The following is a 48,694-nucleotide window of genomic DNA, read 5'->3' as shown; positions in this document are numbered from 1 at the left end:
GGCTGCCCCCATCCACTCTTTCAACAGGAAATTTGGCCAAAACGGCTCGTTTTTACCTGGAAAATCGGAGTAGGATGGAGAAATGTTTGGAATACGCTTCGCCGATACTCGGGAATCTCCGACGAAGGTAGCATCTTTATCTTGTTTTGCCATGCTATTTCCTCCTTTTTTCGAAGACCGATTATAGTGGACCCGAGATACCTTGCGAACGGATCATAACAAAGTGAGCTCCCAGCAGACCAAGCAGCGCGCCTGGGAGGAAGAACACGTGAATCGCGAAGAAACGGGTAAGGGTTTGCGCCCCTAGAATGTCTCCACCTGTGAGCAACGTTTTCACATATGGACCGATCAAAGGTACAGAGTCAGCGATCTGCACACCTACTTTGGTCGCAAAGTATGCGGTGTTATCCCAAGGCAAGAGGTAACCTGTGAAACCGAGGCCCAGCATAACGAAGAAAATCAGTACGCCGACTACCCAGTTCAATTCACGAGGCTTTTTGTATGCACCTGTAAAGAATACACGCAGAGTATGTAGGAACATCATCACGATTACCAAGCTGGCACCCCAGTGATGCATACCGCGTACGATTACCCCGAACGCTACTTCGTTCTGGAGGTACTTAACGGATTCGTAAGCATTGATAACGTCTGGTACATAATACATCGTCAAAAACATACCAGACAAGATTTGAATAACGGTAATAAAGAACGTAAGTCCACCAAAGCAGTAAACAAAAGCTGAAAAATGATGTGCCGGGTTCACGTGCTCAGGTACTTCGTGGTCAGCCAAGTCACGCCACATCGGAGTGATGTTTAAGCGCTCGTCGACCCAATCATACATTTTTTGCATCATTTTAGCCGTTCACCCCCGGACGAGGATTTGCTTTTACTTTACCTAAATACAATTTTCCGTCTTTGACTTCTGTCTCATACTCATCAAGAGAAGCCGTCGGTGGCGTTCCCAAAATGTGCTCGCCATTGATCGAATAACGACCCATGTGGCAAGGACAGAAATACTCATTTGGTTGTCCAGGGCCAGTTCCCCAGTCAACCGTACATCCTAAGTGCTTACAGATCGGGGACAGAGCAAGAATCTCACCCTTGTCGTTCTTGGTAACCCATGCAGTAAGTGTAGATTCTGATTCATACCAACCGTCCTTGGTATGGACCTTGAATTCTACGCGTTTTGGCACGGCACTAAACTCATCCGGACTGCCGACAGCTACTTTATCTCCACCTGCATGTCCTTGCAGAAGGGGGTCTACCGCAAAGCGAATCATTGGGGTGATCATTCCCGCAGCAAGGAATCCGCCAGTTCCCATCAGGGCGTAGTTCAAAAATGTACGCCTGGAAATTTCGCGTTTGTCTCCCATATCTTTTTTCCCTCCTTATCCTGTAAAATAGCGCTACGATGGCATTTTCATACATATACACTAGGTCAATCCCAATCATAGCTAACGCCTATAAAGATGTCAAGAATGTCCAGTGGACATGTCTTTACCCAAACGATGTGTGACAGGATATTGTTGCCAGATTGTCAAATTTAAGACCTTGCCCCACCCATTTTTCTGTAGTATTACCGGAAAACGCTTTCTCTATTGCGTCTCTTTTTTAAGTCAAAACGATTAGCCCCGCACGATTTGCCACAACTTGATGACCTCTTTGTACAGCACATCCACGGTCACTTCGAAACGCAAAGAAGATTCCAGGTCTTCATCCCCTACCAATAAGGTCAATACACCTTCTTCTGCTCGTTCCTTTAATTGAATCTGTTCTCCGCGAAAATGAAGCAGTACTTTATAGGGGAATTCCGCCGGTGTTCGTTGTTCCAGCTGCTCTTCTCCGATTTGATAGCTTAACGGAAATAGCAGTACGCGTCCCTTCAGACGCTGCTCAATCCCGGCCGCTACATTTAATAAGTAGTTCATGCGTACAACATGCTCTTCTACTTTTCTGTCCGTGTTGTACAAATAAAGAGGGAGCAGCGCGGTATCCACAAAGGACCGCAACTCCTCCCAGTTTTCAAAATCGTTCAAGTTCCACTGCATAGAGCCGTCTCCTCATTTCCTTGTTCATTTCTGGAAACAAGCGTACCATGAATGGTCAGAGACTCGCAATAACGCATACGATTATGTATTTAGGCTTGCTCGTAAGCCATGATTTCTTTTAATTCGTCTGTTAAGCGCAAAAACAGCTCTTTGTTTTTCGATGCAAGCGCCTCATCAATCTCCTGGATTAGCGTGCGCTTGCGATATTGACGCATCTGCTCGTCGATCACCATTTCAGATAGCAAACCGGAAACCATTTGATTGTTCGTTCCGTACGCGTTGGAATAGAAATTCGGCCACTCCATACCCATCCCTCACTTCAACAAAATAGTCGTTTCGGTAAAACCATTGTATTTTCGAAGCCAAGTCTGGCTCGCATACGTTGCGGTGTATAACCACTGTCCCTGTTCGTCTTGGCCGACGCGCAACAATCCTAGATGCACCATCATTTTGCATACCCGATTCACCAAGATATCTGTAGGCGAATCGTAGTAAAACTCTTTCATCCAATGGAGCAGCGTGTCCATCAACGATTGCTGACTTACCCAACCACCCGACGCGATCAACGGAATGAGCTGAACCAGCATCGGTAAGTTCGGGACAGCCCGCTTGTACAGCCTCATCCAGAAGCGAATGACATCATGGTACAATTGATCGTTATACGGTTGCTCCAGTCGCTCCCTCCCTGCTTCCGTTACTGCTACCTTGCCGTCCACTTCTTCTATCCATCGGTGATAGTAGCAGAAATCGTAGAGCAAGGAAAAACGGTCAGGGTATAAATCAAAGTGCAGACCGTACCCAAAACGCCATTTTTGCGGCAATAGCGGCTCTTCTTTTACGTACAAAAATTGAAAAAGCTGCTGCTGATGACGCTTGTACATGCCACCTTCTGCGGTTAGGGGTACTGGCTCCTGCTGGAGAAATTGTAAAAATTGCATGATATCGTCGCATAGTGCTGTCCCTTCATCCCTGTAAGCTTGCGGACCGGGATGAAGGAATACGTTTGACTCACGCCACTTTGTCAGCCACGCTTGCAAGTACGGCTCACGGATGTCCAGCGGAATTTGATACTGCCCTACGGTTTTACTTTTCGCCGGAAAAATCCATCCTCGCTTCATTGCAGCTGCAACAAACCTTCGCCCTTCCTCCTGCTTTTTTTCCTTTTCACACTCCAGTGCCACCCCGGCTTTCGCCAACAAATCCTCAAGCGACATGACAGTACGCTTGTCTAGGAACAATTGGAGCAAAAAATGGGTTTCTGCACTGCTCAGCTGCTCAACTTCTTGAGAGATTGTCAACCTGTGCCTCAAGCTAGACAACAGCGACGTAATCAATTCGTTTTTGGAATGAGGGTTGCATTCGCATCCGTAATGGTTGGCAATCTGATGGAGCTGCCGGATATCGGTGTACACCAAGATCTCAGCCAAGTTCATCTGTGCATCCCTTCTTTACGATGGCTTACTTGTCTCTCATTCTTGCCAAAATGCGGAAAAATAAACAGGAAGCCACCGAAGTGACTTCCTGTTTGTCAATTTTTTATTGCTCCTCTTCGGAGTCATGGTCCCACTGGTCGTGAAGTTGTTGGTATTCTTTCGCTTCCTCATAGCGCCCGGCTTGAGTCAAAAGGGCAATTAGCCTGCGAATCTGATCCAAATCGAAACCTGACAACGATACATATTGCTTCAGTGCCTCAATAGCTGCTTCTGTTTTCCCCATCGAAAGATTCACATCTGCAGCTAATGGGTAAGCAGCCACATAATCCTCGTCAACCGCTTGCAAACTGCTGACCAATTCTGCTGCTTCATCCAGTCGTCCTACGTGGAATGCCATCAGTGCACATCCGTAGAGTACTTCTGGCGAACGATCCATGACCAGCGCCTGACGGAATACTTGGTAAGCCTGTTCGAATTGACCGCTTTGTGCGTACGAGCGCCCCTTCGTCAAAAGCATGGACAGACTTTCATCGCCGGCTTGTTCCAGGAGCTTCATTGCTTTCTCGTCTTCTCCAATGCGGAAATACAAGTTACCCAGCGCTGCCATAATATCTTGGTTGTCTGGCTCTTTTAGTCTTGCTTGTTCCAAATACTTGACCGCTACTTCATCTAAATCTTGGAGTGAATACAGATCCGCTAACAACAAGTCAAGCTGGATGCTTTCAAATCCAGATTCTTTGCATTCATAGAGAAGGTGTTGCGCCGTCTCAAAATCGCTGGAATCCAAAGCAATCTCCGCTAACAGCAGCTGGCATTCTATGCGCAAAGAGGAATCCATTTGCGGATTTTTGGCCATGACATCTGTCAACAATTGACTCGCCTCTTCCATATGACCGAGTCGATACCAAACCTCTGCCAAATACATCATGACATCCGGCAAATCTTTTCCATGCTCCTGAACCTTTTGCAAAGCGGTCAAGCCCAACTCCACTTCATCGTTTTCGATCCGCTTGATCGCTTCGTCTATGACATACAGCCACTTTTTCGGCATTTCTTTCACCTCATATGTATTTTGCGTGGCCTTGTTGCTCTACGCGCTTGCTGAACAACCACTCTAATAAAATAGCCACAAAAGACCGTCCGAAGACGGTCTTTTCTTTTACTCTTGATCATATACCATTATGCTCGCGTTAGCCAGCTCATTGTAAGAACAGTAATAAGGATTCCAAAAATACTAAGTACAATGCTGTAATTCGGCTTGGCTAAATCAGGAGAAGTCGGCTTCCCATCGAGCGGTACGATCGAAGCAGTAGCATGTTCCAGAGAATCTCCTTGCGACGTATATGGCTGCGCTTCAACCACGTATGTACCGTCGTCTGTTTGCATGGAAGATGAAATGACTTGCGCTTTTGGCGTATTAATCTCCATAACTTCTCCGTTAATAACGAGTGAATTCGCATGCTCTGTAGTACTTGTATTCACATATAAAGTGAACGAAAAAACCATTAGCAGCAAAACAGCTACACTCGCACCCATGCGTCGCATTCTCGCTGTCACGCTGAAAATTTTTCTGCCAATCGGGATCGCCCACTGCTCTTCCGATAAGATACGGGCCATCACCGCGTCTACAATGGAACGTGATGGAGTTACAGAATGGTATTCTTCTTTATCCATTTCCATCCACTCACCACTGTCCGACCAAATCTCATAGTCGGAACGACAGGCATAGCATGCAGCCATATGGTGATCAACCCGGCGTTGGGTCACCTCAGGCAACAGATTTTCGGCGTATTCAGGCAGTATTTCCTGAACTTCTTCACATCTCATCATCGATTCATCCCTTCAGCTTCATCCAAATGAGGGTCCAGGATGTAGTTTTCCAACTGTCCACGAATACTTTGCCGCGCTCGAAACAGTAGAGACTTCACAGAGCTCACTGTTAAATCCAGAATCGTAGCGATTTCTGTGTAATCCATTTGTTCGTACTCGCGTAATATCAGTGCTGAGCGTTGCTTCTCTGGCAAACTGTTGATCGCCAGTCTTACCATGCTCTCCCGTTCATTCCGGAGCAAAACTTGCTCAGGCAGTGTCTTGGGAGATGCCATAGGCACTTGCAACGTATCATCCAGATACACGTCAGAATTGCGACTCTTGCGCAATTCACTGAGTACGGAGTTGCGTGCAATCGTATAGAGCCAGGTGGAGAATGTAGCTTCTACATCTCGGAAAGAATGAATGCTCTTATACGCCTTGTAAAACGTCTCCTGACATATATCCTCCGCTATATGCTCTAAATGTGCCTGACGCAAAAGATGAGTGACAAATGAGAGGATCTTTTTTTCATATCGACGAATCAGTTCAGCATAGCATTCCAGATTACCTTCTTTAATCTCTCGGATAAGCTGGGAATCGGTCATGATCAGGATTACCTCCTTGCGATTCCGATCCCTCAGCGGCCTTTTGCATAATTAGACTGCTGGGGATGTAAAAAGTTGCGCGACCTTACGATTCTTTTTCTCGTCTGTCTACTGGAAACCATTCACGAAAAAACCCCCAAACTGGGGTTATATGACATAAGCGTAGGGCTTCGTGTCGATTAAACACTTACCCATACCAATCAAAGGGATAAATCGCATATTTCGATATATCCATTTACCGTTCGACATAACAGATGTTGGAAGATGCATTTCACTAAAATTGAGAATAGTGGAAAGATCATTCTTTGTCAACCAGTTTTCCTTTTTCAGGAAAACGATATCAGCGTCTGCGCCAGTTGTCAAGCTTCCTTTTCGCGGATACAGTCCAATTGCTTTTGCAACATTTGTCGAAGTGAGCCTGACTAGCAAGCAAAGCAATTCTTCAGACGTACACCAGCTCTTTCGTGTATCAATCCGCACATCGTGAATTGGAGACGCTACTTGCCAGCTCCCAAACCATTGACGATGTAATTGACGAAGACCTTGATCCGTCACTTCAGCAGGCAAACGAAAGATATGCAGGTACGGGTCATTTTCTTCAAAATGAAAGGCCGCTTGAGAATCCGTAATGACTGTGCGTAACCGCCAATAACGAGTAGCCTCCATCCAAATCTGTCGAATGAGTTCCCGTTGTTCTTTTTTCAAAAACGGATCATTTTGCACCTGCATGTGCAGGATCGTATGTTTAGACGTATGAAGTTGCAAAAGCGTTTCCCATTTTATTGTGGAAATTTCTTCTGGATTTCGAATCGTGACATGAAATGAAGAATAACCATGGTTCATCCACTCCGCTAAGCGGTCACCGTGAAGATCGGCGACATCGATTTCCACGTGCCAAACATAATCTAACAAACTGTTGAAGTGCTGGGTTTGTTGATAGTGAATTTGCGGTCTGCTCATCCAACGCTCTGGCCGGAAAACATCCACCAGGCTTGTACATCCCGAGCTGATGAGATTTCGCATAGCTTCTATATAAACATCTACACCTTTGATTTTATACAACGAATGTGTCGGGAGTGCGACGAAACCGGGCAAAAGATACATACCCGTAGCATCTATTTCTTCAAATAAATCGTTGAAGGGGTTTTTCGTCAAGGTATCTTTAGCAATTCGTACAATTTTCCCATGACGGATCCAAATATCTGCTTCTTTCATTCCTAGTGCTGTGACAATCGTTCCCCCGCGTATGACCATCCCTTGCTCCAGCATAGCTCGTCCCCCTCCCACTTCTCACGCACACGCTACCCTTGTACGAGCATATGCACAGAAAGAGGAAAAAGTACTAATTAGGGCCAAACCCTTTTTTAGACAAAAAAAGACCGTCGTTGATGTAAGCGCATTCAAACGACGGTAGCACACACGTGCTTTCTTATATTGGATAGGAGTGGAGAGAAACCATACTGTAGTTTTATAATAAACGGAATGTAAGCGCTTGTCAAATCATTTTTGCTAAAATTCGGAACGCTTTGTGTTCGCACCAAAAAAAGAAGCCTGCTACCCTATAAAGGCACAGACTTCTCTATCATTCTTTATGATTGACTGATTTTCACAAGCAAGTCATGGAAGCCAGGGAACGATACATCAATCGCATCATCATTTTCGATCGTCGTCTCACCCTCAGCAACGAGACCTGCGATAGCCATCGCCATGCCAATTCGGTGATCCCCCATGCTATCGATGACAGCCCCTGTCAATCCTGTCTTTCCTTCGATGATCATTCCGTCATCGGTAGGTGTCAACCTAGCACCAAATTTGGACAGTTGACTAACCACCGTGGCAATACGGTCTGTCTCCTTTACTTTCAGCTCTTCGGCATCACGGATAACGGTTTGTCCTTTGGCCTGCGTTGCCATGACCGCAATTACCGGAATTTCGTCAATCAGGCGCGGAATGATATCTCCGGCAATTTCAATACCGTGCAGCTCCGAATGCGTCACGAGGAGGTCTGCAACCGGTTCTTCATTTACGATTCGCTCATTCAAAAGCTCCAAGCTTCCCCCCATCGCCTTGACAACATCAATGATGCCCGTGCGGCTTGGGTTGATTCCGACATTTTCAATCAGAAGAGAACTGCCTGGTACGACCATTACGGCGGCAATCAAAAAGGCAGCGGAAGAAATGTCACCAGGAACAGAAATGGCACGGCCCTTCAGCTTTTGTCCGCCTTCTACTGAAACGGTCAAGCCATCACGCACGACTTGTACACCAAATGCTTGCAGCATACGCTCCGTATGATCTCGGGATAAATGCGGCTCTGTTACACTAGTCACGCCTTTTGCCTGCAACCCTGCCAACATAATCGCTGATTTCACTTGTGCGCTTGCAACTGGGGATTGATACGCCATCCCTTGAAGCTCACCGCCTCGAATGGATAACGGTGTGTATTCGCCATCTTTTCTTCCATCGATTTTGGCGCCCATTTGACGGAGCGGTCCGATCACCCGACGCATCGGTCTTTTGGCAATGGACTCATCGCCTTCCATCACCACATGGAAAGGCTGTGTTGCCATGATCCCTGCCATTAAGCGAATGGTCGTACCGGAGTTCCCTACATCCAAATGTTGAGACGGTTCCTGTAAGCCGTACCAGCCTTTGCCTTGTACGGTTACGGTATCTCCTTGTTGTTCAATCTCGATCCCCATCCGACGAAAGCAACTAATCGTGCTCAAGCAATCGGCACCCGGCAAAAAGCCTTCAATGGTTGTGGTTCCTTCTGCTAAAGCTCCAAACATGACGGCACGATGGGAAATAGACTTATCTCCTGGCACGCGAACGGTACCTTTGATTTGTTTGGCTTGTTGTACGCGAATCATTACTTCCACTCCTTTTCTCTCTCACGCTCTCCCAGATTACCAGTCGCACTGTGAAGCGTCTTCGTTGTAAAGTGTGTTTGCATAAAAAAACTTATGTGCGCTTGTATACATTGTAATCGAAAAAGCGAAGAACTTCCTCTCCCTTTTCCAACTCTTGTTGCGAATGGAACGTAATGCGTAGCACTCCATAAACGTCTTCTCGTGTCTCTCTGATTTGGAGATTCGTGATGTTGATATTTCTTGCTCCCAATAATGTCGTAATTCGTCCGATTTCGCCAGGGTGGTCCGGGATATCGATATACAAATCGTTCAAAGGAGGCAATGCACCCGTTTTGCGCTCAGGCAAGCTATCGCGGAATTCTCGTGCCGCTTTGAAGAAATGCTCGATTCCTTCTGGATCTCCCTGTTCTACAAGGTGAACGACATCTTCCAATGCTTTTGCCCAATCTTTTGCGATTTTCAGGATCGGATCACGGTTTTGCAGCAAAATGTCACGCCACATCTGAGGGTTGCTCGATGCAATGCGCGTAATGTCACGGAAGCCACCAGCCGCAAGGGTTGCATGCCAAGCATTTTCCTCGTCGTACTCTGCCACCAGATTGACCAAAGCAGACGCGAGAATGTGCGGGAAATGGCTGACTGCACCCACGACCTGATCATGCGAAGCCGCGTCCATTTGCACGATTTTTGCGCGAGTCAGTGTGAGTAGTTCAGACAATTGTTTTACTTTTTCTTCAGGTGTTCCCGGTGCTGGTGTCAAAACATAATAGGCGTTTTCCATCAGACGGTCAGAAGCAGCTTCCACGCCGGATTTATGCGAGCCAGCCATCGGATGTCCACCAATAAACGTGACATGATCGGGAATGACATCCGCCGCTTGTCTCACAATACCTGCTTTTGTACTGCCAACATCCGTAATGATCACACCAGGCTGCAGCTCCATTTCCACTAACGAACGAATGGTTGCAACGATTTGCTCTACAGGTGATGCGAGGAAAATAACATTTGCTTCCCGAACTGCGGTCTGCAAATCCGTTGTGCCAGCATGAATGACACCAAGAGTCAGTGCTTTATCCAAACAATCCTGACGTAAATCGTAGCCGACTAACCGAATATTTGGATCGCGTCGCATTGACAGCGCGATTGAGCCGCCGATCAACCCGACGCCGATTACAGTAATGGTGGTTTTTTTCATCTCCACTCTCTATCCTTCCTTCATCTCTCTTTAGACAAAGATGCCGAGGCATGCCCGGCATCTTGAGTCCTTTATTTCAATGCTCCAGTCACGATTTCTTTTAAGACAGAAAGAATCTTATCATTTTGCTCTGTGGTCCCGATGGTAATACGTTGAAAACCTGGGAAGCCTAGCGCATTACCAGAGCGAACGATGATGCCTTGAGAGAGCAGCTTTTTGAATACCTCATCGGAATCCCTTTTCAAATCAACCAAGATAAAGTTGGTCTGAGATGGATAGTAGGAAAGCCCCCACTTGTCAAAGGAATCCGTAAACTGCTTCATGCCGTCACGGTTACGATCACGGCATGTTTTCACAAATTCCTGGTCTTTTAACGCCGCACGTGCTGCTACTTGGCCAAGTGTGCCTGTATTGAACGGCTCACGCACATGTTCCAGAGAGGAAATGAGCTCTTCTGACGCGATCCCGTAGCCTATACGAAGGGCAGCCAGGCCGTAAATTTTGGAGAACGTACGCAAAATAATCAGGTTCGGATACTCAGCGAGCATTGGTACTGTTTGTGGATATTCTGGATCAACCACATACTCGTAGTAAGCCTCATCCAAAACGACCAGTACATCTTTTGGAGCCTTTTTCAGAAAAGCTTCCAATTCGGATGTTGTTACAATCGTACCAGACGGATTGTTCGGATTACATACCCATACGACCTTCGTCTGTTCGTTGATGGCAGCCGCCATCGCTTCGAGATCGTGAACGCCATCTTTCAACGGCACCTCAATTAAGTCTGCACCTTCAATAATCCCATTTGAGCGATATTGCGAGAACGTTTGCGTCGCCATGACTGCATTTGTTCCTTCGCTCAAAAATGCACGAGAGATCATCAACAAAATTTCATCAGACCCGTTGCCGAAAAATAATTGACCTGGTTTGACCCCGAGGAAGTCAGCAAGATCCCAGCGTAGACTGAGGCTTGCACCGTCTGGATAAAGGGCCAAATTGTCCAACTGTTCCGCAATGGCGGCTTTTGCCTTCGGTGAGGAACCAAAAGGATTTTCGTTGGACGCCAATTTGATGACTTCGGTCAAACCATATTCACGTTTCACGTCATCAATGGGCTTGCCAGGTTGATATACCGGGGCATTGAGTATGCGTTGTTTCGGTTGCATCCACGTTCACTCCAGTCACATTTTTCCCACTATTGTAGCGCACTGGCTAACTGATGTACAAAGGTTTTTATTTTTTCTACAGCTTCTGGCATCTGTTTTGGATCTTTCAGTTGCTCAGCATGCTCCTCGATTTGCTGTACAATGGCACTTCCCACAATGACACCATTGGTATGTGGTGCTACTGCTCGTACCTGATCCGGTGTGGATATTCCGAAGCCTACCGCAGTAGGAACCGTTGTGCTGGCCTTTACTCGTTCCAGAAAATCTGCCAAATCCACTCGCAGGTCCGTGCGGGCACCCGTCACACCGAGCGACGATACACAATAAAGAAATCCGGTTGCTTGTGCGCCAATCGTATTGATTCTGGAACTGGAAGTTGGTGCCACGAGCGAAATGACATGAATGCCACTCTGTTTTGCTGCGGTTACTGCTGGACCGTTTTCCTCAATCGGCAAATCAGGAATGACAACACCGTCAGCACCATACGCAGCCAGATCGGCAAAAAACCGCTCGATACCATATTGCAAAACCGGATTGAAGTAGGTGAACAGGACGATGGAAGCCTCCATACCTGATTCGCGAAGTCTTTTGACCAATTGCAAAGCATCCCCGATCGTCACGCCATTTTTCAGCGCGCGTTCTGAAGCTCGTTGTATCGTTGGGCCGTCTGCCAAAGGATCGGAGTAAGGGACGCCGAGCTCGATGAGATCAGCGCCTGCTTCGACCATCGCTTTTACGAGTTGAAAGGTTACTTCTATCGAAGGATCACCTACCGTTAGAAACGGGATGAATCGTTTGCGATCACGATCCGCAAATAATTGATCGATTCTGTTAACAGCTGTCGTCATGATTACTCTCCCCCTTCTGCTGTCAGCGCTTCTTGAATAGTAAGCACGTCCTTGTCGCCTCGACCAGATAAACAGATAACCAATATTTTGTCTGAAGACATTTCTTTTGCACGTTTTATCGCTTCAGCTATCGCATGTGCGCTCTCCAGCGCTGGAATGATGCCTTCCGTTTGGCAAAGCACTTGTACTGCCTCGAGTGCTTCCGCATCCGTTACGGATGTATAGGTCACTCTTCCACTGTCTTTGAGATAGGCATGCTCAGGTCCTACACCTGGATAATCCAAGCCAGCCGAAATCGAATGCGCTTCTTGCACCTGTCCGCAATCATTCTGCAACAAGTAGGTTAGGGAACCGTGGATGACTCCCGGGCGTCCAAGTGTTAGTGTTGCCGCATGTTTTTCGGTATCGATTCCTTTTCCTGCCGCTTCTACCCCTCTGAGCGCGACAGACTCATCTTGAATGAATGGATAAAACATGCCAATCGCATTACTGCCGCCACCGACGCAAGCAACGACCTCGTCAGGAAGCCTTCTGAGCATTTGCAGGACTTGACTGCGAGTCTCTTCTCCGATAATTTTTTGAAATTCGCGAACCATGTACGGGTATGGATGTGGGCCAACGACAGATCCGATGACATAAAACGTTTCATCAACATGGGAAACCCAATGGCGAATCGCTTCGTTTGTCGCATCCTTAAGTGTACGTGAGCCGGATACAGCAGGGATGACTTCGGCACCAAGCAGCTTCATCCGAAAAACATTCAACGACTGGCGACGAATATCTTCTTCCCCCATGAACACTTTGCAAGAGAGTCCGAGCTTTGCCGCAACGGTTGCACTTGCCACTCCGTGCTGACCAGCGCCGGTTTCGGCAATAATTGATTGTTTGCCCATCCGCTTGGCAAGCAATGCTTGACCCAAAGCATTGTTCAATTTATGTGCACCCGTATGGTTGAGATCTTCTCTTTTCAAATAGATTTGAGCGCCGCCGACCGCTTTCGTCAAACGCTCTGCATAGGTGAGCGGGGTTGGGCGTCCAGCATACTCGCTGAGCAGTCCATTCAATTCTTGAACAAATGCCGGGTCACGACTTGCTTCTTCAAAAGCGATCTCGAGCTCTGTCACCGCATTCATCAAGGTTTCCGGAATAAACTTGCCTCCGAAGGCACCAAATCGTCCGTTTTCGTCAGGCACGACTCGCGTAGTTGTTTGAATGTTGTTCATGCGCCTTCACCCTCTCCACTAATGTTTTTATTTTTTCGGCGTCTTTTTCGCCATCCGTCTCTACTCCACTGGATACATCGACAATCCCTGCTTGATACTGTCCCATTAATTCTCCGACATTCTCCGCATGAATCCCTCCTGCGATGATGCAGTCTGCTTCCTCGCATGCTGCTTGCAATGTAGGGATTTGCTCCCACGAAAACTTTTTCCCTGTGCCACCTGCTTGACTAGGGTCATACGTATCAAATAAAAAGGCACTGACAATGCCTCGATAGGATTGGATTACTTGAGCAGCATCCGCTTCCCCGCCCACTGCCAGCGCCTTCCACACTGGAATAGCGAACCGCTCCCGAACTTGCTGGCAAAATTGCGGCGTCTCCTGTCCATGCAACTGGATCACGGATAACGGTGCCTCGCTTAGCACTTCCTCCAACTCTTCCATTGTCGGATTAACGAACACACCAACAGCAGGAGGATGGCCCGGAACGGTTGCAAGCAATTGTCCAGCCGTCTGGGCATCAACTTGTCGCTTACTTGGGGCAAAAACAAGGCCTACATAATCGACTTCCATCTCTTTTAACAGCGCAAGTGTTTCCGCTCGCTTAATCCCACATATTTTTAAACGAGTCATACACTCACCCCCGGTGCTGCTTCTCCCACGAGATCAATGACTGCGCGCTCTACGTCTGTTTGGCGCATGAAATGCTCTCCAACCAGCACAGCCCGGGCACCTGCACTTCGTACATTCTCAATATCCGCCGGTGTCGAAATTCCACTTTCGCTCACGATCGTCAATGACGTCGGCAGTTCTGCAATCAACTCATGCGTAACGGCCAGGTCAGTTTGAAACGTATTTAAGTTTCGATTGTTGATTCCGAGCAATTTAGGTTCTATTGCTTGAAAAACAAGCTCGCATTCACGTTTGTCATGCACCTCAACCAGTACATCCATGCCCAGCTCCTCGGCAGTTTGGTTCAGATGGCGAAGTGTTTCCCGATCGAGAATGGCAGCAATGAGCAACACACAATCAGCGCCTGCTGCTCTTGCTTCCACGACTTGAATTTCATCAAGTAGAAAGTCTTTTCTGAGTAAAGGACGATCAATTGCCTCGTGAATTTGTCGTAGATAGCTCAAGCTCCCTTGAAAAAAGGACTGATCTGTCAAAACAGACAAGCATTCTGCGCGAGCTGCCTGATAAGCCTTCGCGATGGTCACTGCCTCGAAATCAGGTCGGATTAACCCTTTGGATGGCGATGCTTTTTTTACTTCGGCAATCACGCTTACAGGCCGTAGACTCGTCTCCAATGCTTGACGAAATCCGCGTGGACGTTGGACTTCCTTCGTTGCAAAAAGCAATGCTGAAACCGTTGTATCTGTATATAGACGTGCGATCTCTTCGCGTTTCTTTTCTACGATTTTACGAAGCATGAATCATACCTCCTGCGATGTGACGGACGTGCTCGAGCTTGCGCATTACCATTCCGCCGTCGATCAATTCCGCTGCACGTATAACCCCTGTCTCAATCGAGCTAACACGATCTGCGAGGTAGAGGATCGCGCCCGCATTAAGCAAAACGATGTCGCGTGCTGCCCCACGTGCGCCAGAAAACACGTCGTGAATGATCTTGGCATTCTCATTGGCATCACCGCCGCGCAAAGCATCCTTCTCATGACGGCGCAGACCGAACTGCTCAGGCTCGATTTCATATGTCAAAATACGACCATCCCGCAACTCGGCAATATGGCTCGTTCCCGTGACAGTCAATTCATCCAGACCATCCGAGCCTGCGACAACGAGCGCTCTGTTCACATCGAGCTCGTGTAAGACTGCGGCTACATTTGGAAGCAGCTTGGCATCATAGACGCCCATCAGCTGATGGCTGGCTCCTGCTGGATTCGTCAATGGTCCCAGTAAATTGAACACCGTACGAATCGCCAATTCTTTTCGCGGTCCAGCCGCATGCTTCATCGCTTGGTGGTACAGAGGAGCGAATAGGAAGCAGAGATTGGTCGCACGCAGGCAATCTGCGGCATCCTTTGGAGATAAATTGACGGGCACTCCCATCGCTTCCAACACATCAGCACTGCCGCTTTTGCTGGAAACAGCACGATTCCCGTGCTTGGCGATGCGTACCCCATCTGCTGCTGCAACAATTGCACTCGCCGTCGAAATGTTAAAGGTATGACTTCCGTCGCCGCCTGTTCCGCAGGTGTCTACCAGACCTGGCAGATCGATGGGAAAACTCATCGCCCGCGCTCTCATGGCTTTGGCAAAACCGATAATCTCTTCCACTTGCTCGCCTTTCAAACGAAGACTCGCTAAAAATGCACCAATCTGAGCCGGAGTTGCCTTTCCATCCATAATCTCGCCCATGGCCTCTTCTGCAGCCGTCCGTGTTAAGTGCTTCCCAAGCAGAATTTGTTCCAGCGCGTATGTTAGCATGACAACTCCACCTTTCTGACAAACATCTGTTCAGCTTTTTCTAACGCAGAGAGCATCGCTGCTGCTTTATTCACCGTCTCTTGATATTCACTCGCAGGGACCGAGTCCGCTACAATGCCTGCACCTGCCTGTACATGTGCGTAGCCATCCTGAAAGAACAATGTTCGAATCGTGATGCAACTATCGAGTGAACCATCAAATGAAATGTAGCCAATTGCTCCCGCATACAGATGGCGTGCGTCAGGCTCGAGCTCTGCAATAATTTCCATCGCCCGCAGCTTGGGGGAACCAGATACTGTACCAGCCGGAAAAGCACTTAGCAATGCATCGAAAGCATGCAGTCCCTCACGAAGTTTGCCGGTCACATGCGAAACCATATGCATCACATGGGAGTAGTTTTCAATAACCAATGCTTCTTCCACTTTCACGCTTCCGTAAGCAGAGACCTTTCCTACATCGTTGCGCCCAAGATCCAGCAGCATGTAGTGCTCGGCTCTCTCCTTTTTATCTGCCAAAAGATCAGCCGCCAACGCAGCATCTTCTTGTGGGGTTGCCCCTCTTTTTCGCGTTCCTGCAATCGGCCGCATCTCTACTTTTTCATCTTCTACACGCACAAGCAGTTCTGGTGATGTCCCAACGACTGTCTCGCCATCGTATTCGAGATAGTACATATACGGGGAAGGATTCAACGTACGCAGCAATCGATACACCGCAAAAGGATCGACATCTGTCTTTACGGAAAAACGTTGCGACAACACAACTTGAAAAATGTCGCCGGCTGCGATGTATTCTTTCGCCTGCACGACTAGCTGCTCGTATTGCTCACGCGTCATATTTGGCTCTACTGTTAATGGCGTTGGTGTATCTGCCGCTACTTGAATGCGTTGATCCATTTCAAGCGGAGCGGAAACTTTGGTAACCAGCTCCTCGATTCGTTCGCAGACTTGTTTGTATTTTTTGCCAATAGTGTCTTCGGTGTCTCCTGGCTCCACATGGAGGTTCACAACCAATTGAATTTCCTGCTTCAAATGATCAAATGCGATCATCTCATCCACGAACAGAAAGCGCATATCCGGCACTCGTACAGCTTCCTTGCGATGTGCTGGCAATTTTTCGAAGTAGCGTAGCGTATTGTAGCCAAAAAAGCCTACCGCACCACCACTGAGACGAGGCAACCCGGGTAGCTTCGGGCTTTTGTAGCGATCGGTTTCTTCACGCAAAAAGGAGAAGGGATTTCCAGTCTGGACAAGCTTTTCACCAGTGCGATAGGAAACGGTGATTTCTTCACCTTTTGCTTCCACGATTTGAAAAGGATTCATGCCAATGAACGAAAAACGCGCCCAACGCGCACCACCTTCTACGCTCTCCAGCAAAAAGGAATCACTCGTGCGAATCTTCTGATACAAGCGAATCGGTGTCTCCTGATCCGCCAACAGTTTCATGCTTACAGGGATAAGGGAATACGACGCCGAGAGGGTCTTAACCTCGGCAAGGGAAGGGAAATACATGGACTCTCATCTCCTCAATTAGTGGGAGAGAAAAGGCAATGAGGCATCCACCTTTTCTACACCCGCTTCCTAGAGCGAGAGGTAGGGGGAGAAATTTTTTGTATACAAAAAAATCCAGACAAAGAGACCTGGATTGGGTGTCAATATGTACCCAGCCTTCTCTTCTCTCCTCGACCTAACTCATCTCAACTCTGCTCTACTAATCTCTGCTCTCAGCCGGCTTTTGCTTATTACCGGAAAAAACGAGGCGCTCTCGTTTCACTTATGGTAAAAGAGAGCGCCCTAATTGTCAACCGCGATTTGTCAAATCCGGGCGCAGCTTGACTGCATCACGCAAAAAGACGTGATGAATGTCTTTTGCTGTCTTGTCCGTATTCACATGCATCATGACACGAATACAAAGCGGCAAGCCACCTGGCACCGGGATTTCTCTTGCGCACATAAGTGGGACATATTGCCAAGCTTCTCCTTCAAGCAAGCGGGCCGCTTGAGCAGGGAAAGTCGCACAGAGGTCCTCTGTCGTCGTGATAATGATGCTGCCAATGTCTTCGGGGTTTACTTCATTACGGCTTACCATTTCCTCCAGCAACCATTTTGTAGAGGAGACAATCTCTTCGCGCGTATCGGCTTCCACCGTAACCGCGCCTCTGATTCCTCTCATGCCCATCCTTATCCCTCCACTTCTTCTCTCATGATTCCCAGTATGAGTTCTTCTTCTATATTTTTGACGACTTCAACCTGCCCGATTGCCCTAGGCAACACCAAGGCCAGCTTTCCGCCTACCGTCTTTTTGTCTCGTTTCATGGCTTCCAGCACAGCTTCTGGCGAGAGATTGCCTGGCCAAGCCGTTGGCAGGTGGAACAATTCCAGCATCCGTTTCGTGCGATTGTATACACCTGTCTCGGCAAAACCAATCCGTTCCGCTACCTTGGCAGCCAAACACATCCCAATTGAGATGGCTTCCCCATGATTCAGGGTGGAGTAAGCAGACAGGGCTTCAAACGCATGACCAAACGTGTGACCCAAATTAAGCAATGCACGTTGCCCTTGCTCTGTCTCGTCTTGAGAAACAATAGCCGCTTTGACTGCGCAACCTTTTTCAATGGCTTTCCCTAATAATTCAGAATCGAGCTGCCATAGCTTATCCGCGTTGTCTTCCAGCCAATCGACAAAGGCAGCGTCGGCGATAAGTCCATGCTTAACAACCTCTGCAAAACCTGCTGCAACTTCACGCTTCGGTAAGCTATGCAATACTTTCGTGTCGTAAATGACAACTTTAGGCTGATGGAAAGCACCAATGAGATTTTTTCCGAGTGGATGATTGATCGCTACTTTTCCACCAACTGAGCTATCATGTGCGAGCAAGGTAGTTGGCATTTGAACGAAATCAATGCCGCGCATGTACGTAGCAGCCATAAATCCAGCCAAGTCTCCGACGACTCCACCACCGAGAGCCAATACAGCAGACTTCCTGTCCAGTCCTGCATCAATTGCTTCTGTCATCAATCGTTCGTAGACAGCCAGGCTCTTCGATTGTTCTCCAGCAGCGATGACAGCTGAGTGGGCCTGATACCCATGCTGCCGCAAAACATCGAGCAAAGGCTCTAAGTACTGAACGGCTACATTCTCATCTGTGACAATCATCAGCTTGCTAGTAGAAGCAATTCCTGCCTCTACTAGCAACGCTGCTGCATCGTGCAAAAGACCGTCGCCTATCACAATCTCGTAGGAACGCTCGCCCAGCTCAACAGTCAGCTTCTCTACACTCATTAGAACTTCTCCGTGTACGCACGGTATTGACTTACGTTTTCTGCCATGTCATCAAGAGAATCAGAAGGGAATTTTTCGCACATTGCACTTGCGATCTCCCATGCTACCACTGCCTCTGCGACCACACTTGCCGCTGGAACAGCACAACTGTCAGAACGCTCAATGCTCGCTGAGAATGGCTCTCTCGAGTCAATATCCACACTCATCAACGGTTTGTACAAGGTAGGGATCGGCTTCATGACACCACGAACAACTACAGGCATTCCTGTCGTCATTCCGCCTTCGAGTCCACCTGCACGATTCGTTTTACGGCTGTAGCCGGTTTCTTCGTTCCAAAGAATCTCGTCATGCACTTGCGAGCCTTTCAGACCAGATGCCTCGAATCCGATACCGATTTCGACACCTTTGAAAGCCTGAATGCTCATAATCGCTTGTGCAAGTCGTCCATCCAGCTTGCGGTCCCATTGCACATGGCTACCCAAACCAATCGGCACGCCTTCAACGATAACTTCTACGGTACCACCGAGGGAATCCCCGTCTTCTTTTGCTTTGTCAATCGCCGCCATCATCAGTGGCTCTGCTTCTTTATCCAAGCAGCGTACTGGTGATTCTTCGGTGCGCTCAATCAGCTCGTCCAGACTTACTTCTTGACGCTTCGCCACGATCTCATTGATCTGGAGTACCTGTCCGCCAATACGGATACCAAATTGAGCCAGCAATTGGCGAGCTACTGCACCAACAGCTACGCGGACTGTAGTCTCACGAGCACTGGAGCGTTCCAGAATATTGCGCATATCGCGTTGATGATACTTAATAGCCCCGTTTAAATCAGCATGTCCAGGGCGTGGACGGGAAACACGACGCTTTTCTTCAGCGCCTTCCTCTACAGGCTCAGCACTCATGATTCCTTGCCAATGCGTCCAATCATTATTTTCAACGACCAGTGTGATAGGAGCTCCGGTTGTATATCCATGACGGACACCAGAAAGAATTTTCACCTGATCCTTTTCAATCTGCATTCTTCTGCCGCGGCCATGGCCTTTCTGACGACGTGCCAACTGCTCATTAATTTCCTCAATGGAAATCGGCAGGTTGCTCGGTACGCCCTCGATGATAGCTGTTAATTGCGGCCCGTGGGATTCCCCTGCTGTCAAGTAACGCATCTCTATCCTTCCTCCATCCTCCAGGCAGCCTGTATCCCCTTAAGGTTCTCTTTTCGGGGTGCTGTCCTTTATCACTTTTAAGCGCTATAATATCATACCTAGTACGCCGTGGAAATACAAAAGTGGCAAACGTCTGCGAAAAACCTTTTCTTCTTACAGGAAAACGCCCCTCCGTAATAAGGAGAAGCGCTCTCTTTACGCTATCGCGAATGAATCAGGATTGACGTACCTACACGTTGAAAAAAGGATTGGGGCTCAGCGGTTTGCGAGTGTGATCCACGCGTATCAAATCATCTAGTTGTGTCCTCTCCGCCCCTAAAATCTGACCACATTCCTGCAGCGTGATCAGCCCTCGACGGTATGCTTCGATGACCTTGTGTTTATCCATCTGCTGCCTCCTCTTGCAAAGTAGGTATTCCTAGTCTTGGGAAAAAACAGCAGAGATATACCAAGGCCAACATGAATCAACCCATTTTTCGATAGAAGAACGTATCCTCTGTCTCCAGTTGGTATTGTTGCGGCTGAAAAATTTGTTCCGTACTGCCTACAAAGAGTACCCCGCCAGGTTTCAGGGCCCGGCTAAACTTATGATACAGCTCATGCTTTGCTTCCTCGGTAAAGTAAATCATCACGTTCCGGCAAATAATCAAATCAAATTGAGAATCAAATGAGTCCGCCAATAAATTATGTTTTTTGAACGTCACTTTTCTCTTCACTTCGTCCGTGATGCGATAGCTGAGTGTATCTTTTTCAAAATACTTCGTAACGAGGTCTTTCGGGCAATCTTGCAAGGATCGGTCCGTGTATACCCCTTGCTTTGCTTTTGCTAGTGCTCCCTCATCAATATCGGAAGCGAGCACGGTCGCATCCATCTTCTGGCGCAACAAAATCAGTGAGAGAGTGTACGGCTCCTCCCCTGTCGAGCATGCCGCACTCCAGCATTTCACCCGCGGCGATTGCTTCGCCAAGCGTGGCAAAATTTTATTCTCGAGAACTTCCCACCGGCCTGGGTTGCGGAAAAATTCCGATACGTTGATGGTCATCCTATCGAGGAACTCATAGAAAAGCTCCTTGTCTTTAGCGATGGCATCGAAATACTGGGCAAATGTGTTGTACCCCCGCTTTTGTCTTAACGAGGTTAGACGGCGCTTCATCTGTGCTTCCTTGTAGAGGGCAAGATCAATTCCAGTCATTTTCTTCACACTAGCTATAAATTGGAGAAAGTCCTTATCTTCCATGCTGAATCGTACCCCCTTTGCAAACTCCCTATCTTCATTCGCTATATTTCGTCATTATCCTATCTGTTTTGACAAAGATTTTGACAAAAAAAAGAAAACCCCAATAAATGGGGTCTTCTCGATCAGTCTTAGATCCAGCGTTGGATTGTTTTCTCGAAGGAGAGAACTTCTTCAGCGGAGAACCACAGGCCGATTTCACGCTCAGCGCTCTCAGGAGAGTCAGAACCGTGGATGATGTTCATGCCAACGGAAGTAGCGAAGTCGCCACGGATTGTACCGGAAGCAGCGTCTACTGGGTTTGTTTTGCCCATCATAGCGCGAGCAGTTGTGATTACGTTGTTACCTTGCCATACCATAGCGAATACTGGACCGGAAGTGATGAAGTCTACCAGTTCACCGAAGAAAGGGCGCTCTTTGTGCTCTGCATAGTGTTCTTCAGCCAGTTCGCGGCTTACTGTCATCAGCTTAGCACCTACGAGTTGGTAGCCTTTTTTCTCAAAACGGGATACGATTTCCCCGATCAGGTTGCGTTGTACGCCATCTGGTTTTACCATAAGGAATGTTTTTTCCATTGTAAGTAAGCCTCCATTAGAGCTATGTATTGGTGCATAAGACACCATTGAAAATTTTATCAAAACTAGAGTGGTCAAGCAACAGGAAGACGGTCAAAATATCATTAAAATTTGCGATCGATAATATAATTGGCGATACCTGTCAAAGATGTTTTAGCTTGGTTATTAGGCAAATCTGCAAGAATTGCATGCGCACGGGCGATATAGCGTTCAGCGAGGCGCTGCGAAAAAGCAATGCCCTCATCTTCTCGCACCATACGAACCGCTTCATCCGTATGATCCCAGAACGTATTTTGCGCGATCCATTCCTGGAATTGCGCACGTGCTTTTCCATGATGAGCCGAATAAAGCGCAGGCAACGTAATGTTTCCATGCACCAAGTCACTTCCAGCAGGCTTCCCTAACTGCTTCTCAGTCCCTGTAAAGTCCAAAATGTCGTCAGTAATTTGAAAAGCCATCCCCACATTGTAGCCATACCAGTACATTTTGCGAATCATGTCAGCTGACGCTCCACTTGCCACTGCTCCTAATTGACAGCTAATGGCAATTAAAAGCGCAGTTTTTCGTTTGATTCTGCGCAAATACGTACGGAAGTTTTGATCCCAGTTATTCAAATCCTTTACTTGCTCGATCTCCCCCTTGCAAACCTCGACGATTGCATTCGAGAGAATCTGGTGCAATTGTGGGATCGGGAGCTGTGAGGCAATGGCCAATGCCCGTGCAAAAATATAGTCGCCGGCGTACATGGCTACCTTGTTATCCCACTTCATCCGAACCGTATCTTTTCCGCGACGCTTATCCGCATCATCAATCACATCATCATGCACAAGGGAAGCCATGTGGATCAGCTCGAGAGGAACGGCCACATGCTTTAGCTTTTTGACATCGTAATTGCCCCACTTACCGCCAAGCAAAACAAAAACGGGACGAATCCGCTTTCCTCCTGCCTTGAGTAAGTGAGTCGAAGATAGATACAGCTCTCGAACCGGCGTATCAATGGCTTTTTCCAGTTCATCTTCTATGTATTGGACATCTTTTTTCATCTTGAAGTAAATATCGACTAGATTCATCCGTTCCACCTATCTCGTCAACGTAGTATTGGTCTGTCGGCCGCCAGCTTGCCACAGATCGACGGTTGCAGGTGCCGATAGAAGTCCCAGCTCCGCTGCGCATCGGTAATAGTACTCCAGTCCAATCCGCTGAACGTCACCGAAATCGTGCTGTAATCCTTGGAAATAGTGGATCCATTGCTCTTTCTCTCCACCGAAATGTGTGTGAACGTAGTCAATCAATGGGGCTGTATTCGCTCTTGTTTTCCTTTTGCTCTCTAAAAAAGAGGCATGGACGTCCGCGATCAAATCATGATGATCGGCAATAACTGCTCGACGAAGAGCCCAAATGGCAAACGTCATGGAATAGCCCGTAAATTGATGCCACAGCTCTCCTAAGTCATAGACATGCAGGTCTTTGGCCGTTCGATCAGCCGCAATGGCGTCATCCCCGATCAAGAGCGCTGCGTCAGCATCCTCCAGCATTTCTTGCAAAATGGGTTCCTGTGTAACGTAGGAAATCTCATAATCGTAAAACTTATGGAGAACGATCTTTAAGAGGTTCACTGTGGTAGCCGATGTGTTGGTCAAGGCTATTTTGGCACCATTTAATTGTTCAATCGGCTTTTTGCTGAACAAGAAAAGGGAGCCTACTCTCCCTTTGGCACTGACAGACAGATCTGCCAATGCCACGTATTCGGAGGCATGCTCTGCATAGCTAAACGAAGAAATCGGACCCAAGTCAATCTCGCCATTCGCCATTGCAGTGTTTAACTGGGCAGGAACTTGGCGGATGAATTCGATTCGGTCTTCGAATTTCGCCTGATCAAAATAGAAGTAAACCGGCAATACATTGGTGTACAAAATTTGTCCAACACGCAAAGACTTTTGCATGCGTTTATTCCCCCCAACGCCGGAACAGCGAATGTGGTACATCAATTGCATCCAAAGTTTTCCCTACCACAAAATTGATCAGATCATCCATGGTTTGCGGTTTCTGATAGTAGCCTGGCATAGCAGGCAGAATCTTTACTCCCAGACGGCTTAATTTGAGCATGTTCTCGAGCTGAATCGCATTGAGCGGCGTCTCTCTCGGAACGATGACCAAGCGCCGACCTTCTTTGATCATGACATCAGCAACGCGCTCCAGCAAATTACCTGATGCGCCATGCGCGATGCCAGAAACAGTCCCCATCGAGCACGGTACTACGATCATACCGTCACAGCGATAGGAACCACTGGCTGCGGGACAATTGAAATCTCGCAGTCCCCAATAATGTAGCTCACCCGAAAAGTCTAGTTGCAGCTTCTCCTGCAATAGAGCTTCTCTGTCATCCGTGTGCCAATCCAGTTCATCACGAAATACTTGCCAGCCTGCTTCTGTAATCATCAAGTGAACGATATGTCCAGCACGTAAAAGCTCCTGGACAACTCGAACACCATAGATTGCACCACTTGCACCCGTTATCCCGACAGCCCACTTTTGCTTGTTCATGCAATCACCAAATCAATCATCGTAAAGGTAAACATCACGACACTCAAGATGCCGTTCATATTGAAGAATGCCATATCCAGCTTGGACAGGTCTGTAGGCTTCACCAGCGTGTGTTCATAGATCAAAATCGCACCAGAAATGAGAACACCTACCAAGAACCAAATAGACAAATCTGCGACTACATACAACGACATCAGACCAACGAAAGTAAGAACGTGGCATACGCGGGCAATCAGAAGTGCATTGGCAATTCCGAAGCGGCTCGGCATGGAATAAAGTCCTTCTTTCCGGTCAAAATCGGCGTCCTGGCACGCATAAATGATATCAAATCCTGCTGTCCAGAACATAACGGATGCAAACAATAGAAGGCCAATGCCATCTACTTGACCCGTTGTCGCTACCCAGCCACCCAACGGCCCAAACCCGATGGCAACCCCGAGAACAAAGTGGCAAAGCCAGGTAAAGCGTTTTGTATAGGAATAAAGCACAAGAACAAACACAGCGAGCGGCAACAATTTCACAGCCAAATCATTTAACTGATACGCAGCAATGAATAACACCGCAAAGGACACAACGATAAACAAAATGACTTCCATAATCGAAATGAGGCCAGCAGGAATCGCTCGTGTGACCGTACGAGGATTTCTCGCATCAATCACCCGGTCGATGACACGGTTTAAGGACATCGCTGCACTGCGAGCGCCCACCATCGCTACCGTCACCCAAAAAATTTCCGACCAGGTAGGCCATGCATTCTCTACCACAATACTTCCCAAAACAGCTCCCATAAAAGCAAAAGGCAAGGCAAAAAGGGAGTGCTCGAATTTAATCATTTCCAAGATGACTTTCAATTTACGTAGACCCATCTATGACACTTCCTATCTAGTGAAGAAATACCGGTTTACTCCCCATATACGCGTTTGGTGCCATCGCATATGTCAACCTATGGCTTTGTGCCCATATGCAAGGCTGATACGCCGCCCATAAACAATTTGACCTGAACCGGGTCCAAGCCTGCTTTCTGAAACATGCTTGCCAGCTCACGACTGTCAGGGAAATTGGTCAGGGATTGTGGCAGCCATGCATACTCTTCGTACTTGTTGACTGTCAGCTTCGCGATAAATGGCAAGATTTTGTAGAAATATAAGTAAAATAGCTTCCGGTACGGAATGAATGGGGGCTTGGACACTTCCAGAGAAACGACTTTACCGCCCGGCTTCACAACACGCGCCATTTCATTCAAGACCTGCTGAACATCCGGTACATTGCGCAAGGCAAACCCGATTGTCACGAAGTCGAATGTATTATCCTCATAAGGCAGATTCATTGCATCTGCGTTCACTAGCTTTACGTTGTTGCCAACACCTGCATTCGCCACTTTATATGCCCCTACATCCAGCATATTCTGACTGAAATCAAGGCCAACAACACTGCCTTCTTTTCCAACAGCCTTGGCCAATGCAATGGTCCAGTCTGCTGTACCACAGGCAACATCCAACGCCGTATGCCCTGGCTGGATATTCATTTGCTTCATCGTGTAATTACGCCAAGCAATATGACTGCCAAAGCTGATTACATGATTCATTTTGTCGTAATCGTTTGCAATGCTCTCGAAAACGGAGTGAACGTACTCTGCTTTCTCATTCATCTGTGTCTGGTTCACTTGACTACATCTCCTCAATTACCTTCTTCAAGCGACTGATCCGATGGGAGTAGCGTGCCGTAATAGATGCAAGCATGTTCCGCGTCTCTGCAGGATGTAGCGTACGCACCATTTGCTCACATAAACCGATTAATTCGATGGCTTTCCCCTCAACGCCCGACAAAACTTGCGCGAGTGTAGCCCCAGGTTTTTGCAGCAAAAAACGGGCAAAACCAAAAGGGACTTGTTCTTGCCATTTGAGCTGCTCCCACTCTCCGATCACACTCTCTACCTTGGCTGTTTCCTTCATCAGATCGCTCCAGAAACGACGGCGATCAGCTGAATCGGCATATTCTTCTACAACAGCCACGTATAAGCCCGTATCAATCGTATTTCGCAGTTCCCAGTACTCTTCATCTGACAAAATCTTGCTATCTCGCCCAGCGATGTAGAGTCTCATTTTCGCTTCGTTCACTCGCTGAATGGCTGCCGACAACACTTGAATGGCTTGGATTTCACCCGTTGAAGCCAGAAGGTGATAATAACGACTGCTGTAATAATCACCCGCAAGTACGGTCAGCTGTCGGTTTCGCTCCGCGCTCTGTGAGGAGTCGTACTCATTTTTCACGAGCTCATGCGTGTCCAGTCCCAATTGGACAAGTCCTGTTGCTGTACATAAAACCGAAGCCTTTTCCTTCGGCATACCTTGTTCCAGCAAAAAAAGGAACAACAGCTCTAGACGATTTTCCGCCATGGAAGGAACGTCAACATAATGTTCTACATAGGAATGGGTGATTCTCTTGTAGATTTGTTCGATAATGGACCGAACCTCTTCTACATTCGGGGAAAGTTCTTTGCTCATGCGTCCTCCTCCACAAGCTGCACAACCTAAAGATGTCTGCCTGTTCCGTACTGTTCCTTACTCTTCGGTCTTCCTCTGCCGTCCGGTCAAAAGGCCGTCTCTACTATCATACCATACTTCTTCCATCAGGGACTAATTCGCTCATAAAAATACGGCTCGATTCGAATGGGAAATGTACTGCTTACAAAGGACTGGATATCCGAAGGGTCGGTCAAAGGTTTGTCATGTCCTGCGAGATTTCCAGTTGTCGATTGTATGGCAATCAATAATCTCGATTCTTTTGGTGGATCCGTCTCCTCCAACAAGCGATAGTACACGGGCCCGACATTGTCTGCATAGGTACGCAAGTCGTATGTCAAACGGTAAAAATCTTGATAGACGGTGTTTAACTCTACTTTTTCGGCAGGTTTCACCACAAAATCGACATAGATCGATGGGTTTTCCCATTTTATACGCTTAATATTATAATGTGTCGACATCCTTGTAAACAAATCAAGGGCATTTTGCTCGCTTAAGTGAATGGCACGTGCCGACTGAAATGTCGGTATATCCGCTTGCATCCACTGATTTGTGGGAACGAGCGACAGCATTAGAGCCAAGAAAGTGGAAACAGCAATCGCCATCAACAATTGGCGCGGCATAGACATCCCTCCTCTCCTCCATTGTACAAACAAAAAAAGCAGGCTATGCCTGCTTCTTAGCAAAACGACTTGCTCTTTATTCGGTCGTATCCACGACGCCATGTTGCGAGTAAATCACTGCTTTACCTCGCACCTTAATCGCAGAGGTGTGCTCCGTAAATTGAAAAATCATGACTTCGCCTTTATCGAGCTTCTCTGTATGATGAAAACGCGTATCAGTGCCTCTTGTTAAACCGATTACATGAACGCCATTTTCCTTCGCTTTGACTACGAAATAATCCTGATTAAATCCCGATGGTTGTGCCAATGTGTTTCCTCCTGACCAATACGGTATGCGAGTATGTCTAGTATGATGCCCCTTCTGACCCCAGTCGGCTCATGATCTTGTCTACATAGCGCTGTGTCTCTTGCGGCAATTGGTCAAACTTCGCTTCTAGCTCGTCATCACTGCTGATTCCCAGACGACTCATCCGACCTGGACCAGCATTGTAAGCAGCAAGTGCTACTTTCACATCTCCATCATAACGGTCCAAAAGCGACTTCAAATATTTTGTTCCACCTTCAAGGTTTTCATCAGGGTCGTATACATTGCGGACTTGCATGGCTTTTGCCGTATTGTCCATCAGCTGCATCAAGCCCTTCGCCCCTGCGTGAGATTCTACATTCGGATTGAAATTGGATTCGGCCCTGACGACCTCTCTCACGAGATCAGCGTCCACTCCGATCGCTTTCGCTGTCTCATCAATCTTGCCCAAGATTTCCGGGGTAGGAACAGATGGCCCTTTTGCAAAAGACAGGAACTGCTCATTTTGAATATGGGTAGGAATCTTCCAGTTCCTAGAACCATCTAACTTGGCCAAAATCTCCTGCGAACTGATAACCCGCTGGCCGGTTGTTGCTAACTGGGACTGCAGGATGTCCGAGAAGAGCCCCTCGTCTCCATACGAAAGCGAAGAGGCGTCATAGGTTTGCGGCAATGTTTGCAAATATGGTTGAAGTGATACAGGCACCTTCATAGCATTGAACAACCCTTCCCTAGCTTGTCTACCTATCATTATAAAAAAGAAAGATCAGGAAGCCAATAGCAAAATGGCACTACTTGGGAGATACTTGGGAGAGTAGCAATTTTACATAAAAAAGAAGCCTTTACTCAAGGCTTCTGATCGTTATATGCAGATGGTCGGAATGCAGGGATTCGAACCCTGGACCTCACCCACCCCAAGGGTGCGCGCTACCGGGCTGCGCCACATCCCGACTGTACATCCGTACTATACAATATTTTACCTATAGAGTCAATGTAATTTCCTTATTTTTGCATTTTTATCAACGAATCAAACTAAATACTTCGGCACGGGCTGCCGCATCTTTCTCAAACATCCCACGAACAGCAGAAGTAATCGTTTTCGAGCCTGGCTTTTTCACACCACGCATTGTCATGCACATATGCTCTGCTTCTACAACCACGACCACGCCATGTGGATCGAGCTTGCGCATAATCGCATCAGCTACTGTTGCAGTAATTCGTTCTTGCAACTGCGGACGTTTTGCTACGGTATCAACCGCACGCGCCAGCTTGCTCAGTCCTACTACACGGCCTCCACGCGGTACGTAAGCGACATGCGCTTTTCCGAAGAAGGGAACCAAGTGATGCTCACACATGGAGTAAAACGGAATGTCCTTCACTAGAACCATTTCCTCATGATCTTCGCTAAAGACAGTCTCGAAATACTGCTCTTCGTCTATATGCATGCCCTCAAATACTTCGGCATACATTTTCGCAACTCGCTTAGGGGTATCCAGCACTCCTTCACGATTAGGATCATCCCCGACTGCCTCTAGGATCATGCGAACAGCTTGCTGTATTTTATCTAAGTCGACGTTCATCATTGTACCTCCTACGTAACGGCATACGCCTTGTTTCTCATCACTAAGGTCTGCCTGCTCCAAATCAGTGCCAGACTTAGTACCTGCTCGCGATCAAAGCCAATCTTACCATATCGTTTAAAAAAAGACAAAAAGATATACCAGAATTTTCATAGGCAAACTGTATGTACACAGAAAAAAACCCACATTTTATCAATGTGGATTTTTTTATGTAAGTGCTTCGTTCTCAAAAGAAACAACTACTTGATGGAGTCTTTGAGTTGTTTACCTGGTTTAAACGCAGGTACTTTGCTGGAAGCGATTTCGATCTCTTCACCAGTTTGTGGGTTACGACCTTTACGAGCCGCACGTTCACGAACTTCGAAGTTACCAAAGCCGATCAGTTGGACTTTATCACCAGTTTTCAATGCATCTGCAATTGCGTCAAGAACTGCATCAACTGCTTTTGTTGCATCTTTCTTGGTGAGTTCTGTGGTTTCAGCCACTTTTGCAATCAGTTCTGTTTTGTTCATTATATTCACCTCCCCTCAAAGAACACCAAGTCCTAGCTATTATTTTTCTTAACCGAAACGAAGCGTTTTATACACGAATGGTTGTTTTTACCGATCTGACAAGCTTATAGTAATACACCGATTTCTTAAATTCAAGCCCCTCCTGTCGAAATTGAACGAAATACAAGAAAAAAAGGCATCTCGTCATATCAGATGCCTTCCCTTTATTTGCAGTTTATAGGACTTTAGAACTATTTATTAGAGTATGATCGCTATCAGGCCACCCGATCCCTCGTTGATGATTCGACCCAATGTTTCCTGTAATTTGTATCTGGCGTTGTCTGGCATCATGGTAATTTTTGCCTGAATACCCTCTCTTACGATGGAATGGAGCGAGCGTCCAAAAATATCGGAGTTCCAGATGGAAAGCGGGTCTTTGTCAAAATCTTGCATTAGATAGCGGACAAGTTCCTCACTCTGCTTCTCTGTTCCGATAATCGGAGCGAATTCAGACTCGACATCCACCCGAATCATGTGAATAGACGGTGCTGTTGCTTTGAGTCTGACTCCAAAGCGCGGTCCCTGGCGGATTAGTTCAGGTTCGTCCAAGGTCATTTCATGCAACGACGGGGCTGCTATACCGTAGCCCGTACTTCGGACCATATGCAATGCTTCCGCTACCTGATCAAACTCGCGCTTGGCATGTGCGAATTCCTGCATGATTTTCAGCAAGTGATCCTTACCATTTATCTCTACACCGACAATTTCCATCAAGATGCGGTCATACAGTTCATCTGGCGCGTAGAGGTCAATCTCTGCGATCCCTTGCCCCATGTGCATACCAGCAAGGGAGGCTTTCTCTACGAAGTCATAGTCATTGAAGAAGCCGACGACACGGTCCACATCGCGTAACCGGCGGATGTCCTGCACGGTCTCACGTACAGCTTCCTCGTAGTTCTGACGTAGCCAGTGCCCGTTTTCTAGCACCATTACCCAGCTTGGAAGATTAACATTTACTTCATGAACTGGGAATTCAAACAGGACTTCTCTCATGAGGAGCAAGATTTCCTGCTCTGTCATATGATCAACCGACAAGGCCACGACTGGTACATCGTATTTTTCCTGGAGCTGTACACGAAGGTTTTGTGCTTCGTCGGAGCGCGGACGCGTCGAGTTCACAACGATCACGAACGGTTTTCCGACTTCCTTAAGCTCGTTTACAACCCGCTCCTCTGCATCGATGTATCCTACACGCGGTATTTCCGCGATGCTGCCATCCGTTGTCACAACAATCCCGATGGTTGAGTGTTCCTGGATAACCTTGCGTGTCCCGACTTCAGCCGCTTCCTCAAATGGTACAGGCTCTTCATACCAAGGTGTATTTACCATTCTTGGGCCATTGTCGTCTTCAAAGCCCTTTGCCCCTTGCACCGTATAGCCAACGCAGTCAACGAGGCGGACATTGATGCTGAGTCCTTCTGTCACATGTACGTTAACAGCCTGATTCGGAACAAACTTGGGTTCGGTTGTCATGATTGTTCGTCCTGAAGCACTCTGCGGCAACTCATCTGTCGCTCGTATCCGCTCTGCTTCAGAGTTGATATTCGGGATGACAACTTGCTCCATAAACCGCTTGATAAAGGTCGACTTTCCCGTACGAACAGGGCCCACCACTCCGAGGTAGATGTCTCCGCCCGTCCGTTCGGCAATGTCTTTAAAGATGTCGACTCGTTCCACCATCGATGACCTCCTTCTATTTGTCTATTTTTACACTATGACCGATTTTCCGAATTATCCCTGACCGCCAGTATTTTCGTAGGGAATCTCGTACTAGTTTTGTGGACAGTACAAATATATGTATTTTTGCGTTAACTAGAACAAAAAAAAACGACCCTGATCAGAGTCGTTTTTCGTAAAGTTAATTTAGTTTGAGAAGCTTCGGTTCACCATTGACCATTTCATATGGAAACGATTTCGCGGGCACGAACATGGAATTGCGCGCCAGCACGTATCTCGGGTCTGTTTTTTCCGGCACGGTTACTTTTGTATCCCGAAGCAATTGCGCGATATCCGTAGCATAATCAATCCCGACTTGTCCTTCCGCATTCATGACCAGTGGCAATAAGTAAGTCCCCATCGCGGACGGCACCTGCCACGCTTTTAAGCCGAGCCGCTCATGATCGATGGAATAGTATCCATTCCCCAGATCAGCGATTACAGGCAGCTTTTCGAAATGTCCCTTGTAACGGTCTACTTCGCTCTGTACATCCGCTACTGTACTGACAGCGGTCAAATGAATGAGCTTCACTGTCGGCTTTGTATCCACGTCAATCAGCACGTACTTGTATACGCCGCCTTTTTCAAATGCGTTCCCAGGCACATCCGGCATGTATTTAGGGATCATCTTGCGGAAATCAATCTCGTATTTTTCAAAAATAGGAGTATCGAGGGGTTTCGTTACGATTGGCAACACTGCTGTGTCTTTTTGGAATTGCTCAATCGCTTTTTGTGTTGCTTCTACAAAAAAGGTACTAGGAATTTGATTCTCTGCTCTGCGCTCATCCGGATACAAGCATCCAGATAAAAGGGAAGACAGAATCGTCAAACTGATCACAAGCTTGAACGATTTTCGCCACGATTGCCACATCTTATGTATACACCTCTTACATTCCATCTTCATTTTCATTGCGTTGTCGCTCGAGTGCTGCCGCTACCACTGATTTTAGCTTGCTTTCTGGAATCTTGACCGTACAATCCTTTTCCGTCGTTTTTGCCTGACAGGCCAAACGAATCCCATTCGCCAGATCCTTTTCAGGCAGCTTGCGCTTTTCCAGCGCCGTTGGCGGGCATAGCAGGCCATTCTCAACGACCACGCGGCACATCAGACAAGATGCGTGTCCACCGCATCTCTGCGGGATTACGACGCGAGCTGACGAAGCTACACTGACCAAGGTTTGCCCTGTCCGCGCCTTCACGCTCTTCTTGCTCGGGAGAAAGGTTACTTTCCCCATATTGTCACTTCCTTTACTAGTACGGCCGATGAGCTACCTTGACTGTTCCTGATGAAACAATCTTCGTCTGGCAGCCTAATCTGTAGCCTTCTGCGCGTTCAGCCTTGCGCAATCGCAGTTTTTCTTCTGGTGTCACTTCGTTTAAGTGCTCTGCCCCTTCCACAACATGTGTACGGCATTGTGCACATACCCCTCTTTGGCATGCATGGCCCCATACGATGTTGTTCTTTTTCGCAAGAGCAACAATGGATTGATCCAACTCGATCGAGACTTCATGACTGCCTGCACGAGTAAGTAGTGTGATCGTTGACATCGATAATCCTCCCTAGACAAAAATCACAATCAAAATCATGACAAGCACGACGAGTAATAGTAAGAATGCGAAGGTCTTCACAAGGAACCGCAAAAACCCATTGGTTATTTTTCTGGCAAAGATCATAACTAAATTGCAGACGAACATGAGTCCAATGGCGATTAAGGAAATGTTCATCTTTGTCATAGGATCAATATACATCGGGACTGCAGCATCCTTTGCATTTTTTGCTTTATTATACCATAAATCCCCCTCTTCGTCTGACGCTTGCGAACCTAATACTAGACATTCGCATAGACTATCGTGATGAATTCGCCCATTGGAGGGATGAAACGTTGAGTAATAAAGTAAATAATCGAAAATGGCGGAATCCATATGCGCCTATACCCAGCAAAAAATTAAGCGACCAAGTCGAAAATGTCTCCCTTTCCATTTCACCGAAAAGAATCCTGCCCGCGGTTGATTTGCGCACCTCTGTTACGAAAATGCGCCATAACATCAAAGGGATCGGCAGCACGATTCGGCAGGTAGAAGACACGATGGATTCGTTGTACGGGGCGATGGAGATGATGGAGAACCTCGGAAAACGCACGCCTGAGCCTGAGGTCGTTGCCGAAAAACCTGCTGCTGCTGGCAAACGCAAAGCTGCTCCAGAGCCACAAAAGGCAGCAGAAACACCACCGCAGGAATCAGGCTTAGGCTTAGGTAACCTTTTGTCCAATATAGATATCGGGCAATTACTGGGTCTCCTGCAATCCCCTTTGGTCCAGAACCTAATTACACAGGTAAGCAGCAGCTCCAAGGAACGAAAAAAAGAGGGATAAGATCCCTCTTTTTTTCTTGCAATCTGTAGGTCAGCCATGTCCCTGTAGAGCCATGATTGTTCCTAGTCTTACTGTATGACGGTTTTTGTTGCAGGTAACGGGCATAATCGCCCATTTCTCTTATTTGAGCAGCTTGGTCAAAGTGGACATGTCACCCAGATTGATTTCCTGATTGCGAAACATCTCAATGACCTTATCCTCCTTTTCAGGAGTTAGTTGCTTGCCACTAAGGGTAGCGAGTGTGCGAATGATTTGACGTAGCTTGGTCTCGTCTTCAAAGTCACTGCGCTTGACCTGACCAGCTAGAGAGCGAAGCTTTTCTTCATCGACATTTTCCGTTGCTTTCCCTTGCAAACGCTCAAAAAGTCGTTTTGACATATTATTCATGTGAAATCTCCTCCTGCACATGGGCTTTCACCCTATCGTATGTGCAGAAGCCTAAATCGGTGATACTTCATTCATTACTTATTCCGCATCGGGATTGAGGTACGCCATTTCAAAGGTTTTTCCACGCCCCATCAGTTCTTCCACGCCTTGACGAGCTTCTTTTCCTTCAAACAGCATGCCATACAGAACAGAAGTGATTGGCATTTCCACTTGCTCGCGTTGCGATAAGGAAAAAGCTGCATTCGTCGTACGAACGCCTTCAACGACCATACCCATCTGTGCCAGTACGTCATCGAGTTTTTTTCCTTGTCCGAGCATATAGCCTGCACGCCAGTTTCGGCTGTGTTTACTTGTACATGTGGCAATCAAATCACCAACACCAGCTAGACCTGAAAACGTAAGCGGCTTAGCACCAAGCTTAATGCCCATACGGCTAATTTCCGCCAAGCCACGTGTCAACAAGGCCGCTTTTGCATTGTCTCCATACCCTAAGCCATCAGACATCCCTGCACCAAGTGCAATGATGTTCTTCAACGCTCCGGCGATCTCAGCGCCAATCAAATCCGGGTTGGTATACACACGAAAATTCGTATTCATCAGCAAATCCTGAGAACGCAGCATGCTTTCTTCCGATTCAGACGCCATCACAATTGTCGTTGGTTGCCGTTTGACTACTTCCTCGGCATGGCTCGGTCCCGACAACACAGCTAATCTGGAGGCAATCTCTTTCGGCACCTCTTCCGCAATGACTTCTGACATTCGCTTTAGACTTTCCAGTTCAAAGCCCTTGGTCGCGTGGATCAAAAGTACATCCGGCTCTAAGTACGGTGCCACTTGCTGACAAATTTGGCGCATGGCATGTGAAGGAACAACAAGAAGAACAATGCGCTTACCAATTACTGCCTCTTGAATATTGGTCGTCGCCACAATGTTGGCAGAAAGAGTTTCTCCCGGCAGGTACTTTTCATTCACATGCTTGCTGTTTATTTCTTCTGCCAGCTTGGTATCCCGTACCCAAAGCGTAACCTGATGCCCGTTGTCCGCCAAGACTGTAGCAAGTGCCGTTCCCCAGCTTCCGGCCCCAATCACCGTAACATTTTGAATCAATACGTCCCCCTCCACTTTTCTCATGTCCGTTCGTACATTATCCCAGCTTCCGGTTGGACTTATCTCCTAGTCTCCGTTCGTTTCCTGAAAGAAGATTGCGGATATTATTATAATGACGAATGTAAGCAAAGATTGCGATCGCCAAGCTCGCCCAAATAAAGGAAACAGGTTTGTCCAACAAGTAAAGTGTAAATGGAATAACCGTTACGATAACCAATGATCCTAATGAAACAAAGCGAGTGATCGCAATGACTAAGACAGCCAACACGGCAGCGATCAAAAATGCCAAGGGAGAGAAACCTAACACGACACCTAGCGTGGTCGCAATGCCTTTCCCTCCGCGGAATCCAAAAAAGATCGGCCAATTGTGACCAGCGATAACAAACAAGCCTGCCACTGCATACGCTGCCGGGTCCCCTGTCATCAGGTGAGTCAGTCCCATCGCAGCTATTCCTTTTACTGCATCAAGAAGGAGAACGGCAATGCCGGGGCCTTTTCCTAACACCCGGAGGGTATTAGTTGCACCGGCATTTCCGCTGCCATGAGAACGTATGTCAATTCCTGCGACTTTTTTGGCGATAAGATAGCTAAAGCTAATAGAACCGATTAAATAGCTAAGCACCCAGGATAATAACACCATGGCGTTTTTCTCTCCCTACGTTTTTTTCCGCGTCCAGATTCGTACTGGCGTGCCTTCAAACACAAATGCTTCGCGGATTTTGTTCTCTATGTAACGTTCATAGGAGAAGTGCATCAGTTCTGGATCGTTAACAAACAGAATGAACGTCGGTGGTTTCACCGTCGCTTGAGTCGTATAGTTGATTTTCAAGCGCTTTCCACGATCAGACGGTGGTGGGGTACGAATTGTCGCATCCGTTACCAAGTCATTAAGGACAGAGGTAGGAACTCGCATCGCATGTGCTTGAGAAACCTCATTGACCTTTGGAAGAATCGTGTGAACACGTTGTTTTGATTTCGCAGAAACATACAGGATCGGTGCGTAATGCAGATATTTGAACTCTTCGCGGATCAACTCAGTGAAGCGTTGCATCGTTTTGTCATCTTTTTCGACAGCATCCCATTTGTTGACGATAATGATTACACCACGACCAGCCTCATGTGCATAACCTGCGATCTTCTTGTCCTGCTCGATTATGCCCTCTTCACCGTCAATGACAACAAGAACAACATCCGAATCTTCAATGGAACGCATCGCGCGCATTACACTATATTTTTCCGTTGTTTCATACACCTTACCGCGCTTGCGCATACCTGCCGTATCCACGAGAATGTAGCTTTGGTCATCGCGTTCAAACGGCGTATCGATCGCATCACGAGTCGTTCCGGCAACATCACTCACAATGACTCGCTCTTCACCGAGAAGCGCATTCGTCAAGGAAGACTTCCCGACGTTTGGACGACCGATGATGGATACACGAATGACATCGTCTCTTTTCTCTTCGTCATCCTCAGCAGGGAAATGTTGAACCACGTCTTCCAGCATATCGCCCAAGCCTAGACCATGGCTACCCGAGACAGGGAATGGCTCGCCCAAGCCCAAGGAATAAAAGTCGTAAATATCCGCACGCATTTCCGGATTGTCCGCTTTATTCACCGCGAGTACAACAGGTTTTCCTGTCCGATTCAGCATCCGTGACAGTTCAACGTCCGCATCTGTCACACCTGTGCGGCTATCTGCAATCATAATAATGACATCTGCTTCATCAATCGCGAGCTCTGCCTGGTAACGCATCTGTGTAAGAATCTCGTCGGTCTCGCCAAACTCAATTCCACCGGTATCAATCACATGGAAAGTATGAGTTAGCCATTCACCTTTCCCGTACAGGCGGTCACGGGTTACTCCCGGCATATCCTCCACGATCGCAACTCGTTGGCCAATCAATCTGTTAAAAATCGTGGACTTCCCCACGTTGGGTCTCCCCACAATGGCTACCACTGGTAATCCCATAATTAACAACACTCTCTCTCATTTTACGTTTTGACTAGCTAATCATACCATACACTACTTATGCCGAACAATGATAAGGGTATCGTCGCTCACTTCATGCACCATCGCGTCCAGTATCTTTTCCAAAGTAAAAGCAGTTTGCTGCATTTTCTCAGTAGTAGACTCGATAAAAATCGGGACACCACCCGCAATCCTGTCTCTGTTCGTCGTAATCACCGCCAAGATTAATCCTGTCATGACCTACAGCTCCTTTTTCACGATTCTAGTCTTCGTTGGCATTCGGAAGACGCTTTCGAGAATCGGGACAGCACGAATGACGGACGTTGCGCGTTCCACATCTTTTTCTTGCGGCAATAAAAATACACCCAGTCTCCCTGACTGTATATCACGTTTTACCAACGGTGTTAGCGATGGCTCTCCCGTATCTGTATATACACCGAGCTGCGTCGCGACATCGTGCAGAATCGCTTGGCGCTGTCCTGGGTGGGCAATCGTGACCTTGGCATTGGCATCCCTCGGTGTCAGAATAAAACCCACACCTTGCTCACGTATAATCTCTTGGGCATCTGCCAGACCGACGTTCATGATGTAAATGTCGTTGACATACAAGTCTCTTCCTTCCACTCTCACTTCGCCCGGCTCGATCTCTGCAATCAGCGACAGTGTTTTTCCAGAACGCAGCTTGCGAGAGATTATCAAGGCAATTACACCTGCAATGACACCCCCCCACCAATGAAAAAGGATGGTAGCCGTCGTTGTCACCAAAGAGGTAAACATGACCATGTAATTACGTCCTTCAAACACCATTGCGATTCCTTCGATATAGGGACCACCACGGGGCACCAGCTCTTGCTTATCGATCGCCGTGAGCGTAGTGCGTTCCATGTTCCTGACATCGCGGAATTGCTGAGCAGCCACCGTCAAAAATGTGACTGCCGTGTAGTTCTCCTTGAGCAGGGCGGGAATCGCTATCGCTCCGAGCGCGGATGCGATCACCCCAAGTGAAACGTGAATAATTTTTCCGTGGGGATAGGTTGGATATTGTCGATAATCTGTTCGCAAAAGATGAATCCGGCACATAATCCCGAATAGGAAGCCCAGAACTAAAGGAAAAACATATTCATAAGCTAGCAATTCCTTGAACACCCTAGCGTCACCTGCCCGTATCGGAATGGGAAGACTCTGTTTCTGTTCTACCAAGGATACGACGAATCGCAGACCAAACTATGCTGACGAGAGCCCATAGTGATAGGCCACTCCACAGCAGATCTTGCGCATACTCCGATCCCCAATGACAGGAACCCGACAATTTCCAAAAATATAGCGAATGTATCGCATCTGTGAGTGGCATGGCGAGCGTAAGCTGAAACAGCTGTCCCAGATTCGTTCTGCTCATCAAAAAAATCGTACTGACTCCAACAGCGGGTACGATGATCCTCTCATCCAAAAACAGCAAGATCGGATCGGTAAAAAACAGCCAGCGCAGCCAAAATAGCAAAAGGGCCGTTGCCAGCGCACTCAGCAAGTACAATCTGCGTATTTTGGACATGAGCTTGGTGTAAAGGACAATGCTTGCGATCAGTGGCAATATCGTTCCACTTAGACTAACTTGAATGGGGGCAAAATAGATTTCCCAGTTAACAAACGTACAAATTAAAAACGCACTGATCACTGCGAGCACTCGTCTGCGTTCCATCTTCATGTTTCGCAGCTGCAAGTCAAAGCTTCCCATCCAGACCAGACACAGCAAAGACCACTGGATGAGGATCGCAACGGTTCCCTCGTTCATGTTCATCTCCTCTAAATGATGGTTGTCTCCCCAAAAGTATGCCTCAACCAAGGAAATTTCATGAATCGAATGCTCGTCCCCTAACTAACGTTGTGCCAGTCTCTCCAATTGCATGTGCCGAAGCCTAGCTCTCTCCGCTGTTTCTCCCGTGATCATAACAGGAGTACCAATCGCGTCTGCCAGACCTTTCATTCCTAGTGCCGTCATCGCCACTCGAATTTGATGATGCCATCTGTCGACGGTAGACAAGCATTCTTCCAGAGTATCGCGTTGAACCAGACGCAGCATTGCCCCCGCCATCCCGACAGCGGACGCGCCTAAAGAAGCGGCTTTGACTACATCGAGTCCATGACGAACACCGCCTGTTGCTATGTACGACATTCCCGGATGACCGACAGCATTCGCTTCCAGCAAGCTCTCCACCGTCGTGAATCCCCAATCCTCAAACATGGCGTGAGGATGTTCACTTCGCATATTTTCGACTTGAGCAAAATTTGTTCCGCCTCTTCCACCCACATCGATTGATCTGATCCCGATTTCTATGAGCTTCTCGATTGATTCCTTCGCCACGCCAAAACCGACTTCTTTGACAATAACCGGCACATCCAGGCTCTCCCTGATCGCTTGAATCCGCTCGAGATAGCCGCGAAAATCCCGATCCCCCTCAGGCATCAACAGTTCTTGCATAACATTCAGATGGATTTGCAGTCCGTTCGCTTCTATCATTTCCACTGCTGCTGTTGCCTGCTCCACTGTCGCCTCTGCCCCAACATTTGCAAACAAGATCCCCTGTGGATGTTCCCTTCTGACAATCCGATAGCTATCCGTAACATCTGGATCACGCAGAGCGGCCATTTGTGAGCCAACAGCCATAGCCAGATTGCGTTCCCTCGCAATGATCGCCAGTTTTTGATTGATCTGCGTAGTCCCACCAGCTCCACCCGTCATCGCATTAATCATAATCGGTGAGGAGAGTCGCAAGGATGCGATCTCGGTGTCCAGTGAGGTTTCAGCAAACGCTGTATTCGGCAAGCTGTTCGGAACAAAGCTAACATCATCAAAGCTATTCGCACCGTCTCCCCCAGTGACAAGAGCATTTCGAATATGGTCCAGTTTTCTAATCGAACGACGATCCATTGTACCCCTCCTAGACTTTCACTCCCAGAAAAAAGGGATACGCCAGAGCGTATCCCCATGAATCCTACTTTTTATCTTACTTGAACTTGTCTTTCAGATCACCGAACAACTCGCCCAATGTCACGCCCATTGGTTGGTTGTTTTCTTGCGTGAATTGTTGCTGTTCACGCTTGCTCGCACGTTCTGCCTGCTCCACACGGTCTTCTTCTACTGCACGGATACTGAGGCTAATGCGCTGTTCTTGTGGAACAACATCCAAAACTTTTACCTGTACTTCTTGGCCCTCTTTCAACACCTCACTCGGTGTATTCACACGGCGATTTGCAATTTGGGAGATGTGTACGAGGCCTTCGATTCCAGGAGCCAGCTCAATAAATGCACCGAAGGATACCAAACGTTTTACCGTTCCATTCAAAATAGAGCCCGCTTTGAAATCTTCTGCAACGTTCGCCCATGGACCTGCTTGCGTATCCTTAATGCTAAGGCCAATGCGCTCGTTTTCACGGTCAATTTTGAGGACCTTCACTTGTACCTTGTCGCCTTCCTTCACGACATCGGACGGCTTATCTACACGGTTCCAAGCAAGTTCAGATACGTGAACCAATCCATCAACACCACCGATATCCACGAAAACGCCGAAATCAGTCATGCGCTGAACCGTTCCTTCCAATACTTGACCCACTTGGATTTTATCCATAATGGATTGCTTTTGCACTTTTACTTCGTCTTCCAATACCGCTTTGTGGGACAGGATAACTTTATTCTTTTCCTTATCCATTTCTACTACTTTCAAAGCCAATGTTTTGCCTTTGTAATCGGAGAAATCTTCAACGAAATGACGCTCAACCATGGAAGCCGGAATGAAGCCGCGAACGCCTACGTCAACAACGAGTCCACCCTTCACTACTTCTTTCACAGTTGCTTCGATGATTTCACCCGCTTGCATTTTTTGCTCAAGATCTGACCAAGAGGATTCCATCGCTACGGCTTTCTTGGAAACAACGAGCTCTTCTTTCTCGTCGTTTAGCTTGATGACTTTCACTTCGAAAGTATCACCAACCGCTACTACATCAGATACCTTTTCAACATGCAGTGGAGACAGTTCGCTGATAGGAATCAGACCATCGTACTTGTAGCCTAGATCTACAAGCGCTTGTTTGTCCTCAACTTTTGTTACGGTTGCTTTTACGACATCTCCTACGGAAATGGTTGTTGCATCCGTCAAGCTTACGTTCGTTTCTTCCATCATTCAAAAGACCTCCTTAATACCATCCAGTCCCAAACGTCTATGTACAGGTTGTTTACAACCTCACTACATGAAGCGGGAGCATGTATATTTTTAACTGTCGCCTGATGGCTGGCAGTTAGTACTGATGAAGCCAGTAAGTTCCAGCAGATTTAGTATTCGTCCCTTTAGCAATTCTATACCGTTTGCTAAGAGAGATGCTGGTTCCGTAATTGCTTGATGTGCTCCATAATCAGATCGCTCGCTTCCTTCAACGTGTCAGCGCTTGATTTGGCCTCGCGCAGACGAGTCAGATCGATCGGTTTACCGTAAACGATCTTAATGGAACAAAACGGTCGATATGGCCCGATAATGGCTACCGGAATGACCGCGGCTTCTGACTTGAGAGCGAACATCGCCACACCCGGCATCGCCTCCCCTGGTTCCCCTGTTTTGCTGCGGGTTCCCTCAGGAAAGATTCCAAAGATTTTTCCATCTTCCAGCAATTTGAGAGTCGTACGAATGGCCGCACGATCTCCTGCACCCCGTTTGACCGGAAATGCACCGAATTTGGTAATAAGAAAGGATAAGACCGGAATTTTGAAAAGCTCTTCTTTGGCCATGAAATGAACCTGACGCTCGATGCCACTCCCGAGAAGGGGTGGGTCCCACAAAGAAATGTGGTTGGCACAAAGGATCACTGGGCCTTCCTTAGGTATATGTTCACGCCCGATCACTTGCCAACGATAGACAAGCGAAAAAATTATGCGAAAAAAACCTCTGAATAAACGATAGTAACTCAATGGGTTGACTCTCCCGTTCGCTCGCAGATTTGCAAGATGCGATCGACCACCTGATCAATGGTCATTCCTGTTGTGTCTACCAAAACGGCATCTTCCGCCTGGCGCAACGGTGCGACTTCTCTCTGCATGTCCCGTCGATCTCGCTCTTCGATTTCTTTTTCCAGCTCAGCCAAGTCTGTCTGGGTACCTTTTGCGAGTAGTTCCTTCCAGCGGCGTTCTGCACGCTCTTGGATGGAGGCCGTCAGAAATATCTTTACATCTGCATCAGGCAAAACATGAGTACCGATATCTCTGCCATCCATGACGACATTGCCTTGAGTCGCCAATCGTCGCTGGAGCACAAGCATTTGTTCACGTACGGAACCGTAGCTCGCTACAATGGAGGCGTACTGGCTCACTTCTGTGGAACGTATCCAGCTTGTGACATCGATTTCATTCCAGTATACATGTTGCTGTCCGTTTTCCCGAACCAGTTGAATCTTGTTTTTTTGCAAAAGTTCGGAAACTGCAGACTCATCGTTGATAGGGAGCTGATGATGGTGGACTGCCCAAGCAAGGGCACGATACATGGCACCCGTGTCAATGTACACGTATTCCAGTTGTCCCGCTACTTTTTGGGCGACAGTGCTTTTGCCTGCTCCCGCTGGTCCATCAATGGCAATGTTCATTACTTCTCACCTGCTATGTACGTTAGTTCGGATGGGAATAAAACAAGAAAAGCTTCTGTCGAAGCCCTTTCCCATTCTTTGTGTGATGAAAAACGATATTGCGTTTTTCGAATTTGGCTGTGACCACTAGCGGTCTACAAAAAACAATCCAAGACCGTTTTCTATGTTATCTATAATAGTACCATAGTATGGAAGCATGCGCAAACCTTTAGGGCTCTCTGGACACGCCTTCCAAGCGCTCTGTTTCGATTAATACTAGTCTTGCGGGTACGTACTGAATGAGGACTTCGCCTATAGTCAGTACAATCGCACATACGACAATTCCAATCATGATGCCTTTTTCTATCCGTTTGGAAAAGCTGCAAAAACGATCGTTGTACTGGCTGGTCAATAGGGTCACTTCCTCTGATGAAGCGTCAATCCACAACGCCTTTTTTACGAAGCTCTAGCTGTCTCTCGTAACACGCTCTAACCACTTTTGCCCGATCTTGCTCACTGATTTGGGTGAACTTACCCGAAATCCATTGGTGCAAACCTTTTTCTTCCGCCGGTTTTTGTCTGACGATTTCCATCTCCACAAAAGCATGTTGAACCTGTCCATTTTTGTTTGGAAGAGAAATCCAGATGTGCAAGTTGTCTTTTTCTTTCAAATGATAGCTTTCCTCACAGCTAAAAGACAGCCCTCCACCGCTGATATCCAGCGTTCGTGCCAGAAAATGATAGCGTCGAATCGGATCATCCAGTTTGACTGCGATGTCTACCGTGGTGTCAATTCTCAAGTAGTTTCGTCGCTGTGTGCGCACAATTTCCTCTTTGGCCGGCAGTTGCAAAAGCAGAACAGGAATGTGATTGTTTTGCCTGCCGACAATCGCAGAGCGGAATTCATAGCGTGAGCCATCCTCGCCAACATACCAAACCAAGCATTCTGTCCCTGGTTGAAATATCCCAGTCCGTCCAGTGTTTTCGCTGGTTGGCAACTCGATGGAAGCTACATCATCCTTCAAATCAGCCACACGGCTTTTGAAAGTTTGCAGCTCCATTTCTTCTGAGGAACTCGTGAAGTTTAGTCTTATTGTTTGTCCTATTCGTGGAAGCATCATACAGTAAATGTTCCTCTCCTTCCCTATCACCCTTTCCATTATATACCCTATTGTTTCGAATCAGCAAATAGGGAAAGCCGCTAAAAAACTAGCTTTCCCCATGTTTTTTCAAACATTATTGTCCTTCGTTCTGTCCTGATCCCGTTTCCATTTTCACAACTTCTTCTTCTTCTCCATTCATGGCGTTGATGTATACCATGTACGAATTTCCTTCAAAGCTGCCTGTCATTTCCCACGTCAGTACTTCTTTTCCATCGTCTTTCCCTTCGATGAGGGCAAGGCGCTGATCCGTCACTTTTACGCTCGGATTGACTTTTTTCCTTGCTTCTTCTTTCGAGAGACGGGGCTCGGAGAGAATTCTCTTTTTGTGATTAAACAGATACTCCGTTGAGTTATAAGCAGTAACCTCTCCGTTGTCCAACGCAATCTCGACGACCACCCCGTCCGGATAAATTCTGACGCCATCCTGAACTGGCACAAACGTAAAAAGTGCGTTGCGATCGTAGCTGTCAATCTCGGAGACCTGCATATTGTCAAATCCATGGTCGCGCAAGAACACTCGTCCTTTTTCTTCCGCCTGCTTCATGTCCAGCTTTTCCTCGCCAACCCCACGCTCGTTCATCATCCAAACCACTTTACCGCCGCGTTTGGTGACATCGAGGTTAATGCCTGTCTTGTGTCCATTTGGCGTGACACGTACGCTATAAGCCGAGTATTCCTGCCCCTTGCCGTTCTCGTTCACTTCTACTTTCGCATCTCCTGGCTTCAACCCGAGAAACGCCAGTGCATTCTTCTCTGCTTCCTCTTTGGTGGCTGCTTTGCCATCGATCCCTTTGATTCGCTGCTGCTTTTTCTTATCGAGACTCTGTATACCGACGCCCCAGTCTAAATCAGGGTATTCCTGCACTTTTTTCTCAATGGTTTGGAATCCATCGATGATGCTATTGTCCTCTTTGTTTTTATTGGTGGCCAATGCCGTCTCGACATCCATCCACCTCAATTGTTTGTCCATCGCGAGGGTTTGTACCTTGCGCAGATCATCCTGGATATCCTTTGCTTGGGTATGCAGGCTCTTCAATGTCTTGTATTCACTCTGACTCAATGGCTGCTTGTCCAAGTCACGCACAGCGACACGATAGGAAAAATCTGCGACCCTCGACAGCATTTCTTCGGTTTTGCTAAACGCCATCAAGGTCAGTGGGAGTTGTCCGACATCCGCTTGTGCCGCATAGGAAAGCCGCCAAACATTCGTCAAAATTGGTGTCATTTGTCTGCGCGAGTTGACCACCAGCGATTTGCCAAGCTCATCGTGCAGCTTGTCCACATGATAAGTGAGATCGTGAAAAGCTCGTTGGTATGAGTTTTCTGCTTTGATCAGGACCGAGTTCTTTTCATTGTGCTCCTGATATCCCCACACGCCAGCGCCTATTAAGGCAACTAGGGCAATGGGAAATAACACGCGTGCTGTTGCTCCATATACCATCCCTTGCCACTCCTCCTTTGGTTACGCATCCATCATCTGCAGAAGATGTGTTTCCCGATCTTTTTGACCTGCGGCCTGGTCCAAATCCAACCGGATGTTGCTGTATCCGGATTAAAATAGTACGTGCATCCTCCCGACGGGTCCCAGCCGTTTAGTGCATTCTTTACTGCTTTCGTTGCGCTTTCATTCGGTGTAAGCCATATTTGACCATCAGCAACTGCTGTAAAAGCGCGTGGTTCGAATATCACAGCAGAGGGCGTATCAGGAAACGAAGGGCTCTTGACGCGGTTCAAAATAACGGCTGCGACAGCTACTTGCCCTTCAAACGGCTCCCCTCTTGACTCCCCGTAAACAGCATTCGCCATGATTTTCAAATCATTGTCAGAGACCCGTGAAGGATGAAAGCTGGCTTTGGTTTTGGCCGTTTGTTTCTTTTCAGCAGGTGCAGCCATCTGCTCTTCTTGTACGGCAGCTACATTCTTTTCCTTCCAGACAACCTTGTATCCACTCAAGCCCGCTGCTACCAACATCACCAACACACCTGCGATCCAGATTGTACGCACGGCTGAATCCTCCTTGGCATGTATTGAAATCTTTGCATAGTGTTGGTGGAGGAAGAATGGATTATGCATGTAAATCTGGATATAGAAAAAGACCGATGCTATTTGCATCGGCCCACCTAGATTTCTCACGCTTTTTCAGTTGGGAAAGGAAAAGATCAGGACTCGTCAATCCGAAAATGCTTATCGTTGTCACACAGGCATTGCTTGAACCCTGTTTCTATTTGCCCTCCAGGTTCTCGATGACCACGCAGTGTAAACTTTTCTCCACATACATTGCATTGAATTGTCACTTTTGCTCGTTCGGTTTTTAGCACGCACGTCTCCTCCTTACCGTCTATTGTGGACGTGAAGAGAGATTTTTAGAACCGAAATCGTGTGCTCTTTGTACCTTTTTTAAGCCCTGCCACCACAATACGAGCATGAATGGCACAATCACTACCAACCAGTTTTGCACTGCCAAAAAGATCATGTTGTACAGGGCATGCAAGCCGATCGGCAAGGTAATCGACATCCATAAAAAAAGCCGCTCATGTTTGGCGTCCTTGGAAAACTTGGCCCGTCCGAGATAATAGCCCATCCACACCGCAAACAACGCATGGCTGGATACCGGTAGAAAGGCACGCCAGATGGCGATATTCGTTCCGTTGATAATGAGGTAGAACAAATTCTCCAACGTAGCAAAACCAAGTGACACCGCAACTGCATAAACAATTCCATCGTATGGCTCATCAAATTCCAAATGTTTATAAACCGTAAAATAGATGACCATCCATTTAAAAAATTCTTCCACGACAGCGGATTGGAAAACTTCCGCGACAATGCCATCCCGCCAGTTCCATTCATTCTGCATGATGTACTGGAGCACCATAATCGGTACGACCAGCAGCATACCAAAGATAAACGACCGGATCACCATCGAAATTGGTTCCGGTTCGAGACTGTCACGCAGGTAAAAGTAACTTAAGATGGCGATACCGGGGGCAACTGCCGCGCCGATCAAAGCAATCATCTTTTATTACTCCTTTACACAAGACTATTGTTCATCGTACCATGAATACTGGTTGATGAAAACCCGCTACAGGAGAGAGATCATGTCAAAAAAAATTTTGGTAGTGAATACAGGCGGCACGATTGCCATGTCTGTCGATGACTCAGAAGGCGTAAAGCCATTGGATGATCAAGCAGTCAACAAAATCCTTCCTTTTTTAGAAAGATACGCGGACGTCACCATGAAAAATGTACTCAACCTGCCTAGCCCTCACATGACGCCTGCGATCATGAATCAACTGCGACTCGATATTGAGGAAGCCTTTCAACATGATCACTATGATGGCATTGTTATTACCCATGGGACTGATACGTTGGAAGAGACCGCATACTTCCTGGATCTGACTTTGTCGGTCAACGTCCCGATTGTCGTGACCGGAGCCATGCGCAGCAGTAATGAGCTCGGTGCTGACGGTCCCGTCAATCTCATTTCTTCCGTTCGTGTAGCCGCAGACTCCTACAGTTTGAACAAAGGTGTTATCGTTGTTTTTAATGACGAAATTCACGCGGCACGTCACGTAACGAAAACACACACGAGCAATGTCGCTACCTTCCAGTCGCCACAATACGGACCGATTGGAACCATTGCGAAAAAAAGCGTGCAATACCACCATGCTCCATTGGATCGAGAGCATTATGCCATTACCCATGCTGATGCGAATGTGCCGCTGATCAAAGCAGTTGCTGGTATGGAGCCCGCTTGGTTGCAGTTTTTATTGGAGCAGCACATTGATGGACTCGTCGTAGAGGCGTTCGGATTAGGAAATCTTCCTCCCGCTATTATCCCTACCCTGCAGCAACTACTGGACAAAGGCGTACCGATCGTGCTCGTCTCCCGCTGCTACAATGGCCAGGTGCAGGATATCTATGACTATGAAGGTGGAGGCCGCAAACTAAAAGAGATGGGGATCATCTTCTCCAATGGCTTAAATGGGCAAAAGGCTCGTCTCAAGTTAATTGTAACGCTGCAAAAAACACGGACTTTCAAAGAGCTGCAACAGTTGTTCGACCATTAAATAATATGACTACAACCTCCTGGATCTTCAGGAGGTCTTTTTTATCTTTGAAAACATTTTGTACGATGCTGTTGTGGCGGGGAGGAAACAGGAGAAAACGCTCAGATTCTAGGGCCACCCCCTGTGGGATTGACTGCACGACTCCATGCAAAAAGCGAAACCGCGGCCAAAGTTGCCCCTTCAGGATGTGTTTCAGAGGTGGCCGCTTAAGAGCGTGTTTCGCTTTTTGCATGGAGTCTCGGTCGGTTGGTCATAGCCCCGTCAAGTAGACACTAAAAAAGAGAAATTTTT

Annotated in this window: 59 protein-coding genes, 1 tRNA gene and 1 pseudogene; 2 read left to right on the top strand and 59 right to left on the bottom strand. The window is 47.5% G+C overall.

Features of this window, described 5'->3' with window-relative positions:
* The 42 genes and pseudogenes from PMI05_RS02090 to PMI05_RS31225 all read right to left on the bottom strand — a co-directional run.
* A pseudogene (locus tag PMI05_RS02090) lies at nucleotides 1–153 on the bottom strand (cytochrome C oxidase Cbb3); the annotation flags it as partial.
* A 28-nt stretch (nucleotides 154–181) separates the two neighbouring features.
* A complete protein-coding gene (gene qcrB, locus PMI05_RS02085; protein ID WP_007716591.1) occupies nucleotides 182–853 on the bottom strand; it encodes a menaquinol-cytochrome c reductase cytochrome b subunit in 672 nt (223 codons plus the stop codon).
* A 1-nt stretch (nucleotide 854) separates the two neighbouring features.
* The gene (locus tag PMI05_RS02080) at nucleotides 855–1,373 is read right to left on the bottom strand and encodes a ubiquinol-cytochrome c reductase iron-sulfur subunit (RefSeq protein ID WP_007716590.1); all 519 of its coding nucleotides are present in this window, start codon (nucleotides 1,371–1,373) and stop codon (nucleotides 855–857) included.
* 252 nt (nucleotides 1,374–1,625) lie between these two features.
* Nucleotides 1,626–2,048 (bottom strand): DUF2487 family protein, encoded by a 423-nt coding sequence (locus PMI05_RS02075; protein ID WP_007716589.1) that lies wholly within the window; start codon nucleotides 2,046–2,048, stop codon nucleotides 1,626–1,628.
* 89 nt (nucleotides 2,049–2,137) lie between these two features.
* Entirely contained in the window at nucleotides 2,138–2,353 is a 216-nt protein-coding gene (locus tag PMI05_RS02070) for an IDEAL domain-containing protein (RefSeq protein WP_007716588.1), read from the bottom strand.
* Between the two features lie 9 nt (nucleotides 2,354–2,362).
* The gene (locus PMI05_RS02065; RefSeq protein WP_007716587.1) at nucleotides 2,363–3,481 is read right to left on the bottom strand and encodes a hypothetical protein; all 1,119 of its coding nucleotides are present in this window, start codon (nucleotides 3,479–3,481) and stop codon (nucleotides 2,363–2,365) included.
* Nucleotides 3,482–3,584: 103 nt separating this feature from the next.
* Nucleotides 3,585–4,532: a tetratricopeptide repeat protein gene (locus PMI05_RS02060; RefSeq protein WP_007716586.1), complete on the bottom strand. Its 948-nt coding sequence runs from the start codon at nucleotides 4,530–4,532 to the stop codon at nucleotides 3,585–3,587.
* A 128-nt stretch (nucleotides 4,533–4,660) separates the two neighbouring features.
* Nucleotides 4,661–5,311 (bottom strand): zf-HC2 domain-containing protein, encoded by a 651-nt coding sequence (locus PMI05_RS02055; RefSeq protein WP_007716584.1) that lies wholly within the window; start codon nucleotides 5,309–5,311, stop codon nucleotides 4,661–4,663.
* Nucleotides 5,308–5,898 (bottom strand): RNA polymerase sigma factor, encoded by a 591-nt coding sequence (locus PMI05_RS02050; RefSeq protein WP_007716581.1) that lies wholly within the window; start codon nucleotides 5,896–5,898, stop codon nucleotides 5,308–5,310. The genes PMI05_RS02055 and PMI05_RS02050 overlap by 4 nt, the downstream gene beginning before the upstream one ends.
* A 147-nt stretch (nucleotides 5,899–6,045) precedes the next feature.
* Nucleotides 6,046–7,167: an amidohydrolase family protein gene (locus PMI05_RS02045; RefSeq protein WP_007716580.1), complete on the bottom strand. Its 1,122-nt coding sequence runs from the start codon at nucleotides 7,165–7,167 to the stop codon at nucleotides 6,046–6,048.
* A gap of 320 nt (nucleotides 7,168–7,487) precedes the next feature.
* The gene (gene aroA / locus PMI05_RS02040) at nucleotides 7,488–8,771 is read right to left on the bottom strand and encodes a 3-phosphoshikimate 1-carboxyvinyltransferase (RefSeq protein WP_007716579.1); all 1,284 of its coding nucleotides are present in this window, start codon (nucleotides 8,769–8,771) and stop codon (nucleotides 7,488–7,490) included.
* A 91-nt stretch (nucleotides 8,772–8,862) separates the two neighbouring features.
* Nucleotides 8,863–9,966, bottom strand: coding sequence for a prephenate dehydrogenase (locus PMI05_RS02035; protein ID WP_007716578.1), 1,104 nt, complete (start codon nucleotides 9,964–9,966; stop codon nucleotides 8,863–8,865).
* A gap of 71 nt (nucleotides 9,967–10,037) precedes the next feature.
* Nucleotides 10,038–11,132: a histidinol-phosphate transaminase gene (gene hisC, locus PMI05_RS02030; protein WP_007716577.1), complete on the bottom strand. Its 1,095-nt coding sequence runs from the start codon at nucleotides 11,130–11,132 to the stop codon at nucleotides 10,038–10,040.
* A 29-nt stretch (nucleotides 11,133–11,161) separates the two neighbouring features.
* Nucleotides 11,162–11,980 (bottom strand): tryptophan synthase subunit alpha, encoded by an 819-nt coding sequence (gene trpA, locus PMI05_RS02025; RefSeq protein ID WP_007716575.1) that lies wholly within the window; start codon nucleotides 11,978–11,980, stop codon nucleotides 11,162–11,164.
* Between the two features lie 2 nt (nucleotides 11,981–11,982).
* Nucleotides 11,983–13,203 (bottom strand): tryptophan synthase subunit beta, encoded by a 1,221-nt coding sequence (gene trpB / locus PMI05_RS02020; RefSeq protein WP_007716574.1) that lies wholly within the window; start codon nucleotides 13,201–13,203, stop codon nucleotides 11,983–11,985.
* Complete coding sequence (locus PMI05_RS02015) at nucleotides 13,166–13,834, bottom strand: phosphoribosylanthranilate isomerase (protein WP_007716573.1); 669 nt, start codon at nucleotides 13,832–13,834, stop codon at nucleotides 13,166–13,168. Before PMI05_RS02015 ends, trpB begins: the two co-directional genes overlap by 38 nt.
* On the bottom strand, nucleotides 13,831–14,631 hold the full coding sequence (gene trpC / locus PMI05_RS02010) for an indole-3-glycerol phosphate synthase TrpC (RefSeq protein ID WP_007716572.1): 801 nt from the start codon (nucleotides 14,629–14,631) through the stop codon (nucleotides 13,831–13,833). Before trpC ends, PMI05_RS02015 begins: the two co-directional genes overlap by 4 nt.
* The gene (gene trpD / locus PMI05_RS02005; protein WP_007716571.1) at nucleotides 14,621–15,646 is read right to left on the bottom strand and encodes an anthranilate phosphoribosyltransferase; all 1,026 of its coding nucleotides are present in this window, start codon (nucleotides 15,644–15,646) and stop codon (nucleotides 14,621–14,623) included. Before trpD ends, trpC begins: the two co-directional genes overlap by 11 nt.
* Nucleotides 15,640–17,154 (bottom strand): anthranilate synthase component I, encoded by a 1,515-nt coding sequence (gene trpE / locus PMI05_RS02000; protein WP_007716570.1) that lies wholly within the window; start codon nucleotides 17,152–17,154, stop codon nucleotides 15,640–15,642. Before trpE ends, trpD begins: the two co-directional genes overlap by 7 nt.
* Before the next feature lie 289 nt (nucleotides 17,155–17,443).
* The gene (aroH, locus tag PMI05_RS01995; protein WP_007716569.1) at nucleotides 17,444–17,821 is read right to left on the bottom strand and encodes a chorismate mutase; all 378 of its coding nucleotides are present in this window, start codon (nucleotides 17,819–17,821) and stop codon (nucleotides 17,444–17,446) included.
* Between the two features lie 2 nt (nucleotides 17,822–17,823).
* A complete protein-coding gene (aroB, locus tag PMI05_RS01990; RefSeq protein WP_007716568.1) occupies nucleotides 17,824–18,924 on the bottom strand; it encodes a 3-dehydroquinate synthase in 1,101 nt (366 codons plus the stop codon).
* The gene (gene aroC / locus PMI05_RS01985; RefSeq protein ID WP_007716567.1) at nucleotides 18,924–20,087 is read right to left on the bottom strand and encodes a chorismate synthase; all 1,164 of its coding nucleotides are present in this window, start codon (nucleotides 20,085–20,087) and stop codon (nucleotides 18,924–18,926) included. The genes aroB and aroC overlap by 1 nt, the downstream gene beginning before the upstream one ends.
* A gap of 229 nt (nucleotides 20,088–20,316) precedes the next feature.
* Entirely contained in the window at nucleotides 20,317–20,475 is a 159-nt protein-coding gene (locus PMI05_RS30930) for a hypothetical protein (protein ID WP_007716564.1), read from the bottom strand.
* A 76-nt stretch (nucleotides 20,476–20,551) separates the two neighbouring features.
* Nucleotides 20,552–21,325 carry a protein-glutamate O-methyltransferase CheR gene (locus PMI05_RS01980; protein ID WP_007716562.1) on the bottom strand — a complete coding sequence of 258 codons (774 nt, stop codon included), beginning with the start codon at nucleotides 21,323–21,325 and terminating at the stop codon, nucleotides 20,552–20,554.
* A 128-nt stretch (nucleotides 21,326–21,453) separates the two neighbouring features.
* A complete protein-coding gene (ndk, locus tag PMI05_RS01975) occupies nucleotides 21,454–21,897 on the bottom strand; it encodes a nucleoside-diphosphate kinase (RefSeq protein ID WP_007716560.1) in 444 nt (147 codons plus the stop codon).
* Between the two features lie 104 nt (nucleotides 21,898–22,001).
* Entirely contained in the window at nucleotides 22,002–22,967 is a 966-nt protein-coding gene (locus tag PMI05_RS01970) for a polyprenyl synthetase family protein (protein ID WP_007716554.1), read from the bottom strand.
* Nucleotides 22,968–22,976: 9 nt separating this feature from the next.
* Complete coding sequence (locus PMI05_RS01965) at nucleotides 22,977–23,840, bottom strand: menaquinone biosynthesis protein (protein ID WP_007716552.1); 864 nt, start codon at nucleotides 23,838–23,840, stop codon at nucleotides 22,977–22,979.
* A 4-nt stretch (nucleotides 23,841–23,844) separates the two neighbouring features.
* Nucleotides 23,845–24,441, bottom strand: a complete 597-nt coding sequence (locus tag PMI05_RS01960) for a UbiX family flavin prenyltransferase (RefSeq protein WP_007716550.1) — start codon at nucleotides 24,439–24,441, stop codon at nucleotides 23,845–23,847.
* Nucleotides 24,438–25,307, bottom strand: a complete 870-nt coding sequence (locus PMI05_RS01955; protein ID WP_007716548.1) for a UbiA-like polyprenyltransferase — start codon at nucleotides 25,305–25,307, stop codon at nucleotides 24,438–24,440. The genes PMI05_RS01960 and PMI05_RS01955 overlap by 4 nt, the downstream gene beginning before the upstream one ends.
* A gap of 77 nt (nucleotides 25,308–25,384) precedes the next feature.
* Nucleotides 25,385–26,104, bottom strand: coding sequence for a demethylmenaquinone methyltransferase (locus PMI05_RS01950; RefSeq protein ID WP_007716539.1), 720 nt, complete (start codon nucleotides 26,102–26,104; stop codon nucleotides 25,385–25,387).
* Nucleotides 26,105–26,108: 4 nt separating this feature from the next.
* On the bottom strand, nucleotides 26,109–26,945 hold the full coding sequence (locus PMI05_RS01945) for a heptaprenyl diphosphate synthase component 1 (RefSeq protein WP_007716537.1): 837 nt from the start codon (nucleotides 26,943–26,945) through the stop codon (nucleotides 26,109–26,111).
* A gap of 125 nt (nucleotides 26,946–27,070) precedes the next feature.
* Nucleotides 27,071–27,586, bottom strand: a complete 516-nt coding sequence (locus tag PMI05_RS01940) for a hypothetical protein (RefSeq protein ID WP_007716534.1) — start codon at nucleotides 27,584–27,586, stop codon at nucleotides 27,071–27,073.
* Between the two features lie 76 nt (nucleotides 27,587–27,662).
* Nucleotides 27,663–27,893 carry a trp RNA-binding attenuation protein MtrB gene (mtrB, locus tag PMI05_RS01935; RefSeq protein WP_007716531.1) on the bottom strand — a complete coding sequence of 77 codons (231 nt, stop codon included), beginning with the start codon at nucleotides 27,891–27,893 and terminating at the stop codon, nucleotides 27,663–27,665.
* Nucleotides 27,894–27,930: 37 nt separating this feature from the next.
* Complete coding sequence (locus PMI05_RS01930) at nucleotides 27,931–28,641, bottom strand: lytic transglycosylase domain-containing protein (RefSeq protein WP_039960042.1); 711 nt, start codon at nucleotides 28,639–28,641, stop codon at nucleotides 27,931–27,933.
* 122 nt (nucleotides 28,642–28,763) lie between these two features.
* Nucleotides 28,764–28,840 (bottom strand) — tRNA-Pro (locus tag PMI05_RS01925).
* 69 nt (nucleotides 28,841–28,909) lie between these two features.
* Entirely contained in the window at nucleotides 28,910–29,473 is a 564-nt protein-coding gene (gene folE / locus PMI05_RS01920) for a GTP cyclohydrolase I FolE (protein ID WP_173629482.1), read from the bottom strand.
* 236 nt (nucleotides 29,474–29,709) lie between these two features.
* Complete coding sequence (locus tag PMI05_RS01915) at nucleotides 29,710–29,982, bottom strand: HU family DNA-binding protein (protein WP_005831316.1); 273 nt, start codon at nucleotides 29,980–29,982, stop codon at nucleotides 29,710–29,712.
* Between the two features lie 237 nt (nucleotides 29,983–30,219).
* The gene (gene spoIVA, locus PMI05_RS01910; protein ID WP_039960052.1) at nucleotides 30,220–31,698 is read right to left on the bottom strand and encodes a stage IV sporulation protein A; all 1,479 of its coding nucleotides are present in this window, start codon (nucleotides 31,696–31,698) and stop codon (nucleotides 30,220–30,222) included.
* Nucleotides 31,699–31,879: 181 nt separating this feature from the next.
* Nucleotides 31,880–32,608, bottom strand: coding sequence for a hypothetical protein (locus PMI05_RS01905; RefSeq protein ID WP_007716510.1), 729 nt, complete (start codon nucleotides 32,606–32,608; stop codon nucleotides 31,880–31,882).
* A gap of 16 nt (nucleotides 32,609–32,624) precedes the next feature.
* Nucleotides 32,625–32,972, bottom strand: coding sequence for a 2Fe-2S iron-sulfur cluster-binding protein (locus PMI05_RS01900; protein WP_007716509.1), 348 nt, complete (start codon nucleotides 32,970–32,972; stop codon nucleotides 32,625–32,627).
* Nucleotides 32,973–32,988: 16 nt separating this feature from the next.
* Nucleotides 32,989–33,285 carry a 2Fe-2S iron-sulfur cluster-binding protein gene (locus tag PMI05_RS01895; protein ID WP_007716508.1) on the bottom strand — a complete coding sequence of 99 codons (297 nt, stop codon included), beginning with the start codon at nucleotides 33,283–33,285 and terminating at the stop codon, nucleotides 32,989–32,991.
* A gap of 12 nt (nucleotides 33,286–33,297) precedes the next feature.
* Nucleotides 33,298–33,462 (bottom strand): DUF2768 family protein, encoded by a 165-nt coding sequence (locus PMI05_RS31225; RefSeq protein WP_255344482.1) that lies wholly within the window; start codon nucleotides 33,460–33,462, stop codon nucleotides 33,298–33,300.
* Between the two features lie 158 nt (nucleotides 33,463–33,620).
* On the opposite strand from PMI05_RS31225, the gene PMI05_RS01885 reads away from it, so the two are divergent.
* Entirely contained in the window at nucleotides 33,621–34,109 is a 489-nt protein-coding gene (locus PMI05_RS01885) for a hypothetical protein (protein WP_039960034.1), read from the top strand.
* 120 nt (nucleotides 34,110–34,229) lie between these two features.
* On the opposite strand, the gene PMI05_RS01880 is transcribed toward PMI05_RS01885, so the two are convergent.
* The 17 genes from PMI05_RS01880 to prsW all read right to left on the bottom strand — a co-directional run bounded on the left by PMI05_RS01880 (nucleotide 34,230) and on the right by prsW (nucleotide 47,349).
* Nucleotides 34,230–34,496 carry a stage VI sporulation protein F gene (locus tag PMI05_RS01880; protein WP_007716506.1) on the bottom strand — a complete coding sequence of 89 codons (267 nt, stop codon included), beginning with the start codon at nucleotides 34,494–34,496 and terminating at the stop codon, nucleotides 34,230–34,232.
* Between the two features lie 78 nt (nucleotides 34,497–34,574).
* Complete coding sequence (locus tag PMI05_RS01875; RefSeq protein ID WP_039960032.1) at nucleotides 34,575–35,627, bottom strand: NAD(P)H-dependent glycerol-3-phosphate dehydrogenase; 1,053 nt, start codon at nucleotides 35,625–35,627, stop codon at nucleotides 34,575–34,577.
* A gap of 13 nt (nucleotides 35,628–35,640) precedes the next feature.
* On the bottom strand, nucleotides 35,641–36,243 hold the full coding sequence (gene plsY, locus PMI05_RS01870) for a glycerol-3-phosphate 1-O-acyltransferase PlsY (protein WP_007716502.1): 603 nt from the start codon (nucleotides 36,241–36,243) through the stop codon (nucleotides 35,641–35,643).
* A gap of 15 nt (nucleotides 36,244–36,258) precedes the next feature.
* Nucleotides 36,259–37,572: a ribosome biogenesis GTPase Der gene (gene der / locus PMI05_RS01865; RefSeq protein ID WP_007716500.1), complete on the bottom strand. Its 1,314-nt coding sequence runs from the start codon at nucleotides 37,570–37,572 to the stop codon at nucleotides 36,259–36,261.
* 54 nt (nucleotides 37,573–37,626) lie between these two features.
* Entirely contained in the window at nucleotides 37,627–37,809 is a 183-nt protein-coding gene (locus PMI05_RS01860; protein ID WP_007716498.1) for a hypothetical protein, read from the bottom strand.
* Nucleotides 37,810–37,812: 3 nt separating this feature from the next.
* Nucleotides 37,813–38,718 (bottom strand): YIEGIA family protein, encoded by a 906-nt coding sequence (locus PMI05_RS01855; protein WP_007716496.1) that lies wholly within the window; start codon nucleotides 38,716–38,718, stop codon nucleotides 37,813–37,815.
* A gap of 7 nt (nucleotides 38,719–38,725) precedes the next feature.
* On the bottom strand, nucleotides 38,726–39,361 hold the full coding sequence (locus PMI05_RS01850) for a hypothetical protein (RefSeq protein ID WP_007716494.1): 636 nt from the start codon (nucleotides 39,359–39,361) through the stop codon (nucleotides 38,726–38,728).
* A gap of 84 nt (nucleotides 39,362–39,445) precedes the next feature.
* A complete protein-coding gene (gene fni, locus PMI05_RS01845) occupies nucleotides 39,446–40,498 on the bottom strand; it encodes a type 2 isopentenyl-diphosphate Delta-isomerase (protein ID WP_007716492.1) in 1,053 nt (350 codons plus the stop codon).
* A 76-nt stretch (nucleotides 40,499–40,574) separates the two neighbouring features.
* Entirely contained in the window at nucleotides 40,575–41,747 is a 1,173-nt protein-coding gene (gene rpsA / locus PMI05_RS01840) for a 30S ribosomal protein S1 (protein ID WP_007716490.1), read from the bottom strand.
* A 185-nt stretch (nucleotides 41,748–41,932) separates the two neighbouring features.
* On the bottom strand, nucleotides 41,933–42,526 hold the full coding sequence (locus PMI05_RS01835; RefSeq protein ID WP_007716487.1) for a 1-acyl-sn-glycerol-3-phosphate acyltransferase: 594 nt from the start codon (nucleotides 42,524–42,526) through the stop codon (nucleotides 41,933–41,935).
* Nucleotides 42,523–43,194: a (d)CMP kinase gene (gene cmk / locus PMI05_RS01830; RefSeq protein ID WP_007716486.1), complete on the bottom strand. Its 672-nt coding sequence runs from the start codon at nucleotides 43,192–43,194 to the stop codon at nucleotides 42,523–42,525. Before cmk ends, PMI05_RS01835 begins: the two co-directional genes overlap by 4 nt.
* Nucleotides 43,195–43,402: 208 nt before the next feature.
* Nucleotides 43,403–43,594: a hypothetical protein gene (locus tag PMI05_RS01825; RefSeq protein WP_238543234.1), complete on the bottom strand. Its 192-nt coding sequence runs from the start codon at nucleotides 43,592–43,594 to the stop codon at nucleotides 43,403–43,405.
* 16 nt (nucleotides 43,595–43,610) lie between these two features.
* On the bottom strand, nucleotides 43,611–44,291 hold the full coding sequence (locus PMI05_RS01820) for a flagellar brake protein (protein WP_255344481.1): 681 nt from the start codon (nucleotides 44,289–44,291) through the stop codon (nucleotides 43,611–43,613).
* A gap of 118 nt (nucleotides 44,292–44,409) precedes the next feature.
* Nucleotides 44,410–45,777 (bottom strand): germination protein YpeB, encoded by a 1,368-nt coding sequence (gene ypeB, locus PMI05_RS01815; protein ID WP_007716482.1) that lies wholly within the window; start codon nucleotides 45,775–45,777, stop codon nucleotides 44,410–44,412.
* A gap of 32 nt (nucleotides 45,778–45,809) precedes the next feature.
* Complete coding sequence (locus PMI05_RS01810; protein WP_039960026.1) at nucleotides 45,810–46,469, bottom strand: cell wall hydrolase; 660 nt, start codon at nucleotides 46,467–46,469, stop codon at nucleotides 45,810–45,812.
* A gap of 26 nt (nucleotides 46,470–46,495) precedes the next feature.
* Nucleotides 46,496–46,654: a hypothetical protein gene (locus tag PMI05_RS30925; RefSeq protein ID WP_007716480.1), complete on the bottom strand. Its 159-nt coding sequence runs from the start codon at nucleotides 46,652–46,654 to the stop codon at nucleotides 46,496–46,498.
* Between the two features lie 20 nt (nucleotides 46,655–46,674).
* The gene (prsW, locus tag PMI05_RS01805; RefSeq protein WP_007716479.1) at nucleotides 46,675–47,349 is read right to left on the bottom strand and encodes a glutamic-type intramembrane protease PrsW; all 675 of its coding nucleotides are present in this window, start codon (nucleotides 47,347–47,349) and stop codon (nucleotides 46,675–46,677) included.
* Between the two features lie 82 nt (nucleotides 47,350–47,431).
* Here prsW and PMI05_RS01800 point away from each other — a divergent pair, with 82 nt between their 5' ends.
* The gene (locus PMI05_RS01800) at nucleotides 47,432–48,403 is read left to right on the top strand and encodes an asparaginase (protein ID WP_007716477.1); all 972 of its coding nucleotides are present in this window, start codon (nucleotides 47,432–47,434) and stop codon (nucleotides 48,401–48,403) included.
* The last annotated feature ends 291 nt before the right edge of the window (nucleotides 48,404–48,694 follow it).

The sequence above is a fragment of the Brevibacillus sp. BC25 genome (genome assembly GCF_000282075.1).
Taxonomy (GTDB): Bacteria; Bacillota; Bacilli; order Brevibacillales; family Brevibacillaceae; genus Brevibacillus.
The sequence above is the reverse complement of the archived record's forward strand: the minus strand, read 5'-3'. Positions and strand labels throughout refer to the sequence as shown.

Excerpts from the sequence above, each read along its gene's own strand:
- prsW (WP_007716479.1), bottom strand. The coding sequence starts at position 47,349 with ATGATTGCTTTGATCGGCGCGGCAGTTGCCCCCGGTATCGCCATCTTA.
- trpD (WP_007716571.1), bottom strand. The coding sequence starts at position 15,646 with ATGCTAACATACGCGCTGGAACAAATTCTGCTTGGGAAGCACTTAACA.
- PMI05_RS01905 (WP_007716510.1), bottom strand. The coding sequence starts at position 32,608 with ATGTGGCAATCGTGGCGAAAATCGTTCAAGCTTGTGATCAGTTTGACG.
- PMI05_RS02035 (WP_007716578.1), bottom strand. The coding sequence starts at position 9,966 with ATGAAAAAAACCACCATTACTGTAATCGGCGTCGGGTTGATCGGCGGC.
- rpsA (WP_007716490.1), bottom strand. The coding sequence starts at position 41,747 with ATGATGGAAGAAACGAACGTAAGCTTGACGGATGCAACAACCATTTCC.
- trpA (WP_007716575.1), bottom strand. The coding sequence starts at position 11,980 with ATGACGACAGCTGTTAACAGAATCGATCAATTATTTGCGGATCGTGAT.
- PMI05_RS01980 (WP_007716562.1), bottom strand. The coding sequence starts at position 21,325 with ATGGAAGATAAGGACTTTCTCCAATTTATAGCTAGTGTGAAGAAAATG.
- PMI05_RS02050 (WP_007716581.1), bottom strand. The coding sequence starts at position 5,898 with ATGACCGATTCCCAGCTTATCCGAGAGATTAAAGAAGGTAATCTGGAA.
- PMI05_RS01940 (WP_007716534.1), bottom strand. The coding sequence starts at position 27,586 with ATGCCGCGCCAATTGTTGATGGCGATTGCTGTTTCCACTTTCTTGGCT.
- PMI05_RS02065 (WP_007716587.1), bottom strand. The coding sequence starts at position 3,481 with ATGAACTTGGCTGAGATCTTGGTGTACACCGATATCCGGCAGCTCCAT.
- PMI05_RS02075 (WP_007716589.1), bottom strand. The coding sequence starts at position 2,048 with ATGCAGTGGAACTTGAACGATTTTGAAAACTGGGAGGAGTTGCGGTCC.
- PMI05_RS01970 (WP_007716554.1), bottom strand. The coding sequence starts at position 22,967 with ATGAATCTAGTCGATATTTACTTCAAGATGAAAAAAGATGTCCAATAC.
- aroC (WP_007716567.1), bottom strand. The coding sequence starts at position 20,087 with ATGCGTTACTTGACAGCAGGGGAATCCCACGGGCCGCAATTAACAGCT.
- PMI05_RS30930 (WP_007716564.1), bottom strand. The coding sequence starts at position 20,475 with ATGGATAAACACAAGGTCATCGAAGCATACCGTCGAGGGCTGATCACG.
- folE (WP_173629482.1), bottom strand. The coding sequence starts at position 29,473 with ATGATGAACGTCGACTTAGATAAAATACAGCAAGCTGTTCGCATGATC.
- PMI05_RS01915 (WP_005831316.1), bottom strand. The coding sequence starts at position 29,982 with ATGAACAAAACAGAACTGATTGCAAAAGTGGCTGAAACCACAGAACTC.
- PMI05_RS01900 (WP_007716509.1), bottom strand. The coding sequence starts at position 32,972 with ATGGGGAAAGTAACCTTTCTCCCGAGCAAGAAGAGCGTGAAGGCGCGG.
- qcrB (WP_007716591.1), bottom strand. The coding sequence starts at position 853 with ATGATGCAAAAAATGTATGATTGGGTCGACGAGCGCTTAAACATCACT.
- PMI05_RS02060 (WP_007716586.1), bottom strand. The coding sequence starts at position 4,532 with ATGCCGAAAAAGTGGCTGTATGTCATAGACGAAGCGATCAAGCGGATC.
- aroA (WP_007716579.1), bottom strand. The coding sequence starts at position 8,771 with ATGATTCGCGTACAACAAGCCAAACAAATCAAAGGTACCGTTCGCGTG.
- PMI05_RS01875 (WP_039960032.1), bottom strand. The coding sequence starts at position 35,627 with ATGAGAAAAGTGGAGGGGGACGTATTGATTCAAAATGTTACGGTGATT.
- PMI05_RS01965 (WP_007716552.1), bottom strand. The coding sequence starts at position 23,840 with ATGCAAAAGTCTTTGCGTGTTGGACAAATTTTGTACACCAATGTATTG.
- hisC (WP_007716577.1), bottom strand. The coding sequence starts at position 11,132 with ATGCAACCGAAACAACGCATACTCAATGCCCCGGTATATCAACCTGGC.
- PMI05_RS01895 (WP_007716508.1), bottom strand. The coding sequence starts at position 33,285 with ATGTCAACGATCACACTACTTACTCGTGCAGGCAGTCATGAAGTCTCG.
- PMI05_RS31225 (WP_255344482.1), bottom strand. The coding sequence starts at position 33,462 with ATGAACATTTCCTTAATCGCCATTGGACTCATGTTCGTCTGCAATTTA.
- der (WP_007716500.1), bottom strand. The coding sequence starts at position 37,572 with ATGGGATTACCAGTGGTAGCCATTGTGGGGAGACCCAACGTGGGGAAG.
- plsY (WP_007716502.1), bottom strand. The coding sequence starts at position 36,243 with ATGGTGTTATTATCCTGGGTGCTTAGCTATTTAATCGGTTCTATTAGC.
- PMI05_RS02080 (WP_007716590.1), bottom strand. The coding sequence starts at position 1,373 with ATGGGAGACAAACGCGAAATTTCCAGGCGTACATTTTTGAACTACGCC.
- PMI05_RS01800 (WP_007716477.1), top strand. The coding sequence starts at position 47,432 with ATGTCAAAAAAAATTTTGGTAGTGAATACAGGCGGCACGATTGCCATG.
- PMI05_RS02045 (WP_007716580.1), bottom strand. The coding sequence starts at position 7,167 with ATGCTGGAGCAAGGGATGGTCATACGCGGGGGAACGATTGTCACAGCA.
- PMI05_RS01930 (WP_039960042.1), bottom strand. The coding sequence starts at position 28,641 with ATGATAGGTAGACAAGCTAGGGAAGGGTTGTTCAATGCTATGAAGGTG.
- aroH (WP_007716569.1), bottom strand. The coding sequence starts at position 17,821 with ATGGGCATGAGAGGAATCAGAGGCGCGGTTACGGTGGAAGCCGATACG.
- aroB (WP_007716568.1), bottom strand. The coding sequence starts at position 18,924 with ATGAGTGTAGAGAAGCTGACTGTTGAGCTGGGCGAGCGTTCCTACGAG.
- PMI05_RS01850 (WP_007716494.1), bottom strand. The coding sequence starts at position 39,361 with ATGAACGAGGGAACCGTTGCGATCCTCATCCAGTGGTCTTTGCTGTGT.
- PMI05_RS02015 (WP_007716573.1), bottom strand. The coding sequence starts at position 13,834 with ATGACTCGTTTAAAAATATGTGGGATTAAGCGAGCGGAAACACTTGCG.
- trpC (WP_007716572.1), bottom strand. The coding sequence starts at position 14,631 with ATGCTTCGTAAAATCGTAGAAAAGAAACGCGAAGAGATCGCACGTCTA.
- PMI05_RS01945 (WP_007716537.1), bottom strand. The coding sequence starts at position 26,945 with ATGAGCAAAGAACTTTCCCCGAATGTAGAAGAGGTTCGGTCCATTATC.
- PMI05_RS01820 (WP_255344481.1), bottom strand. The coding sequence starts at position 44,291 with ATGCTTCCACGAATAGGACAAACAATAAGACTAAACTTCACGAGTTCC.
- trpE (WP_007716570.1), bottom strand. The coding sequence starts at position 17,154 with ATGTATTTCCCTTCCCTTGCCGAGGTTAAGACCCTCTCGGCGTCGTAT.
- ndk (WP_007716560.1), bottom strand. The coding sequence starts at position 21,897 with ATGGAAAAAACATTCCTTATGGTAAAACCAGATGGCGTACAACGCAAC.
- trpB (WP_007716574.1), bottom strand. The coding sequence starts at position 13,203 with ATGAACAACATTCAAACAACTACGCGAGTCGTGCCTGACGAAAACGGA.
- PMI05_RS01860 (WP_007716498.1), bottom strand. The coding sequence starts at position 37,809 with ATGACAGGATTAATCTTGGCGGTGATTACGACGAACAGAGACAGGATT.
- PMI05_RS01960 (WP_007716550.1), bottom strand. The coding sequence starts at position 24,441 with ATGAACAAGCAAAAGTGGGCTGTCGGGATAACGGGTGCAAGTGGTGCA.
- cmk (WP_007716486.1), bottom strand. The coding sequence starts at position 43,194 with ATGAACATTGCCATTGATGGACCAGCGGGAGCAGGCAAAAGCACTGTC.
- PMI05_RS02070 (WP_007716588.1), bottom strand. The coding sequence starts at position 2,353 with ATGGAGTGGCCGAATTTCTATTCCAACGCGTACGGAACGAACAATCAA.
- PMI05_RS01880 (WP_007716506.1), bottom strand. The coding sequence starts at position 34,496 with ATGAATAATATGTCAAAACGACTTTTTGAGCGTTTGCAAGGGAAAGCA.
- PMI05_RS01955 (WP_007716548.1), bottom strand. The coding sequence starts at position 25,307 with ATGGGTCTACGTAAATTGAAAGTCATCTTGGAAATGATTAAATTCGAG.
- fni (WP_007716492.1), bottom strand. The coding sequence starts at position 40,498 with ATGGATCGTCGTTCGATTAGAAAACTGGACCATATTCGAAATGCTCTT.
- PMI05_RS02055 (WP_007716584.1), bottom strand. The coding sequence starts at position 5,311 with ATGATGAGATGTGAAGAAGTTCAGGAAATACTGCCTGAATACGCCGAA.
- ypeB (WP_007716482.1), bottom strand. The coding sequence starts at position 45,777 with ATGGTATATGGAGCAACAGCACGCGTGTTATTTCCCATTGCCCTAGTT.